This is a genomic window from Pseudomonas sp. yb_5, assembly GCF_043103865.1.
Lineage (GTDB): Bacteria > Pseudomonadota > Gammaproteobacteria > Pseudomonadales > Pseudomonadaceae > Aquipseudomonas > Aquipseudomonas putida_Y.
Genome location: NZ_JBICKE010000082.1, coordinates 1 through 56211, shown reverse-complemented (window position 1 = coordinate 56211; position 56211 = coordinate 1). Strand labels below are relative to the sequence as shown.

The following is a 56211-nucleotide window of genomic DNA, read 5'->3' as shown; positions in this document are numbered from 1 at the left end:
GAAATAGCCGCTGCCGATTTCCCAGATCAGGTCGCCGCCGTGCTCACGGTGGTACGGGCTGATGCTGCCTTCGCCAGTGTCATGGGCAAACCGGCCCATGCGCGCGCCGCGGTTGAGCGCGGCGATGGCGTTGGCGCTGAGGGCGCCGAAACTCATCGCCGAGATGTTGAAGATCGAGGCCGAGTAGGGCATTCGGCATTGCGGCCCGCCGATGGCAATGCGGAACGAGGCAGGGTCTGGCGTGGCCACCGGCAGCATGGAATGGCTGATGAACTCGAAACCAGGTTGGTAGGCGTCGTTGAGCGTGCCGAATGCTTTCTCGGCGCTTTCGTTCTTGGCGCGGGCGTAGACCAGCGAGCGTTGCGAGCGGGAGAACGGCAGCTTGTCGTCGTCACCTTCGATCAGGTACTGGCGGATTTCCGGGCGGATGGTTTCGATCAGGTAACGGATATTGCCCAGGATCGGGTAATTGCGTCGCACCGCATGGTGGCTTTGGCGCAGGTCATTCAGACCGACCAGGCTGAGCAGCGCGGTGATCAGCGTTACCGGCCACAGCCAGGCATGTTGGGCCAGCAGGGGCAGGCTGGCGAAAGTGAAGACAAGGCAGAGTACGAGGCAGGCGTAGCGGCTGGGAAGAGAGTGTTTCATGGGTCCATCGCAGGCAGGATGACCGGGCATAGGATAGGCAAACGCAGGGGACGGAAAACCTGGGTAACCGGTAAAAGACTGTTACCTGATTGCGAATTCCCAGGCCTGCGCAGCCCTATGTTGTGGGCGGCCTTGTGTCGCGATGGGCTGCTCCCACAGAAGATCGCGTTAGCCAGGCAGCAGTATGCTGACCCGCAATCCACCGCTCTCACGGTTCGACAGCATCAGCTCACCCCCATGGCTGGTGGCGATCCGCTGGGCAATGCTCAGCCCCAGCCCATATCCCCCGGATGCCTGGTTACGCGACCCCTCACCGCGCACGAACGGGTCGGTGATGGTCGGCAGCAGCGCAGGCGAAATCCCTGGCCCGCGGTCGTCGATGTGGATGAACACCCCTGTGGTGGTTCGCTCCAGCGTGACAGAAACATCCTTGGCATAACGCAACGCATTGACCAGCAAGTTCTGCAGGCAGCGCTGCAGCAGCAGGGCATCCCCCCGCAGGCTGTTCACCCGGCCGTGCACGGGCAGTGGTTCCTGGTCAGTCGCCAGGTCCGCACACTGGCGCGTCACCAGCCGGTCCAGGTCCACCTGCTGCAAATTCTGCTGCTCTCCGGCACGCAGGTAATCCAGAACCTGACCGATCATATCGTCCATCTGCGTGATGTTCTGCCGCAGGCGCTGGCGGTGTTCGTCATCGGGTAAGCGCTCCAGGCGCAGGCGCATGCGAGTCAGTGGGGTGCGCAGGTCGTGAGACACGGCGGCCAGGAAGTAGGCCTTGTCGTTGACCATGGCAATCAGCCGCTGCTGCATCGCATTGAACGCCTGCGCCGCCTGGCGCACCTCCTCCGGGCCATCCAGTGCCAGGGGAGGCTGTTCGAGGTTACTGCCCAGGCCGCGTGCGGCATCGGCCAGGCGCCGCAGCGGGCGCAGGCACAGGCGCACGGCAATCAGGCACACCAGCAACACGGCGACAATACGCAGCGCATACACCCGCAGCAGGTAATCGCTGATCAGCACCCACGCCGACTCGCCGCTCCAGCCCTGCAGTTCCTGGCCCGCAATGGTCAGCCAGTAGCCATTGGCCAACGGCACCGCGAACTGGATATGCGCCTGGGCCGTGCGCAGGCCGAACAGGCTGCGCCAGACGATCGGTTGGCCCAGTTCGTCGGTGAGTTGCACGTTCATCAGGCGCACGTCCTGGGCATGCCCCAGTTCGTACTTCAGGGCCTGCTGCAGCAACAGCTCGACCCGCCTGCGCCCAGGGCGCTCGTCATGCTCTTGCGCAGGCAGGCTTTCGACGCAGCGAAGCTGGTAGTGGGCTGGCGCCTGCAATGTACCGCCGTGGCAGTCGATCTGGGCAATCAGGGGGGCGCTGCGTGCAGCAACCAGTCGCACGGGCACCTCTAGCGCCTGGGCGAAACGCACATCGAACCAGATGCTGCTCGACATCAACTGGATCACCAGCGTGCCACTGACCATGATCAGCAGCAGTTGACCAAACAAGGTGCGTGGCCACAGCCGGTGAAACCAGCGCATGTCAGGCCCCGGCCGCGAGGGTGGCGATACTCAGCAGGTAGCCCTCGTTGCGGATGGTCAGGATTTGCGCGGCCCCCGCCGGCGCCCGGCGCAGTTGCTGGCGCAGGCGGCTGACGCACATGTCCACCGAGCGGTCGTCGGGCAGGTGGTCGCGGCCGAACGCGCTGCGGGTCAGTTGATCACGCGAGACCACACGGTTGTTGGCTTCCAGCAGTTCGCGCAGCACGCGGTAGTCGGAGCGCGGCAGGGTCAGGGTCTCGCCATCCGGGCGGGTGAGCAGACGCTTGACGTGTTCCAGGCGAAAGCCAGCGAACAGCTGGGCGTCCACCACGGGCTCTTCGGCACAGGTGCCCAGGCGTTGCGGACGACGTAGTACGGCTTTGATCCGGGCAATCAGTTCGCGTGGTTCGAAGGGCTTGGCCAGATAGTCGTCGGCGCCCACCTCCAGGCCGATGATGCGGTCCAGCGTGCTGCCCTTGGCTGACAGCATGATCACCGCCAACCCGGGGGTGGCCTGCAGCTGCCTGCACAGGCTAAGACCGTCCTCACCCGGCAGCATCAGGTCGAGCACCACCAGTTCCACTTTGTGCCGGGCCAGCTGGTCGCGCATCTGTTCACCGCCGGCTGCGGCCAGCACGTTGTAGCCGGCATCGGTCAGGTAATCACAAAGGAGTTCGCGGATCTCGTCGTCATCATCGACAACCAGCAGGGTCGTGCTCATGCAGAAAAACACCTGTTAGGTGAGGGCCGGTGGCGCTCGTTACGTTCAATTACATCCCCGTACATGTCGGGTCTGGAGCCCGGAGGGCTGATCCCTAGAATCCTAACAAAAAATCATCTGCAAATACGAAGCCTTCCCAAATGAATCCCAAGAGCATCCCGATAGCGTTCACTCCCTTCAGTCAAAGTGGCAGTCGCCTCAAGCCGCTGGCCTTCTGCATTGCCGTCGCCATCAGCGGTGGGGCAATGGCTGCCGACGGCAAACCCCTTGTACTGGACGCCACGCAGATCGAAGACAGCGCATTACTGCCTGCCGACGACGCTGGCCAGTTGGGCTACACGGTCGAGAGCACCCGTAGCTCCACAGGCCTGGCACTGACACCACGGCAGACGCCGCAATCGGTTACCACCATCACCCGCCAGCAGATGGATGACCGCGACATCCACACCATCGAGCAGGCACTGGGAACCACCCCAGGCGTAACAGCCAACAAGTCCGAGGTGGGTGGGCGTACCGACTACCGCGCGCGTGGTTACTCGATCAGCAACTGGAAGGTCGATGGCCTGCAGACCCAGGGCGGTTCCGATTTCAGTGGCAGCGGCAATGCGCTGAACATGGACCTGTACGAACGCATCGACATCGTGCGCGGCGCCAACGGCCTGCTGGGCGGCACCGGCGACCCCTCGGCAACCGTCAACCTGATCCGCAAGGCACCCACCAAAACCTTCGGCGGCAGTGCCTATGCCACTTACGGCAGCTGGGACAAGCGTCGTCTGGGGGCTGACTTGAACCTGCCTCTGTCCGAAGATGGCCGCCTGCGTTCGCGCTTCGTGATGACCCAACAGGATGCCAACTCCTTCCGTGACAACCAGTCCGAGCGCTCCCGCGCCGCGTTGGCCAACTTCGAATTCGACCTGGACGACACCACCACCCTGGGCGCCGGTTACCAGTATGAGTACAACAAGGTTGTGGGCGGCGGCTGGGGGGCGAACATTCCGATCTGGTACCGCGATGGCAGCAAGACCGACTTGCCGCGCAGCACCAACGTGGTGCCCAGCTGGAGCTTTGGCGAATACACCACCCGCACTGCGTTCGGTTCGCTAGAGCACCGCTTCGACAACGACTGGACCCTGGGCCTGAAAGCCGCCCAGGCCACCACCGAAGCCCTGAACCACCGGGGCCTTGCCAAGGTGAACTCGGCAGGGCGCGGCAGCTACGGTGGCTATTGGGACCAGGACGGCAGCGGCGCCGTACTGAACGGTTTGCACAGCTCCAGCGACACCACCCAGCAGTCGGCGCAGATCGACCTGTCTGGCCCATTCCAGCTGTTCGGCCGCACCCACCAGGCCATGGTCGGCTACAACGACAGCCGCACCGTCGGCTGGTCACCCCAGTACACCTGCACCATGGTCGGCGACGGCATGGCCAGCGCGCCTGCACTGGGCTGCCAGTTCCGCGCCAACAACGGCTTCCCGGTGACCGACTGGCATAATGGCGTGGATGACGACTACGACCTCATCGCCTCGCGCACCGGCCTTCACAGCAAGACCACCACCCGCCTGCAGGGCATGTACGCCGCCACCCGCCTGAGCATTACCGACCCGTTGTCGGTGATCGTTGGCGTGCGCACCAGCAACTATTCTTCGGTCACCCGCAGCGTGGCCGGCGAGCGCAGCAGCCAGGAAGAAAACGGCATCGTCACCCCCTACCTGGGCGCGGTGTATGACCTCAACGACAACTACTCGGTATACGCCAGCTACACCGATATCTTCACGCCGCAAACCTCTGAAACCAGCAGCGGCAGCAAGGTCGAGCCGATTCGTGGGCAAAGCTACGAAACAGGTATCAAGGGTGAGTGGTTCGATGGCCGCCTGAACGCCTCGGCGGCCTACTTCCGCACCAAGCAGGAAAACAAGGCCGTGCTGGACGGCGACCTGACCACCCCGACCGGCGGCAGCGCCTACAAGGCCGGCTCCGGGCAGGAAACCGACGGTATCGACCTGGAAGTCGCAGGCGCCCTGACCCCCAACTGGAACGTCTACGCCGGTTACACCTACCTGCACTTCCGCCGCGTCGACAGCGACGGCCGCAGCGACCCGTCGCACCTGTTCAAGGCCTCCACCACCTACCGCCTGAGCGGCCCGCTCGACCGCCTGACCCTGGGCGCCGGCGTGACTGCGCAGAGCAACATCCGCGCCATCTCCAGCCCGGCTGGCCAGCCCACCAACGGCGTGAGCAATGGTGCCACTGACGTGAACTGGTCCGGTTATGCCATCTGGAATGCCATGGCCAAGTACCAGCTCACCGACAACACCAGTGTCAGCCTCAACGCCAACAACCTGTTCGACAAGCACTACTACAGCCAGTACGGGTTCTATGCCGGGGCGATTTATGGTGACCCGCGTAACCTGTCGTTGACGGTAAGCACCGCGTTCTGATCAAGCCCTTCCAAAGGGTCTGGCGCTGTACCTGTAGGAGCGGGTTCACCCGCGAACACCGGCGCAGCCGGTGCCTGCAACCGCATCGCCAGCTTCGCGGGCACGCCCGCACACGGAACCAGCGCTGGGTTCAAGGCCTGCGCTGGGCCGCCAAGCGGCCCTTTCTCACCTGGGCTCTGCCGCTTGCCCTGGCTCAACCGGCTTCTCCAACTGGCCCTCGAAGCTATTCCAATCCTCACCAAACAGCTCCACCGGATGCATGGTCCGGTCTGCGCCATTGCCACAGGCTAGCGCCTTGGCAGGGCAGTACAGGTCGCAACCCCAGCAGATACGCTCGGGGTGGCGAGGGTTTGTGGGGAATCTCTTGGCCATGCTCAACCTCCCTCAGGGCTACCTGATCTGAACGTAAACCCCTCGCCCTGCGCGTCGTTTGACGGGCATCAATCCATTGACGATCGCCAGGTCACCGTACATCGCGCATCCAGATATCTGGTTGATAGATATCTGGATCAGAGATATTTTCCACCCTATGTCGGTGCGCCGGGACAACACAATGCGGGTCATAACGAAAGCGGCGGTTACCAAGGCGATTGAAGCCCCCGACCAGTGGAAAGCGCCCCTAAGCCTGTGGCTGACGACCTTCGACAGGGCGACGCTGCGGTTTGAATCTTTTGAACAGTTGAGGCAGACGTGGGGCACGGTGTCTGGCTGGAATGTTGATCGCATCCCCCACTCAAAACTCAGGCCCGCCAGCCGCAAAGGGCCGCTTGATATCTACGTGTTCGATATCAAGAAAAACGAATGCCGCCTGATCGCGTGGCTCAATGCGCGAACGGGCACTCTCTACATCAAGGCCATTCTGTCGCAAGCCGAGTGCGACAAGTGGTGCAGAAGCGATATCAGGTAGCAACCTGGGCAGCGCGATATTTCAATTCGACAGGTGACAACATGAAGCGGGATAAAATCGAAGCCAATGGACGAGATGCCTTCATCGCTAATATTTCACCCATGCTCGATGGCCTGAACACTCAGATGGCAACCATGGCCCAGCTTCTGGCCGCCTGCCATGACCCCATCAAGGATGATGCCGAGCTTGAGGCACGCATGGCCTTGATCGACGAGCTCTACTCCCATGCGGACAGCGAAGGCCACGCTGCGGCACGCTTTGCCGAGATGGTAGCGGACCGCGTCTACGAGTATGAGAGTGAGTCTGTATTGGTGCCGTTCGCGAGCCAGGCCGAAGCGTTGGCCTTTCTGCTGTCGGACAGGGGCGTGAAGCAGAAGGACCTGTCGGCGATAGCGACCCAGAGCGCGGTATCCGAGATTCTGAACAACAAGCGGAAGATGACGGTTGCCCAGATAAAGGGCTTTGCTGAGTTTTTCAGCGTACCGGTTGAGTTCTTCATGCATGGGGTGGTTTGACAGGCTCGATAGCTGTCTCCGACCACAGCCCAGACTCGACCAGCGCACTGCACACCATGGCTCGGAACCCGTGGCCGCAGATATCCACCTTGGTGTCGTAGCCCATCGTCCTGAGTGCGGCAACCCCTGCGAACACCAAGTCAAATTGGCTAGTGATCGCGTGGATCTGCCCAAGCAAGGCCACTGCATGCGGCGGGTGTTGCATTCGTTCGTAAAAACGACCAACAGGTCCGACCGGCACGCGATGCAGGTCGCCGAACAGCGGATGAAGGAGTTGAAGCAAGAACTGAGAAAAATGGGATACAGGGTTTAGTTGCCAGGCGTTTGGGTGATCACGATCTGGGGCGGTGAACCGGCATCGTTCGAGGGCAGGGTCAGGGTTGTGCGAAAGCCGAGCTTGTCCAGCATGTCCATCATGGCGTCCAAGGTGAATTTCTCGATCTTGCCATTTGCAAGCTCGGATATGCGGGATTGGGTTACGTTCAGCTTGGCTGCGGCATCATGCTGTTTGAGGCCCATTTTTTTGATGCAGTCAGTGATGAAAATGGACAAGTCCATTTTCAAGGCCATTTTGCTGGCGGTATCTGCGTCGTGGGTGGCGTGGAAAGGGCTTTCGTGGAATTGAAGCGCCATCGGCTTGCCTCGGCAGAAATATCTAAAATTTACGATAAATCGTAGTGGGGATTGGTTGGCGAGTCAAAGCGTTTGTGTTGGAGGGTGTGTCTGTTTTTGAGCTGGGCTGTGATCAGAGAATTGCATCTGCTTGGGGGGGTGGGGCTGCTGCGCAGCCCATCGCAGGCAAGCCAGCTCCTACACCGATCGCGGTGGCTTCAGGGCATCTGTAAGGCAGGGGATTGGGGGCTGGGGGGGTTAAAACAAAAAAGGCCCACCTTTCGGTGAGCCTTTTTTGATACTGCGTATGGTGCCGGCACCAGGAATCGAACCCGGGACCTACTGATTACAAGTCAGTTGCTCTACCATCTGAGCTATACCGGCAATGGGGCGTCATTATAGCGATCGTTTGGCGCCTGTAAACCACTTCCTTGCGAATGTTCGCAAAAGACCTAAGTCACCGGCCCAAAAGAAGAATTTTCCTACCAGCCGCGGTGCATGGTGGTGACGCTAGGCTCGCTTTTACCCGGGTTGAAAAACAGCTTGTCGTTGTCGCAGCCGCGCTTGCGGCATGGGGCTTCTGTGCGCAGGGGCAGGCCTTTGTCGCCGCCCAGCTGCATGCCGGGGTGGTTCCAGCCCAGGTTGCTGTTGGGGTGGGGCGAGGTGCCGCCGGCGCAGCCGGTCAGGGCCAGGGCGAAGGTCAGCAGGGCGAGAGGGTTGGCTCGGGTCACGATGCTCAGGTCCGGTGGTCCATTGTCGGTTCTGGCGCAACGCCAGAAGGTCGCGGGGCTGGCGGGCAGCGCGCGACGTCACTTGTTAATGATTTGGGGGGCGGATGATACACCGTTGCGGCGGTGGAGCATTAGCCTTGTGTTGTCTGGTATGGCCTCTTCGCGGGTGAACCCGCTCCTACACGGGGGCGGGTAAGCCGGGTTATCTGTGTAAGGGAATTCTGAACCATGGGGTCAAAAGCTTCAGGGTTTGGATGCTTCGGAAGTATCCTACGCGCGCCGCCGAAGTAACGCTGTTGTCGGGGAAGTGGCTCACGGATACCGTTCTCGGGTCGCTCTGGCGACTGGGTGTGAGAACCCGACTTGAATAAGCGCTACCCGCCATGGTGGTCGTACGTGGGCAGACCTCGGTCTGGCCGGGCTTCCTTATTCACTCGGTTTCTCACCCTGCGTACGGCTGCCGCCCCAAATCCGTGAGAAAGATTTTTGGCAGTCTCCTTCCGTGAATAAGGATTTGCCATGAAAAAAGATGTTTCTGAGCCAATCACAACCGCAGGCGTGGAAACCTTCCTCGCAGCCGGTAACCCATCCCTCAATCTGCTACGCGTAGAGCCCGGCGTCCCTGTCGATGCTGCCTACGAGCATGTCTCGATCCTGATGGGCTACATCAAGCACCTGGTGCGCGAGGGGGATATGGAGGACGACCATAAATTCCTGGGAGCAGCCGATTACCTGTGCGACATGGCCAAGGCGCTGATGAACGATATCGAAATTGCCAAGGGCAAGGCGCATTAGGCATTGACGCGGTCATTTGTGGGAGCGGCCTTGCGTCGCGAAAGGGCTGCAAAGCAGCCCCGGCGATTTCAGAGATTGCGCCGAAAACGGGGGCCGCTTTGCGGCCCTTTCGCGACGCAAGGCCTCTCCCACAAAAGCCGCTTGCGCTAACCACAAGAAATGTTTATGCACAAGTGGCATCGGCGACCTGAGCGAAAGGCATGCCGGATCGCTACGCCGCTGGTCTTTGCGCAAACGCCTGTTTTTACTGGGCTGTAGCCGCAAGCAGGAATAAGCCAAGCGCTTGAAATAGCGCTTGGATCCAACAGGTAATCACAAGCTTGTTCACAGACTTATCCACAGGTTGTGCTGCGGCTAACCGTCGCGTTCCGCAAGAATGAGCAGGTTGCGCGGGGTCAGTGGGTAATCGCAGAACAGGCCCAGGCGCACGTCATAGCCTTGTTCTTCGAGGAACAGGGCGCGATCGAGTACCAGCCACAGCTCCAGTGGCCGACGGAACAGGTTGCGTACGCGCTCCAGGTTCCGAACCTCGGCCAGGCGTTGCCAGCCCGCAGCTTCCAACATTGCCCAGTCCGGGTTGCCACTCACTGGCAATTGCTTCAGTTCAGCCAAGTCACGGCAGTATTGCTCGAAGGGCTTCTCCAGCCAGGCCACCGGCAGGGAAGGCGTCGGCAGGTATTCATCGCTCTGGCGCTGCTGGCGTTGCAGCAGGTCGAAGCCCAGACGCCGGGCCATCGAGGTGTCGCGCTGGCGCCGCACGCGGGCGCCGGCAGTGACGGTTTCGCTCAAGGGCAGGCCCAGGTCGTCCAGCGATAGCTGCAGGCTCGACGCCTGCGCGGCTGTGGATAACGCCTGGTACTGCTGCGCCGCGATGCGGTTGTAGCAGCAGGGGGCTATGGCCAGTTGCCGGCAACTTTGCTGGCTGGCCAGTTGCATCAGGCGTACATGCAGATCGCCACAGGCATGCAGGGCAACCACGCTTTTATCGTCAGCCAGGTGGCGAGCGCTGTCGCTGGCCATCACGTCCTGATGTACGTGCTGTGCTTGCAAGTGGTGGTGTGCACTCAGGGCCTGACCGGCAGCGACCAGTTCGGCGTCGTACTCCAGGCAGGTCAGGTGTTGCCCAGGTTGCAGCAGGCGACGGCCGAGGTGGCCTTTGCCAGAACACCAGTCCAGCCAGTGCCGGGGCTGCTCGCGGAAGGCCAGGTGGCTGGCGAAGGCTTCGATCTGCTGCCATTTGCGGCCGGGGACGGCGACGTCCAGGCGGTGGGCGGCAGGCGGTAGATTGGTTTGCGCAAGGCTGCCGAGCGTGGCGAGCTGTCGGGCTTGTTCGGCCAGTTGCGGGAATGGGGCAGGCAAGCGGTCAATGGCGCTGTCGGCTTCGGCGTCTGCAAGGGAACATTGGCGCAGGTGGGCGGCAAGCGCTGGGTGGGTGGTTTCCCAAGGCAGTTGCAGGGTGGTGAAGGGGCGGGGTTTCCACAGCTGTTGGTGCTCGATCAGGAACTGGTCGAGGGCCTGGAAGCGGGTGCTTAGGTGGTGGCTGTGGAGGGGGCTGGGCATGGGGATGTGTGTTGGGGTTGAGGGCCTGTTCGCGGGTAAACCCGCTCCTACGAAGGTTCAGCATAGGCCTGTTGTAGGAGCGGGCGTGCCCGCGAAGATGGCCAGGAGATGTCAGCGGCCTTGGCAGGCATCCACGCGCAACCAGCGCTCCAGCAGCTTGAAGCCTTGCACCAGCATGAACGAGATCACCAGGTAGAACACGCCTGCAGCGAAGAAGATTTCCACCGGCAGGTAGGTGCGGGCGATGATGGTACGGGCCATGCCGGTCAGCTCCAGCAGGGTCACGGTACTGGCCAGGGCACTGGCCTTGAGCATCAGGATCACTTCGTTGCTGTACGCCGGCAGGCCGATGCGTGCGGCGCGTGGCAGCATGATGTAGAACAGCGCCTTGCCCCGCGACATGCCCAGCGCCCGCGCCGCCTCGATCTCACCTTTGGGGATCGACTGCAGTGCGCCTCGCAGGATCTCGGCAATGTAGGCGGCGGTGTGCAGGGTCATGGTCAGCACCGTGCACCAGAACGGGTCGCGCAGGTAGGGCCACAGCGAGCTGGAGCGCACCGCATCGAACTGCGCCAGGCCGTAGTAGACCAGGAACAACTGCACCAGCAGCGGCGTGCCGCGGAAGAAGAAGATGTAGCTGAACGGCACGGCGCGCACGTACCAATGGCGCGAGGAACGGGCGATGCCCAACGGGATGGCCAGGATCAACCCGGCAACCACGGCAATGGCCACCAGTTCCAGGGTCAGGACTGCACCCTCGGCCAGGCGTGGCAGCCATTTGAAGATGACTTCCCAATTCATTGTTCAGCCCTCGCAAAGCCGCGAGCGGCACGTTTCTCCATGAAATGCATACCGGTCATGGCAATGACGGTCAGGCCCAGGTAGATGCAGGCCGCAACCATGTAGAAGGTGAACGGCTCTTTGGTCACGGTCACGCCGATTTGTGCGTGGCGCATGATTTCTTCCAGGCCGATTACCGACACCAGGGCGGTGTCCTTCATCAGGATCATGAACAGGTTGCCAAGGCCGGGCAGGGCGATGCGCCACATCTGCGGCAGGATGATCCGCGAGAGGATTCGGGCCTTGGACAGGCCTAGCGCCAGGCCAGCTTCACGGTGGCCTTTGGGGATCGCCAGGATGGCGCCACGGAACACTTCGGTGGCGTAGGCACCAAAGCACAGGCCCAGGGCGATCACGCCCGCGGCAAAGGCGCTGAGCTCAAGGCCGGGCATGTTCAGGGCTTCGCCGAGGCTGCTCATGAGCCCGACGGTACCGAAATAGATAAGCAGCACCCACAGCAGTTCGGGCACGCCGCGAACCAGGGTCGAGTAGAAGCCGCCAAGCCATTGCAGCGGCTTGAGCGGAGAGGTCTTGGCCAGGGCGCCGAGCAGGCCCAGGACCAGCCCCAGCAGCAAGGCGCAAAGCGCCAGTTTTACGGTCATCAGGGTGCCGGCCATCATGGCCGGACCGAATCCGTGCAGGTCGATATTCATGGGCAGGTCATTTTAGGGACTGGCGCGCCGCAAGGGCGCGCCGGTCAGGGCGGATCATTCGATGCTGAACGGGAAGTACTTGTCGTTGATTTTCTTGTACGTACCGTCGGCTTTGATTTCTGCCAGGGCTTTGTTCAGGTCGTCGCGCAGCTTGGTGTCACCTTTGCGCACGGCAATGCCGATCTTGTCGCTGTCCATCACCGGCTCGCCCTTGAACTCGAAGTTCGAGCCGTCTTTGCTTTTCAGCCACTCGTACTGCACGTACTTGTCGGCGAGGATGCCGTCGATACGACCGGAAACCAGGTCAAGGTAGGCGTTTTCCTGGGTGTCGTAGAGTTTGACATCGACATCCGGGTAGTTGTCTTCAAGGTAGGTGCCGGCCAGGGTGGCGCGCTGGGTGCCGATGACCTTGCCCTTAAGCGACGCTTTGTCGGTCTTGAAGTCGACGTTTTTCGGCGCGATGAACTGCAGCTTGTTGGAGTAGTACGGATCGGTGAAGTCCACAGCCTGCTTGCGTTCGTCGGTGATCGACAGCGACGACACCAGGAAGTCGAACTTCTTGGCGTTCAGGGCCGGGATGATGCCGTCCCAGTCGGAGGTAACGACCGAGCACTCGACTTTCATCTTGGCGCACAGGGCGTCGCCAATGTCTTTGTCGAAGCCAACCACGTTACCGCTGGCATCCTTGTTGTTGAACGGTGGGTAGGCGGCTTCGATGCCCATGCGCAGTTTTTCTGCGGCCATGGCGTTTGCCGACATCACCAGCGTGGCAGCAGCTGCCAGGAGAAACTTCTTGTAGGTGTGCATGTATTGCTCCGTTAGCGGTGGCTGGACATGAATTGCTTGCAACGCGCCGAGGTCGGGTTTTCGAAGACCTGCTGCGGCGATCCCTGCTCTTCGACCAGGCCCTGGTGCAGGAAGACGACTTCACTGGACACATGGCGGGCAAAGCTCATCTCGTGCGTCACCAGCAGCATGGTACGGCCTTCTTCGGCCAATGCGCGGATAACGTTAAGCACTTCCTGGACCATTTCCGGATCGAGGGCCGATGTAGGCTCGTCGAACAGGATGACCTTGGGCTTCATGGCCAGGGTACGGGCAATGGCGGCGCGCTGTTGCTGGCCACCGGAAAGCTGGGCGGGGTAGCTGTGGCGTTTGTCGTAGATGCCGACCTTGTTCAGCAGCGCTTCGGCGGCTTCGATGGCCTCGGCCTTGCTTTGGCCGAGCACGCGGCGTGGCGCCTCGATGATGTTGTCGAGGATCGACATGTGTGGCCACAGGTTGAAATTCTGGAAGACAAAGCCGATTTCGCTGCGCAGGCGATTGATCTGGCGGTTGTCGGCTGCAATCAGGTCGCCATTCTTGGCGGCCTTGAGCTTGAGGGCTTCGCCGGCGACCAGGATTTCGCCCTGGTGCGGGTTCTCGAGCAGGTTGATGCAGCGCAGCAGGGTGGACTTGCCGGAGCCGGACGACCCCAGGATGGAGATCACGTCACCGTCGCGAGCGGTCAGCGAAATGCCCTTGAGAATTTCCTGCTCGCCGTAGCGTTTGTGCAAATTGCGGATTTCCAGCGCGGGCGTGGCCTGAGCCATGTGCGGTCCTCATGTGTTCGGGTGCGTTCCCAGCTGTTGGCGGCCTTCCTGGCGTGCGCCAAGCTAGCATAGCGGCATTATGACGGCCAACAGGGTCGCCGGGGACTGGGGGCACTGGTGGGGCAGTTTGTCGCATCGCTACAGCGTAACGTCGCGCAGATGTCCGCGAAGGTGTCGCCCAGCACCAGAGCCTTGATGAAAAAAGGCGCGATGGTGCCAGCTTTGGCCGGCTCATGGAAGCTGTTTTGGCCCATTGGAGGGGTAAACCCGACCTTTTGGCCGTAGGAACGGGTTATCCCGCGAATGCCTTTTTGAGATCATGAGGTTGTACCCATGGGTTGCACTTTTTGTATTGCGCTGGTGCAAAGGTGTTACCGAGGAGCACCTTTGGTGCGTTTGTAAGTGGGTATTTCAGTAATCCGCTGATTTGATGCCCTTTCGGTCAGGCATTGGCCGAAAGCCCTCCAAGCCCTCTCCTGAAAGGCCTGTAGAATTTTCTGACGAATGCATTTAGCACCTGGCGCGTTTATTGCTAGCAGGAAACCGCCGATTGCAGCGACGCCTAGGTCAACCCCTGGCGCGCTCTGTATCCGCAGTCGGCGTGGTCCACTCCTTACAAAGGTAGTTTCAATGAGCGGTAACAATTCCAATGACCTCGCTCAGGGGCTCAAGCAACGGCATGTGACCATGCTGTCCATCGCTGGCGTCATCGGTGCCGGCCTGTTCGTAGGCTCCGGCCACGCCATCGCAGCTGCCGGCCCTGCCGTGCTGCTGGCTTACGCTGCCGCCGGTACGCTGGTCGTGCTGGTGATGCGTATGCTGGGTGAAATGGCAGTCGCCTCGCCTGACACTGGTTCGTTCTCTACGTATGCCGACCGCGCCATCGGGCGCTGGGCCGGTTTCACCATTGGCTGGCTGTACTGGTGGTTCTGGGTGCTGGTGATTCCGCTGGAGGCCAACGCCGCCGCGGCCATTCTGCATGCCTGGTTCCCGGCGGTTGATCTGTGGGCGTTCTCCCTCATCATTACCCTGGCACTGACACTTACCAACCTGTGCAGTGTGAAGAACTACGGTGAGTTCGAATTCTGGTTTGCCCTGCTCAAAGTGCTGGCGATCATCGGCTTCATCGCCGTGGGCTGTGCTGCCTTGTTCGGCTTTGTTCCGAACAGCCAGGTGAGCGGTGCCAGCCACCTGTTCGATACCCAGGGCTTCATGCCCAACGGCCTGGGCGCAGTGCTGGCAGCCATGCTGACCACCATGTTCTCGTTCATGGGTACTGAAATCGTCACCATCGCCGCTGCCGAGTCGAAGGACCCGGGCAAGCAGATCAGCCGTGCCACCAACTCGGTAATCTGGCGTATCTGCCTGTTCTACCTGGTGTCGATCTTCCTGGTTGTGGCCCTGGTGCCGTGGAACGACCCGGCCCTGGCCGAGGCTGGCTCTTACCAGACCGTGCTGAGCCGTATCGGTGTGCCGAATGCCAAGTTGATCGTCGACATCGTCGTGCTGATTGCCGTGACCAGCTGCCTGAACTCGGCGCTGTACACGTCTTCGCGCATGTTGTTCTCGCTGAGCAAGCGTGGCGACGCCCCGGCCATCGCCCAGCGCACCACCAAGGCGGCGACCCCGCATGTGGCGGTACTGCTGTCCACCGCAGCGGCATTCCTTTGCGTGTTCGCCAACTTCGTGGCACCGGCCCAGGTATTCGAGTTCCTGCTGGCCAGCTCTGGCGCCATTGCGCTGCTGGTGTACCTGGTGATCGCCGTGTCGCAACTGCGCATGCGCGCCCAGCGTGAAGCCCGTGGCGAAAAGATTACCTTCAAGATGTGGCTGTTCCCGGGGCTTACCTGGGCGACCATTGCATTCATCGTTGCCATTCTTGTGGTAATGGCGCTGCGTGAGGATCATCGTGTAGAGATCATTGCGACTGCGCTGCTGAGTATTGCTGTGGTGGCGGCTGGCTTGCTGGTGCACCGCAAGCGCGAGGCTGCCGGGCGGGCGGCGCTGGACAGCTGATCTGCGCTGGCTGAAATGAAAAGGCCGCGCCCAGTGAAGGGTGCGGCCTTTTTTGCCTGTACCGGCCCTTTCGCGGGCAAGCCCGCAGGTTCACCACAGGCCCGTAGGAGCGGGTTTACCCGCGAAAGGGCCGGGGCGGCTGGCCAATTTCCTTGGCTAATCACCGTTGCAGCCGCCATCGTATTCGCGGGTAAACCCGCTCCTTCAGGGGGCGCAACAGGTTACATGGCCCTGTCAGCCAAACTGCTTCTGCTGTTGCTGCTGTTTGGCCACGAGTTCGGAAGCGGCGATATAGGCTTCCTGGAACTCATCACTCTCCAGCCAGGCCATGGTGGTCTCTTCGTCAGCGCCGTCCAGCCATTTGCGGTAGGCGTTGAACACCAGCACGATGTAGTCGGTAGCGTGTTCTTCCTTGTGTCCCTTGAGCACCAGGGCGAGCAGCGGATCTACCAGGAACACCGAGATCATTGGCACCAGGCCGCCTTCCTGGGCTTCCTTCATCTTGTTGAACATCGCGTCGTAGCTGCCCGACTCCATGGCCTTGTTGTACACCTGCTCGACGCTTGCGCTGTCGCCGGCGCTGGCCTTGACCGCTTGGCCGCTGCGTACCATGCGGTTCTGCTTGGCCTTGCTGGCGGCGCGCTTGGCGCGTTTCTGTTGCTTGGTAGGGGTGGCCATGGGCAAATCCTTGGGTGTGTCTGAAAGTGCGCGTATTGAAGCGCAATTGCCCGATAAACCCAAGCAGTGCTCCCGGGCGCTGCCGCTTGAGATGTCTGTGGGATACATATCCAGATTATGCGAACCGTGGGCCCTGCGTAGCTTCTCTCCCGCTGCCAGCCATGCTGGCTGGCAGCCTGTCACCGCGCCAATTCGGCGTCTGTGAGTGATGCGCACGTTTGCGCTGCAAAGGAGGAGTCATGAAGCACTTTTATCTGGTCACCCTGTACGGCTACACGGACGATGGCAGGGTTTACTATCCAACCGGTTTCGCCGGTTGCGACGAACAGAGGATTACAAAGGCTGACATCGCTGCCGTCATCGAAAAAGGCAAGCAACACGGCCACCTACGGTTGCACAGCATCTCCTACCTCGGGCACATGACCGAGGATGCATTCGAGCATCTTCGTTCCATGTCGGACGAGTAAGGTTCGACCCGCAGTCTGCTTATGGCTGCGGGTTTCTCGATTGCATGGCGAGCCTTCAGGTTGCGTTGTGAAATCGGGTGTTCTTCGAAGTCGCGTGAAGTTAAAAAATCACAGGCAACAAAAAACCCGCACTAGGCGGGTTTCTTGTTGTCGCTTCGGGTAACTTTGCAACCACCAGAAGCTTGAAGGTGGTGCCCAGAGACGGAGTCGAACCGCCGACACGAGGATTTTCAATCCTCTGCTCTACCGACTGAGCTATCTGGGCGACGAGGTGAATTAAATAGATTTCCGGACCGCTCGTCAACGACTTTTTGAAAAAATTTTAAATTAATTCCGTCGCTTACGATTTTTGGGGTCATTCGGCCGGTGGAACGTAGCCTTCGGCCTGGGCGTATTCTTCGCCGGCGAAAAACTTGTCCATTTCGGCCTGGAGGAATTTGCGGTCCTCGGCGTTCATCATGTTCAGGCGCTTTTCGTTGATCAGCATGGTCTGGTGCTTCTGCCAGTCGGCCCAGGCTTTCTGCGAGATGTGTTCGAAGATGTCCTGGCCCTTGGCGCCGGGGTAGGGCGGGCGTTCCAGGCCGGGTAGTTCTTCTTGGTACTTGCGGCACATCACGGTGCGAGTCATCGGGCGTCTCCTGCAATCAGTTCGTCGGTCGCGCGTTCAAGCAGCTTTTTCACCGGGGCGGCGAGGCCCAGACGCGGCGGGGTGGCGAGGTTATACCAGAGCCAGTCGGCCTCGGCCACGTGCTCGCCGACCGGGTCGACGCGTACTAGCCAGGGTTCGATTGCCAGCTGGAAGTGGCTGAAGGTATGGGTCAGGCCGTCCATGGCGTGGCGGCCAGCCAGGCGCAGGCCATGCTGGTAGGCCAGGTCGTCGAGCTGGGCGATGTCGTCCAGTTCCGGGAGGCTCCACAAACCACCCCACAGGCCGCTGGAAGGACGGCGGTAAAGCAGGATGGCGCCTTCGTGGTTGGCCAGCAGTGGCATCAGTGTGCGCCGTTGCGGTAACGCCTTGCGCGGTTTGGGCTCGGGGTAGCGGGTTTCTTCGCCGTGCAGGTGCGCTTCGCAGCCGCGCTGCAACGGGCAGATCAGGCAGCTGGGCTTGCTGCGCGTGCACAGCGTGGCGCCCATGTCCATCATCGCCTGGGTGTAGTGGTTGGCGCGTTGTTGCGGGGTGAAACGCTCGGCGGTGGCCCATAGCTGGTTGGCAACTTTGGGTTCGCCGGGGTAGCCGGCCTGGGCGGTGTAGCGTGCCAGCACGCGCTTGACGTTGCCGTCGAGGATCGGTGCGCGGATGCCCATGCTGATGCTGGCGATCGCGCCGGCAGTCGAGCGGCCGATGCCGGGCAGTTCGGTAAGCTGCTCGACACTGCGCGGGAATTCGCCGCCATGTTGCTCGACGACGACCTTGGCGGCTTTTTGCAGGTTGCGTGCGCGGGTGTAGTAGCCCAGGCCCGTCCACAGGTGCAGCACTTCGTCCTCCGGTGCCTCGGCCAGGGCTTGCACGGTTGGCAGGGCCTGCATGAAGCGGTCGAAGTAGTTGAGCACGGTGCTGACCTGAGTCTGCTGCAACATGATTTCCGACACCCACACGCGGTACGGCGTGATGCCCTGTTGCCAGGGCAGGTCGTGCCGGCCGTGCTCGTCATACCAGTCCAGCACAGCGCTGGAGAACTGCTCGGGGCTCATCGGTTGAACAGCCCCTTGAGCGCGTCTTTCAGTTCCGGGCTCACTTTGTCTCCAAGTTTTTCATCAAGTTTTTCATCGATCTTGTCTTTCAGGCGGTTGCCGGCCAGTTTGGCGGCAACCTTGCCCAGGCCGTTCTGGTCCAGGCGGCAGGCCTTCGCGCCGAGTTCCAGCGGGCCACGGCAGCGCAGGGGCACTTCAACACCCACATAGCGTTCGTTGACCTGGCAAGCCGGGTCCGGCATGGCACGCTGGTCGCCTTCGACGATTACGCCGATGTTGTAGTCCATGCCCAGCACGCGCAGGTCGAGGTCACCATGGCCGTTGACGGTCAGGCCAGGGATGCGCGCCTTGAGGTCCGGGTTGCTGGCGACGCCATTGCGCACCACCAGGCTGCCGCGCAGTTCCTGGAACGGGGTGTCCTTGCCACGTGGCTCGCTGTTCAGCGTCTTGCGATTGAGCGTGGCGATGGCCTGGCACAGCTGCTGTTCCAGGTTGGCATTGACCAGCACGCCGTCGTTGATGGTGAAGTTTGCGCTGCCGTTCAGGGTGTCGACCAGTGCCTTCTGGCTGTTACCGGTGGCTGTCATGTCACTGGTCAGGGTCAGCAGGCCCTTGACCGGTGGTGTCTGCTCCTTGCCTTCGGTCTTGATGAAGTGCTCCACCGGCACCCGCTGGATGTTGGTGCTCACACCCAGCTGTGGCACGGCAGGGCGTACGTCGACCGTGCCCTTGGCTTCGAAGGTGCCGTTGTACAGCTCTCCGCGCAGGGTTTGCAGAGTCAGCAGGCCGCCTTGGCCAACGGCCTTGAGCTGGGCGCCTTCGATCGGCAGCTTGTCCAGGGTCAACGAGCCGAAGGCCAGGTCAGCCTGCAGGTCGAGGGCGCGCAGCCGGTCGATCGGCAGCAGTTTGTCGTCGCTCCAGGCCACTTGCGTTGGGGCGTTGGGCAGTGGTGTGGTGCCGGCACTGGCTACGGCGCTGGCCTCTTGTTGCTTGACCTCGGCCTGGCGCGCAGCGGTGGCGCCCTTGGCCTCTTCGCTCTTGGCCGGCAGGTAGCGGTCGGCGTCGAAGGTGTCGCCCTTAAGCTGCAGGCGCAGGGCTTGTTTGGCGAAATCTTCGACGGCCACGCGGCCGCTGAAGGTGCTGTCGTCCAGCTTCACTGCCAGGTCTTCCAGGGCCAGGCTGCTGGGCGTGCCCTGCAGGCGAGTGACCAACTCCAGCTTGGCGAAGGCGGCCGGATCGTTGGTGGCCGGCAGCGGGCGACCAATGCTTTCAAGGAAGGCGCGCAGGTTGAACTGGGCGATGGACAGGCCGCCGCTCAGCTGGGGTGCCTTGTCCAGATCGCGCAGGTTCAGCTCCCCGAGGGCGCGCAGTTGGTTGGCCGAGACTTTCAGGCCGTTCCACGAGGCGACATTGGCGGCCAGGTCGACCAGCAATTGGCCTTGGGCGGCGAAGGTCACGGTCTTGCCGCCGGTAGGCTCCCCCGAGGTTTCGCCCGACAGGCGCATGTCTTCGAAGTTGTAGCGCTTGAGTTTGCGGTCGAAGCGCAATTCGCCGGCCAACTCGGTACGGGCCTTGATGCTCGGCTGGCTGGCGCTGATGAAGGCACTGGCCTTGAGCGGGATGTTTGCGCCTTCATGGATCGGGCCGGTGCTCAGCTGGATGCTTTCGGCGCTGTAGCTGTGGCCGGTCTTGGCATCGGTGTACTGCACGCGGGCGTTGTTCACGGTCAGGCTGTCGATGTCCAGCTTGATGGCGCGGTCGTTGCTTTCGGCGGTCGCAGGCTTCTGCTCGGCAGGAGCCTGTGCGGATGCATCGGTGCTTGCGCCGTTCTGTGCGGGCAGCGGCTTGCCGATGTCTTCCCAGTTGCCATGGCCCTGTTCGTCACGCGTCAGGGTCAGGTTCAGGCCTTCGACACGTACGTCGCTCATTTGCACTTCGCGGCGCAGCAGCGGCAGCACACGGACCGAAAGCCCGAGCATCTGCAGGTCGGCGAACGGCTCCTTGGGGTTGTTCAAGGTAGCGATGCTGGCTTCGTGCAGCTCCAGGCCCAGCCATGGGAACAGGCTCCAGCCGATGTCACCGTTGAGGGTCAGTTCGATGTGAGCCTTGTCGCGTGCCAGCTGGCGAATCTCGTCTTTGTAGTCGTTGGGATCAAAGAGGTGGGTCAGGGCGAAGCCCAGCGCCACGATGATCAGCAGTAACCCGAGAAGCCCCAGTCCCAGGATTTTGCCGAACGCTTTCATGGGCGAGTCCTTTTAGTCCGTTAGTGAGTTCAGGCGGCAGAGTATAACGCTGTAGCGGTTACCCCTGCTTGTACGACTAGAGATGTAGGAAATTCCTACGCCTGTATCAGATCGTACGGCTTTCGACAGCCTAGTATTGAGCGGGTGCCGGGAACATGACCGTTTCAGTCAGGCAAAATTGAACGATGGCAGATTGCTTTCACGCTGCTTGATGCTGCTACCCTTGCGCCGCTTCGCGAGCACCCTCCCAATAACAAGGATCAGATCCATGACCAGTACTGTCGCGACGGGAACCTCGGCCAGTGCGCCAGGCTTTCTGTCGAAGGAACGCATAATCGCCCGCCCAGGCTTCAACCGCTGGCTGGTTCCGCCAGCCGCCCTGGCCATTCATCTGTGCATCGGTATGGCCTACGGCTTCTCGGTATTCTGGCTGCCTTTGTCGCAAGCCCTTGGGATCACCGCCCCCGTCGCCTGTGCGGCAGACATGGGCTTCATGGCCCGAATGTTCAGCGCCGAATGCGACTGGCCAATCTCGATGCTGAGCTGGATCTACACCCTGTTCTTCGTATTCCTCGGCTGCTCGGCGGCGGTGCTGGGCGGTTGGCTGGAGCACGCCGGCCCGCGCAAGGCTGGCCTGGTCTCGGCCTTGTGCTGGTGCGGCGGCATGCTGCTTTCGGCGATAGGTGTGAAAACCCATCAGCTGTGGCTGATGTGGCTTGGCTCCGGCGTAATCGGCGGTATCGGCCTGGGCCTGGGCTACATCTCGCCGGTATCGACCTTGATCAAGTGGTTCCCGGACAAACGCGGCATGGCCACCGGTATGGCGATCATGGGCTTCGGCGGCGGGGCCATGGTAGGGGCGCCGCTGGCCACCGCGCTTATGGGGCATTTTGGCAATGAGCACGAAGTTGGCGTATGGCAGAGTTTTGTCGCCATGGCGGCGATCTACTTCGTGTTCATGACCGCTGGCGCACTGGCGTATCGCGTACCTCCGACCGGCTGGAAGCCTGAAGGTTGGGCTGCACCGTTGAAGAATGCCAGTAACGCCATGGTCACCGACCGCCACGTGCACGTCAGTGTGGCCTGGAAGACTCCGCAGTTCGCACTGATCTGGCTGGTGCTGTGCCTGAACGTGTCGGCGGGCATCGGCATTATCGGTATGGCTTCGCCGCTGCTGCAGGAAGTGTTCGCCGGTAAATTACTGGGCAACGAACTGACCTTCAGCCAGCTGAGCACTGCGCAGTTGGCGCAAATTGCCGCGATCGCCGCCGGATTTACCGGCCTGCTGAGCCTGTTCAACATTGGCGGCCGGTTCTTCTGGGCATCGTTCTCCGACTACATAGGCCGCAAGAACACCTACTTTGCCTTCTTCGCCTTGGGTGTGGGCTTGTACAGCCTGGTGCCGAACATGGGGCACCTGGGCAACGTGGCACTTTTCGTGGCCGCGTTCTGCATCATTCTGTCGATGTATGGCGGTGGCTTTGCAACGGTGCCGGCCTACCTGGCGGACCTGTTCGGCACGCAGATGGTGGGTGCCATCCATGGTCGCCTGCTGACCGCCTGGGCGGCAGCGGGGGTGCTGGGGCCGGTGCTGATCACCTACCTGCGCGAGTATCAACTGGCGGCAGGTGTGGAGCGGGCAGCGGCTTATGACATGACCTTGTACATTCTCGCGGGTTTGCTGGTGCTGGGCTTTATCTGCAACATGCTGGTGCGCCCGGTGGCCGACAAGCACTTCATGAGTGATGCCGAACTGGCGGCCGAGCGCGCGTTGAGCCATGACAAGGGCGCCGATGGGGCGCGGTCGCTGGAGTGGAAAGCGGCGCCAGGCAGCCTGCCACTGGTGCTGCTGGCCTGGGCGGTGGTGGTTGTGCCGTTGGCCTGGGGTGTCTGGGTGACCTTGCAGAAGACCGCTGTGCTGTTCCATTGATCAGCAGGGGCGCGCGTTGCGCCCCTTTCGCAGATGCAGGAGCGGGCCGTTGTGGTTGTATAGACCTGTAGCGGTATCCAGTCCGCATAAATCCTGGCTTTGCCATATGTCATCCGCGTTTCAAGCTGGCGCGTTCTGGGCCTATAATGAACCCCTTTTCGCCCAATGATTTTGCGGAGCTGGTGATGGTTGAACGTAAGGCTTCCGTCGAGCGCAATACCCTGGAAACCCAGGTCAAGTGCTCGATCAACCTCGATGGCAGTGGCAAGGCCCGATTCGATATCGGTGTGCCCTTCCTTGAACACATGCTGGACCAGATCGCCCGCCATGGGCTGATCGATCTGGATATCGAGTGCAAGGGTGACACGCATATCGACGATCACCATACCGTCGAAGACGTCGGCATCACCCTGGGCATGACATTCGCCCAAGCCATCGGTGACAAGAAAGGTATCTTCCGCTACGGCCACGCCTACGTGCCGCTGGACGAAGCGCTGTCACGCGTGGTCATCGACTTCTCTGGCCGCCCAGGCCTGCAGATGCATGTGCCGTATACCCGTGCCAGCGTTGGCGGCTTCGATGTCGACCTGTTCCAGGAGTTTTTCCAGGGCTTCGTCAACCACGCCCTGGTAACCCTGCACATCGACAACCTGCGTGGTCACAACACCCACCACCAGATCGAAACCGTATTCAAGGCTTTCGGCCGCGCCCTGCGCATGGCCATCACCCTCGACGAGCGTATGGCCGGGCAGATGCCTTCCACCAAAGGGTGCCTGTAAATGCAAACGGTAGCCGTAATCGACTATGGCATGGGTAACCTGCACTCGGTGGCCAAGGCACTTGAGCACGTAGGTGCCGGTAAAGTGCTGGTTACCAGCGATGCCTCAGTGATCCGCGAGGCCGACCGTGTGGTGTTCCCGGGCGTGGGCGCGATTCGCGATTGCATGGCCGAGATCCGCCGCCTGGGCTTCGACAGCCTGGTGCGCGAAGTCAGTCAGGACCGCCCGTTCCTCGGCATCTGCGTCGGTATGCAGGCGCTGCTCGAGCACAGTGAGGAAAACACCGGCGTCGACTGCATCGGCCTGTTCCCTGGCCAGGTGCGCTTTTTCGGCAAAGACCTGCAAGAAGACGGCGAGCACCTGAAGGTGCCGCACATGGGCTGGAACGAAGTCGCCCAGACCATCGATCACCCGCTGTGGCACGACATCCCTGACCGCGCACGTTTCTACTTCGTGCACAGCTACTACATCAATGCCGGCAAACCGGGCCAGGTGGTGGGGCGCGGTCACTATGGCGTCGACTTTGCCGCAGCGCTGGCCGACGGTTCGCGTTTTGCCGTGCAGTTCCACCCGGAGAAGAGCCATACCCATGGCCTGCAGCTGCTGCAGAACTTCATTGCCTGGGACGGGCGCTGGTAAATGAGCAGGTCGAAGACCAAGGCCCCGAGCATCACCCTTGCCCCCGAGCAGGAGCGCGAAGCGCTCGACACCTTGAAGCGCTTCCTCGAAGACCGCTTCGAACTGCAGTTGGGGTCATTCGAGGTGGCCGAGGTCCTCGAGCTGTTCAGCAAAGAAATTGCACCCCATTACTACAACAGGGCGATTGCCGATGTTCAGCTGCACCTCAAGGAGCGGTTCGAGAGCATCGAAAGCGACCTGTGGGCACTCGAGAAGCCCTGAAACCCAACAAATAGACAGGTTCCCAAGATGCTGATTATCCCCGCTATCGATCTGAAGGACGGTGCTTGCGTGCGCCTGCGCCAGGGCCGCATGGAAGACTCTACGGTATTTTCCGACGACCCGGTGAGCATGGCTGCCAAGTGGGTCGAGGGTGGTTGCCGCCGCCTGCACCTGGTCGACCTCAACGGCGCCTTCGAAGGCCAACCGGTCAATGGTGAAGTGGTTACCGCCATCGCCAAACGCTACCCGAACCTGCCGATCCAGATCGGCGGCGGTATCCGTTCGCTGGAAACCATCGAACACTACGTCAAGGCTGGCGTCAGCTACGTGATCATCGGCACCAAGGCCGTCAAGCAGCCCGAGTTCGTCGCTGAGGCGTGCAAAGCCTTCCCGGGCAAGGTCATCGTCGGCCTGGACGCCAAGGACGGCTTCGTCGCCACCGACGGTTGGGCCGAAGTCAGCTCGGTGCAGGTCATCGACCTGGCCAAGCGTTTCGAGGCCGATGGCGTCTCGGCGATCGTCTACACCGACATCGCCAAGGACGGCATGATGCAGGGCTGCAACGTGCCCTTCACCAAGGCACTGGCTGAAGCCACCCGTATCCCGGTGATCGCTTCGGGTGGCATTCACAACCTGGGCGACATCAAGGCCCTGCTGGACGCCAAGGCCCCGGGCATCATCGGCGCCATCACTGGCCGTGCCATCTACGAAGGCACCCTGGATGTCGCTGAGGCCCAGGCCTTCTGTGACAACTACCAAGGCTGAGGACTGAACCATGGCACTGGCCAAGCGCATTATCCCTTGCCTGGACGTGGACAACGGCCGGGTGGTCAAGGGCGTCAAGTTCGAGAACATCCGTGACGCCGGCGACCCGGTGGAAATCGCCCGTCGCTACGACGAGCAAGGTGCCGACGAAATCACCTTTCTCGACATCACCGCCAGCGTCGATGGCCGCGACACTACTCTGCATACCGTCGAGCGCATGGCCAGCCAGGTGTTCATCCCGCTGACGGTAGGGGGTGGCGTGCGTACCGTGCAGGACATCCGCAACCTGCTCAACGCCGGTGCCGACAAGGTCTCGATCAACACCGCCGCGGTGTTCAACCCAGAGTTTGTCGGCGAGGCGGCGGACCGATTCGGTTCGCAGTGCATCGTTGTCGCCATCGATGCCAAGAAAGTGTCCGGGCCAGGTGAAGTGCCGCGCTGGGAGATTTTCACTCACGGCGGGCGCAAGCCGACCGGGCTGGATGCAGTCGAGTGGGCGAAGAAGATGGAAGGCCTGGGCGCTGGCGAGATCCTGCTGACCAGCATGGACCAGGACGGCATGAAGAACGGCTTCGACCTGGGGGTCACCCGCGCTATCAGTGATGCGCTGGGCATTCCGGTGATTGCCTCGGGGGGTGTGGGTAACCTGCAGCACCTGGCAGACGGCATTCTGGAAGGGCACGCCAGCGCGGTGCTGGCAGCCAGCATCTTCCACTTTGGCGAATACACCGTGCCTGAGGCCAAGGCCTATATGGCTTCGCGCGGAATCGTCGTTCGCTGATCCATTGATCGGGGCTGCTTTGCAGCCCTTCGCGGGCACGCCCGCTCCCACAGAGATCTCAGCAAACCTGTTGGAGCGGGCGTGCCCGCGAAGGGCCGCGAAGCGGCCCCAATTGCCTCAGCCGAGGGTCTTGCCGAGCAGCGCGTGGTAAAGCTCGGTATCCCCGAGAATCCCCACTACCTTGTCGTTATCCTGCAGCACCAGCTTGTTGCCGGTTTGATAACGAATCTGCAGCGCATCACGCATGCCGATGTCGGCGTGCACCACGGTCGGCCTGCGTTCCAGCAGCTCCACATCTTGCCCCGGTGCCCATTTCTGCATGTCCAGACCGTTCTGGCCCTGGCGTGCACGCTTGAGCGCGCCGCCTTCGCCAAGGTCCAGCCACGAATCGATACCTGGATCCAGGCACACCGAGCCATTGACCCGTTTGCAGTTGTCCAGGCTGCGCATCAGGCTGCGGCCGCACAGCACGTTCAGCGGGTTGGTATGGGCGACGAAGGTGCGCACGTATTCGTCGGCCGGGTTCAGCACGATCTCCTCCGGCTTGCTGTACTGGATGATCCGCCCGTCTTTCATGATCGCAATGCGGGTACCCAGTTTCAGCGCCTCGTCCAGGTCGTGGCTGACGAACACGATGGTTTTGCTCAACTTGGCCTGCAGGCCAAGCAGCTCATCTTGCAGGCCTTGGCGGATCAGTGGATCCAGGGCCGAGAACGGTTCGTCCATCAGCAAGATGTCGGCATCCATCGCCAGCGCCCGGGCCAGGCCCACGCGCTGTTGCATGCCGCCAGAAAGCTCATCCGGCCTCTTGTTGCGCCACTGGGTCAGGCCCACCAGCTCGAGCTTCTCGTCGACCAGCTTGCGCCGTTCCTTTTCCGGACGACCCTGCATTTCCAGGCCAAAGCTGATGTTCTCGCGCACCGTCAGCCAGGGCATCAGGGCAAACTTCTGGAACACCATGGCAATGCGCTTGGTACGCATCATCTTCAGCTCGGCCGCGGAGCAGTTGGCAATGTCGATGTGCTTGCCTTCGTGCTCGACGAACAACTTGCCGCGGCTGACGGTGTTGAGGCCGTTGATGCAGCGCAGCAGGCTCGACTTGCCCGAGCCGGACAAGCCCATCAGCACGCAGATCTCGCCTTTGTTGATATCGAGGTTGGCCTTTTCGACACCCACCACCAGGCCGGTCTGCTTGAGGATCTGCTCGCGGGTCTGGCCTTGGTCCAGCAGCGCCAGTGCCTCGCGCGGCTTGTTGGAGAAGATGACGTCGACGTCTTCGAAACGAATGATGCTCATGCCTCACCCCTTACCGGCAGTTCCGGTTGCTTGCAGATACGGTCGAGCATGATTGCCAGCAGCACGATCGCCAGGCCCGCTTCGAAGCCCAGGGAGATATCGGCGGTGTTCAGTGCGTTGACCACAGGTTTGCCCAGGCCGTCAGCGCCGACCAGAGCGGCAATTACTACCATCGACAGCGACAGCATGATGCATTGAGTGACACCGGCGGCGATGCTTGGCATCGCGTGCGGCAGTTCGATACGGGTAAGCAGCTGGCGACGCGAGCAGCCAAAGGCCTTGCCGGCGTCCATCAACTCTTGCGGCACGTCGCAGATACCCAGGTAGGTCAGGCGGATGGGCGCGGCAATGGCGAACACCACGGTGGAGATCAGCCCCGGTACCACGCCCAGGCCGAACAGGGTCAGGGTAGGGATCAGGTAAACGAAGGTGGGTACCGTCTGCATCAGGTCGAGCACTGGGCGCATGGCGGTATAGAACATCGGTTTGTGAGCGGCGAGGATGCCCAGTGGCACGCCGATCAACACACACACCACCGTGGCGAAGGTGACCTGCGCCAGGGTTTCCATGGTTTCCTGCCAGTAACCCAGGTTGAGGATCAGCAGGAACGACAGGGCAACGAACGCGGTCAGCGCCCACTTGCGCTGGATCAGGTGCGCCAGGGCGGCGAACAGGGCGATGAGAACGAGCGGGTTGAACCAGGTAAGGGTATTGGTGACCCCGTAGATCATGAACTCCAGGCCTTGCGCGATGGCGTCGAAGTAATTCGCGCCATGCTGGGTCAGCCATTCGACGAACGACGCGATGTACTGGCCCAAGGGTATTTTCTGATCGATAAGCATGATAGCGAGCTTCCACCTGCATAGATTGAAATCAACCCGAGGCAGGCACGGTCCTGCCCCGAGGTAGCGCTACTGCGTAGTTCGTTATTGCGTAAGCTTGGCCTTGGCCGCCTCCAGGCCGGGTTTGCCATCAAAGGTGGTAACGCCGGCCAGCCAGGCATCCAGCTTGCCTGGGTTGTCCTTGATCCATTTCCTGGCGGCGGCTTCGGGTTTCATCTTGTCGTCCAGGACATAGCCCATCATGGTGCTTTCATCCTTGAGCTCGAACGACAGGTTTTTAAGCAGTTGGCCAACGTTGCTGCATTCCTGCGTATACCCCTTGCGGGTGTTCGTCAGCACGGTGGCCTTGCCGAAGTCAGGGCCGAAGAATTCGTCCCCGCCGGTCAGGTACTGCATCTTGAAGCGGGTGTTCATCGGGTGTGGTTCCCAGCCCAGGAACACCATTGCCTCGCCGCGTTTCTGCGCGCGGTCAACCTGCGACAGCATGCCCGCCTCGCTGGACTGCACGATCTTGAAACCGGCGTCCTTCAAGCCAAAGGCGTTCTTGTCGATCATGCTCTGGATGGTGCGGTTGCCGTCGTTACCCGGTTCTATGCCGTAGATCTTGCCGTTCAGTTCCTTCTTGAACTTGGGGATGTCGCTGAAATCCTTCAGGCCCTTGTCATACAGCGCCTGGGGGACTGCCAGGGTGTACTTGGCGTTTTCCAGGTTGGCGCGCACGGTTTCTACCGTGCCGGCATCGCGGTACTGCTTGATGTCGTTTTCCATGGTCGGCATCCAGTTGCCGAGAAACACGTCCAGGTCCTTGCCGGTGGCCAGCGACTTGTAGGTCACCGGTACCGAGATCATGGTGGTGTGGGTCTTGTAACCCAGGGCTTCGAGCACAACGCTGGTGGTCGCGGTCGTGACTGTGATGTCGGTCCAGCCGACATCGGAGAAGCGTACAGTCTGACACTGCTCGGGTTCGGCTGCCTGGGCCAGCAATGGCGCGGACAGCAGCGCAACCAGCAACAGCGAGGGTGAACCTTTCATGGATGGACTCCTGAGATATTGTCTTCGGGTTCGCGTGGGTCGCCGGGCTTTCTGAGGGTCCGGTCGACCAGGCCTGCAGAGGGCAGGATGCGTGGCCGTGCTTTACGAGTCGCTTTCGATAATCCTCCAGCGCCGGGCAATCGCCTACTGGTGGGGTCGTATCCAGTACGGAACGGGTCGTATCCAGTATGGGCGATGTCGCTTATGGATTTTTCCACCCCCTCACACGCATTTTTGCGTCACCAGGCCGCTGGAAAACGGCGTGGTGGGTACAGTGCCTTGGCTGAAAACAGCGCGGCGCTGCTGGACAAAAGTACGTCGGTTGCAGACGGCGAGGTGGGCGGTAAAAGCCCGATGATGCTGGCATTCAAGGCGGCCCGCTGTTTGAGCCTAGCAGCTACCCCGCCCTGCGCATGGCGCGCAGAGACAAGCCCAGCAAGAGGTGATTCGACAATGGCCATCAGCGTGTTCGACCTGTTCAAGATCGGTGTCGGGCCCTCCAGCTCCCACACCGTCGGCCCCATGCGTGCTGGCGCCCTGTTCGTACAGGGCCTGCGAGAACGCGGCGAGCTGGAACGTGTAAAACGGATCGAAGTGCGCCTGTATGGCTCGCTGTCGGCCACCGGTATCGGTCATGGCACCGACAACGCCACCATCATGGGCCTGATGGGCGAGTGGCCTGACGCCATTGACCCGACCCAGATCGTGCCGCGTATCGCCGACCTGCGCGAAACCAACACCCTGCAACTGGATAGCCGCTTGCCCATCGAGTTCGTCTGGGCCCGCGACATGCTGCTGCTGGACGAGAACCTGCCGTATCACCCCAACGCCATGACCCTGATTGCCGAAGGCGAGCAGGGCGAGTTGCACCGCGACACCTATTACTCCGTGGGCGGCGGCTTTGTGGTCGATGCAGCCCAAGCCGCCAGCGGTGTGCTGGATGCTGACCAGACGGTGCTGCCGTACGACTTCAACAGCGCCGCCGAACTGCTGCGCCTGTGCAAGCAAAACGACCTCAGCGTGTCGCAATTGATGATGGCCAACGAGAAGGTCTGGCGCAGCGAGGAAGAAATTCGCGCTGGCCTGCACAAGCTCTGGGAGGCCATGCAGGAATGCGTCAACAACGGCCTCAAGTACGAGGGCACGCTACCCGGCGGGCTTAACGTGCGCCGCCGCGCCGCCAAGCTGCACCGCAGCCTGCAGGAAATCGGCAAGCCCAACGTGATCGGCTCGACCATGAGTGCCATGGAATGGGTCAACCTGTTCGCCTTGGCGGTCAATGAAGAAAACGCCGCCGGTGGGCGCATGGTGACCGCGCCTACCAACGGCGCGGCGGGTATCATCCCGGCGGTGCTGCATTACTACATGCGATTCAGCGATGCGGTTGATGAATCCAGCGTTGTCGATTACTTCCTGGCCGCCGCCGCCGTGGGCATCCTGTGCAAGAAGAACGCCTCGATCTCTGGTGCCGAAGTGGGCTGCCAGGGGGAAGTCGGCTCGGCCTGCGCGATGGCAGCAGCGGGCCTTGCCGAAGTGCTTGGTGCCACCCCGCCACAGGTTGAGAACGCCGCTGAAATTGCCCTGGAACACAACCTTGGCCTGACCTGCGACCCGGTTGGCGGGTTGGTGCAAGTGCCCTGCATCGAGCGCAACGCAATTGCTGCGGTGAAGGCCATCAACGCGGTGCAGATGGCGTTGCGTGGTGATGGTGAGCACTTCATTTCCCTCGACCAGGTAATTCGCACCATGCGTGATACCGGGGCCGATATGCACGACAAGTACAAAGAGACCTCGCGCGGCGGCCTGGCGGTCAGCGCTATCGAGTGCTGATTTGCAGATCTGATCTCCAGGGCATCTTCGCGGGCAAGCCCGCTCCTACAGGAACTGTGCAATCCCTGTAGGAGCGGGCTTGCCCGCGAAGATGTCCTTGAGGCTGTTGCAGGTGCAGCACAGCCGGCAATGCCTCTTTATGGTGCGATGATGGGCGCCCCGCCTACCGATCGTCGGATGTCGCGATCAGTGTTGGCGTTGTCGGTGACACTTAAGGGTGTCGCTTCTGGGAAACCCACGCGGCGCGTGTCACTAAACTGCTCAACCGTTACAGGCAACGCGCTAGCTCGCCTGTTCTGGACGATTGGCCAACACGTTGCAAGTACTTGAAATGCCCAATAAAGGCGTCGTTTTCAGGTTTTTTTGGATGGCCGTTCAAGTTTAGGCACGGCGTTTGCGTTGAGATTGGCAAGCCTACCCCCGGAAAATGACCGAGGGGTCATAACAAGAAGTAAGTGCCCGCCTGAGGCACACCCTGCATTTGTGTGAGGAGAAATCGCGATGACGTCGTACAACTCCGGGAATCCAACCCAGAACCGCACAACACCCCAGTCCATCGGGTTTCTTCTATTGGACAATTTCACCCTGATTTCCCTGGCCTCGGCAGTCGAGCCGCTGCGTATGGCCAACCAGCTGTCTGGCCGCGAGCTGTATCGCTGGCACACGCTGACGGTCGATGGCGGTCAGGTGTGGGCCAGCGATGGCCTGCAAATCACACCGGATGCCGCAATCAGCAATGCTCCGCCCATCGACACCGTGATTGTCTGTGGTGGTGTTGGCATCCAGCGTTCCGTCACCCGTGAGCACGTCACCTGGTTGCAAGCCCAGGCCCGTCAGTCGCGCAGGTTGGGCGCCGTGTGCACCGGCAGTTGGGCACTGGCCTGCGCTGGCCTGCTCGATGGCTTCGATTGCAGCGTGCACTGGGAATGCCTGGCCGCAATGCAGGAAGCCTTCCCGCGGGTGAACATGAGCACCCGTCTGTTCACCCTTGACCGCAACCGCTTCACCAGCTCCGGTGGCACCGCGCCGCTGGACATGATGCTGCACCTGATCAGCCGTGATCACGGCCGCGAGCTGTCGGCGGCGATCTCCGAGATGTTCGTCTACGAGCGTATTCGCAACGAGCAGGACCACCAGCGTGTGCCGCTCAAGCACATGCTTGGCACCAACCAGCCGAAGTTGCAGGAAATCGTCGCGCTGATGGAGGCCAATCTGGAGGAACCGATCGACCTGGACGAACTGGCGGTGTATGTGTCGGTTTCGCGACGCCAGCTGGAGCGCCTGTTCCAGAAGTACCTGCACTGCTCGCCGTCGCGCTACTACCTGAAGTTGCGCCTGATCCGTGCGCGGCAGTTGCTGAAGCAGACGCCGATGTCGATCATCGAAGTGGCATCGGTGTGCGGCTTCGTGTCGACCCCGCACTTCTCCAAGTGCTATCGCGAGTACTTTGGCATTCCGCCGCGTGACGAGCGCGTGGGCTCCAACACCGCGCAGCAGGTGGCCATGATGCCGATTCCGCAGGCCATGACCCTGTCGCCGCACAGCGGGCCGATGGCGGCCCTGAGCCAGGCGCGCAACGAGTCGACATTTGCCAGTGTAAGGCTCTGATACCGCGCCGGCCTCTTCGCGGGCACGCCCGCTCCCACAGGTCACCCGCTGAGCTTGAGCCAGCGGTGATCTGTGGGAGCGGGCTTGTCCCGCGAAGGGGCTGGTCCTGGGTAAAAGAATTACGCGCGTTTGTTGAACTGCGCCAACGCTGGCAACAGTTGCTTGTCGATGGCCTGGCGCACTGCCGGCAGGATCGTCGCACTACCGGTGTACATCTGCTCCACCATCCCCTTCAGCGCCCGCGCATTGGGCTCGGTCAGCCCACGAACCACCGCTTCACACGCCTGTTCGGCACTGGCCCCGGCAGGAATATCGAAACCGCGCGCGCGCAGGTGGCCGGCGAGGTCGTCCTGATCAATCAAATCCGCATGCATCATGGCTGTTGTCCCTTTTATCGCTAAGAGAGTGCTGCTGTGATTTACGACCGATTCTGTGACGTGCGCGACAGCCTCGCAAGGACAGAATGTCGCCATGGCTGCTTTGGCTAAGAACAGGTCGTTTACGACTAAATCCCCTGCCAGGCAAGCACGCACACTGAAGCCATTCACGGTACAGAGGGTTTGGTCACCCTCGCTCACACGCAGTGGATGTTGCTCGCTCTTGGCCCCGGTAGCTCACGGCTTTCCGGGGTTATTTTTTTGCAACTGTTATTTATGTCAGTTGTTGGGAATCGATGCCCGTGGTCCAGTAAAGCTCCGATATCTGGAGCATGAACATGAACCGGAAACAATTGAAATTCTGCTTGCTAGGTGCTGTGTTTCTTTTTGGAGGATGCACCGCTTCGGACCCTACAAGCTATCTCGACAGTTCGGCGGATACGCTGTTTCAGATCAAGCCAGTCCAGAACCTCGCCGCCCTTGAGCGGCAATCGGGTACTGACCAGTATTTGAAGATTTTGTTGAGTGTGGCAGAAGACGCTGAAGTTAAGGAAGTGCAGGTCAATCCTGGGCTTGTATCGAAAGATACGGCGATGCTATCAATGCCTCTTACTGACGGCCGAACGGTGAGTTTCAAGTTGTCAAGAAGCGATAGTGTTGCTTCGGGAATGGTAGGGTGGGTTGGCGATTTGCCTTCCAATCGCAGACAACTCTACCCCTCATCTGCGGAAATCGATATGGATCCGCTCAACTGGGTTTCGTTAGTGAGTGACGGCAACCTGGTCGTTGGGGATGTCCGGGTGGATGGGCAGCTCTACCGGTTAACGGCGGTTGGCAAAGGCCAGCAAGTTTTGGTCAAGGTGGATGAATCAAAATTACCACCAGAAGCAGCGCCGATAGCTGTTCCTGTGCAAGCGCAGGCAAAAACCAAGTCACTCAGTACGTCTCAGTCGCCAAAAAGCACTATTAGGGTGCTATTCGTTACAACCCAGCAGTCGAGGGCCACGTTTCCGAATTACAAGCTCGAATTGGCTCAGGCGTTACAGAACGCCAACCAATACTTGATCAATAGTAAAGTCGATGCCGTGTACGAGCTGTCGAATATTTACGACTCTGACTACGATGAAACAGGCAAAGAACCCAGTACTCAGCTTAATGATATGATAGCCGATAGACCATTAGGGGCGAAAATTCATATCGAACGTGAAAAAGTGCGCGCCGATCTGGTATCTATGCTTTCTACGTATAGTATTTACTGCGGTATAGCGAAGATGCCAGCGTACAGGGAGACGGCTTTCTCGTCCATTAGTTGCTTTGGTGCGTTAGGCCACGAATTAGGGCATAACATGGGGGCTATGCATAGTGACGAGTTTCCCGATAAGGACATACCCGCTTACGCTTATGGGTACAAGCATACATCGCCAAATTTTCATACGCAGATGCGAACGTCGCATGGCGCCATCCCCTATCATTCAAACCCGCGGTTGCAGTATCAAGGGGTTCCTATGGGTACGGTAGATAAAAATGATGTGGCGCGGACTTTCAATGAAAATCGGGACACTGTTGCCAATTTTTATCCGGACCCTGCTCATCGCGTTCGTTTGTGGTTGTACGGGTCGAACCGGGGTTGCTTCATTGATTTGAAGCCGGGTGAACAAGCCTTGCTCTCATGGTATACAGAATGCAAGGATAATGATGTCGACCCCGTACGGGTTGAGGTAAAAGACTTCTACAGTGGTTCGACCCCGAGAAAATTATGCTTCGCCAACATTTTGTACACGGTAAAGAGCTGCTATACGGGAAGTAACTTTTCTGGGGATTTCGTCATCACGAGTGTACATTCTGGCGGTGGTAAACCAGAAGGGTTCACATTTACAAGAAGGCTGATAGGGCCAGTCTATAGAGTTTCATACGAGTGATCGTCATGGTTGTCCGCTTCTGTTCTGTCTGATAGTTGCGAGTGAAGGCGCCAGGGTGCTTCGTATCTATGGAGACCGTGGCGCCGGCTCCCTGATCATTCAAGAAGGAAGTTTTAGGGTGCGCCCGATGTATTGCGGCGCCGGCGCCCCCTCCTGTTGCTCTACCAAGTGGTTCAATTGGCAAACAGTCGTGTGCCCAAAAGGCGCTGACTGCGGCCCCGCCAGGTCCACGTGCAGTAACATCTGCTCGCTTGCCGCCAGCACCTCGTCGAACCCTGCCCGGTGCAGGCTGTGATACACGTGAAGACGCTTGCGATCAAAGCCGATGATCTGCGTCTGCACCCATACCTCGGTACCCAGCTTCACCTCGTGCAAATAATTGATATGCGCCTCCAGCGTGAACAGTGAATTACCGCTTTGCCCGCGGCTGTCGGCGTCCAGGCCAATGCGCTCCATCAGGGCATCGGTCGCGTAGCTGAAGATCAGCAGGTAGAAGGCATCGCGCAGGTGCCCGTTGTAATCGACCCAGTCCTCCTGGACCGTGGTGCGGTAGGTGATCAGAGCGGGCATCGTGGCCTCCTTAATCGCTGAATGACAGGCCGTGGCTGGCCTTGCTGGTTTTCACCGCTTCCAGTACCGCCAGCAGGGTGTCGTCACGGTAGCGCTCCAGTGCAGCGATACTGCGCTCGCCCTGTTGCTCAGCGGTACCGTTCACCACATCGTCGATCAGCTTGTCGGTCAGTTCCGGTGCTGGCAGGTACGTCCAGGGCAGCTTCAGGGCTGGGCCGAACTGCGACATGAAGTGGCGCATGCCGGCATCGCCGCCGGCCAGGGTGTAGGTCAGAAACGTGCCCATGAACGACCAGCGCAAGCCTGCGCCAAAGCGAATCGCGTCGTCGATTTCGCCCGTGGTGGCAACGCCGTCGTTGACCAGGTGCAAGGCCTCGCGCCAGAGCGCTTCGAGCAGGCGGTCGGCGATGAAGCCTGGCACTTCCTTGCGCACATGCAGCGGGCGCATGCCGAGTGCGGTGTAGATGGTTTTGGCAGCTTCAATGGCCTCGGGTGAGGTGCGGCTACCGCCGACGATCTCCACCAGCGGCAGCAGGTACACTGGGTTGAACGGGTGGCCGACGACGCAGCGTTCAGGGTGAGTCGACGACTCGTAGAACTCGCTGGGCAACAGGCCCGAAGTGCTTGAGCCGATGACTGCGTCAGGCTTGGCTGCGGCGCTGATTTTTGCGTGCAGGTCGAGCTTGAGGTCCAGGCGCTCTGGTGCGCTTTCCTGGATGAAATCGGCGTTGCGTACGCATTCCTCGATGGTCGCCACGAACTTCAGGCGGTCTTGCGATGCGCCAGGGGCCAGGCCTTGTTTTTCCAGTGCCGGCCAGGCGTTGGCGACACGTTTGCGCAGTGCCTGTTCGGTGCCGGGCGCCGGGTCCCAGGCCACCACGTCCAGGCCATGGGCAAGGGCGCGGGCGACCCAGCCGCTGCCGATCACGCCGCTACCCAGGGCGGCGAAGGTTTTGATTTCAGTGATAAAGGGCATAGCTAGTCCTCAGGGTAAAACACAGTCATCAGGGTTCATGGCTAACCCTGTGGGAGCGGGCATGCCCGCGAGCACCGGCGCGGGCGGTGCCATCCATCGCGTTGCCTGCTTCGCGGGCACGCCCGCCCCCACAGGGTCTTCGGCGCATTTGCCATCGTTTAAAGGATCAGCGGCGCTTGAGGTTCATTTTTTCCCGGCCTTCTGCCGGGCTGAGCACGCGGCCACCCATGCGGGTGATGATCTCGCTGGCGCGTTCCACCAGTTGGCCATTGCTGGCCAGCACGCCACGGTCCAGATACAAGTTGTCTTCCAGGCCCACCCGCACATTGCCGCCGAGCAACACGGCCTGCGCGGCCATGGGCATCTGCATGCGGCCGATGCCGAAGCCGGCCCAGGTGACGTTGGCAGGCAGGTTGTCGACCATGGCCTTCATGGTGGTGGTGTCGGCCGGTGCGCCCCACGGGATGCCCAGGCACAGCTGGAACAACGGGTCTTCGAGCAGGCCTTCCTTCATCATTTGCTTGGCGAACCACAGGTGGCCGGTGTCGAAGATTTCCAGCTCGGCCTTCACCCCCAGTTCGGTAATGCGCTTGGCGCCGGCGCGCAGTTGGGCCGGGGTGGACACGTAGATCGAGTTGCCGTCACCGAAATTGAGGGTGCCGCAATCGAGGGTGCAGATTTCCGGCAACAGTGCTTCGACATGGGCCAGGCGCTCCAGCGGGCCGATCAGGTCGGTGCCCGGGCCGAACGCCAGCGGCGTTTCACCCGGGCCGATTTCCAGGTCGCCGCCCATACCGGCGGTGAGGTTGACGATGATGTCCACGTCGGCTTCGCGGATACGCTCCATGACTTCGCGGTACAGCGCCACATCGCGGCTGAAACGGCCGGTCTGCGGGTCGCGGACGTGGCAGTGGACCACGGTGGCACCTGCTTTGGCGGCTTCCACGGCGGCTTCGGCGATCTGCTTGGGGGTAACCGGGACCAGGTGGCTTTTCGAGGCGGTGTCGCCTGCGCCGGTAAGGGCGCAGGTGATGATGACGTCGTGGTTCATGGTGCAGTTCCTTGTGATGTCGGTGTTGGCTTTTTCGCGGGCATGCCCGCTCCCACAGGATCAATGTGATCCCGAGTGTGGCGCTTTACCTGTGGGAGCGGGCTTGCCCGCGAAAGGGCACTGTCAGTTGGCGGTAAGCTTGAGGTTGTCCGCAGCCGGCTTGCCATCGAAGGTGGTCACACCCTCAAGCCAGCGGGCCTTGTCCTCTGGGTGGTCCTTGAGCCACTGGCGGGCTGATTCCAGCGCGTCCTTGTGGTCGAGCAGTGGCTGCATCATGCGGCTCTCGTCCTCGGCGCTGAACTTCAGGTTGGCCAGCAGGCGGTGGGCATTGGGGCAGCGTTCGGCGTAGTCCGGCGCCGTCACCGTCCACACCGTCGCACGGCCCTCGTCAGGGCCGAGCGCATCCTGGCTGTCACCCAGGTAGGCCATGTCGATGTTCACGTTCATCGGGTGCGGCGCCCAGCCGAAGAACACCACGGCCTCCTTGCGCCGCACCGCGCGGTCGACGGCGGCGAGCATGCCGGCCTCGCTGGACTCGACCAGCTGGAACTTGCCCAGGTCGAACTGGTTCTTGGTGATCATTGCCTTGATCTGCGTGTTGGCGCCGGAACCCGGTTCGATGCCATAGATCTTGCCGCCCAGCTCTTTCTCGAACTTGTGGATGTCGGCGAAGGTCTTCAAGCCCTTGTCGTAGAGGTATTTCGGCACGGCCAAGGTGGCGCGCGCGTCCTCCAGGCTTGGCTTGTCCAACACTTTGACCTGGTTGGCATCGACGAACGGGGTGATGGTCTGGGTCATGATCGGGTTCCAGTAACCCAGGAACATGTCCAGGCGTTTGTCGCGTATGCCGGCGAAGATGATCTGTTGCGAGGCACTGGTCTGTTTGGTCTGGTACCCCAGGCCGTCGAGCAGTACCTGGGCCATGGCGCTGGTGGCAATGACGTCGGTCCAGTTGACCACGCCAAGGCGCACGTTTTTGCAGGCGGCGGGCTCGGCGGCGAAAAGCGGGGTGGCGACGATGCTGCTCAGGGCAAGGGGCAACAGGCTGCGGCGGATCAAGCTGTGCATGGTGGCTCTCCATCGGCAGTGCATATTGTTATTGAGGGCGGCCTCTGCGGACCGTGTGAATACGCTACGCTGGCGCCACCTTGCCCAAGCGCACGCTAGCGACAGGAATTAGCACCGGGGCGACCAGTTTTCTGTGGAGGAGGGGATGATGGAGACGATAGCCTTTCTGTTGGTGCCCGGCTTTTCCGCCATGGGGTTCATTTCGGCGGTGGAGCCACTGCGGGTTGCCAATCGTTTTGGTGGGCAGTTGTATCGGTGGCAGGTGCTTAGCCTGGACGGTGAGGCGGTGCTGGCGAGCAATGGCATGTCGATCAATGCCGATGCCGCCCTGGGGGAGGGGGAGCCAGCCAACATTCTGCTGGTGGTTGCGGGCTTCGAACCGCTGGCCAATGTCGCACCCAAACTGCTGCATGCGCTGCGCCGGCTCAACCACGAAGCGGTCATGCTCGGTGGCATCGACACGGGCGCGATGGTGCTGGCCGAGGCAGGGCTGCTCGAGGGCTACCGGGCGACACTGCATTGGGAGGCCCTTGAGGCATTCAAGGAGCGCTATCCAGGCCTTCAAGCCACCCAGGAGCTGTTCGAGATCGACCGCAGCCGCATCACCTGTGCCGGCGGAACGGCCTCGATCGATCTGATGCTGTACTTGATTGCCCAGTCCCACGGCAGCGAACTGGCGGTCAAGGTGTCCGAGCAGTTCGTGCTGGGTCGTATCCGTCAGCGCCAGGACCACCAGCGCATGCAGATCGGTGCGCGTTATGGCATCAGCAACAAGAAGCTGATCCATGCCATTGGCGAAATGGAAAAACACATCGAACCACCGCTGAGCACGCTGGATCTGGCTGCCGCGATCAAGGTGACCAGGCGTCAACTGGAGCGTTTGTTTCGCATGCACCTTGATGCAACACCGAGCAGTTTCTATCTCGCGTTACGGCTGGACAAGGCGCGCCAGTTGCTGGCCCAGACCGACATGTCGGTGACTGAGATCAGCCTTGCGTGTGGGTTTGAACTGCCTTCGTATTTCACGCGGCGCTACAAGCTGAGGTTTGGGCGGTGCCCGCGGGAGGAACGTAGGCCTGGCGCTGCAAAGTGAGCTTCAATCCAGCTCGCGCTCGAGAATCGCCCTCAGTTTTTCGCGGTTCCTCGCTTGCAGGTCCTTGCGAAGCGGGGCGAAGCCCGCTGCATTGAAGCGTGCACCCAGATGGTCGAATATCAGGTTCAACTTTCTGGTGGGCTCGATCGGGTCGGTAATGCAGTAGGCATAAAACAGGATTGCAACCGGGACTTGGTCCCCTTCATGGTCCATTTCGATACTGAGATGTGAAGAGGCGTTCATGACGGTGAAGGTACGCGTACCTGCCGACTGCAGAGCGGCTTGAACATTTTCGTCGAGGCTCTTGAACCAAGGCCCTTTCTCGCGGGGCGGGGGTAGATAGCCACTGTAAACATCGCTTAATGCAAGCAAGTGCGGCTCATACACGATGGTTTTATGAGTATGTTCGAACAGGGTGAATTTCAGTGATTGCAAGGTGGCGAGAGCGACAGTGAACCATTGCTGAGGCTGGGTTTCCATCGAGTATTTTTCATTGGCCACTGCTTGTGAATAACGCAGGCATAGCTGCAAATCTTCCCATGTATCGAGTGTCAGCCAGGGCGCAGGCTTGATGCTTAGCCGCTCCTCGAATATTCGGGTGTCCAGGCTCGTATCGTCCATGTGGCATTGCTCCTTGATGGATGCAGATGACCAGAACCGGGTACCAGCGCGCGCGGGTACCCGGCCTCGCTAATCAGATAGCGAGAAACGCGCCGAGGTCGCCTTTGATCTTCTCATTCACAAGGTCACGTGCAGCGTCGAAGTGACGAACGCTGAACGTGCCTTGTTGCGAAGCGCGATAAACGCGGGTAGAGGTTTTGTCGACCTTGCGGGTCAGGGCGCCTTCACGCTCGACTTTCGAGTCGTAGCTGGCCTGGAAGCTGGTCATGTGCATCGCGGGCAGGCCTTGTGGCGTCATTTCGCACTGGGCGACCACGAAGTTGCTCGATTTGCCGGTTTCGCTATGGCTGTGCTTTTCCAGGTGCGCCTTGACTTCCGGTTTCTGCACGACAATTTGCAGAACACGCCGGGCGCAGGCGGCGCGACGAGGGTCCGCGGAGACGCTGATGGTGACGGACTTGGTGATCAGCTCTGCCAGGGTCAGGTTGTCCTCATCAATGGCATCTTCGGCATGTGCAGCACCTGTCATGGTCCAGCCGAACTTGATCAGGCCATCGTTGTAGAAGTTGTACCACTCGCGCTGCTGGGTTTCCTTGTCGAACTTCTTGTTGGCCAGTTCGGTCATCAAGCGCATGCCGGCCAGGATGTCTTCCGCAATGTTGGCAGGCACATTGTCAGCGAAGATGCAGATGGTCTGGCCGGTAGCGGCTACGCGCTCTTGACCCTCTTTGCGGATTTTTTCCATTTCAACTTTGATGTCAGCCACTTTGTAATTCCTTGATAGTTGTGAGTTCCAAGACGCACATGGGGAGCACGTGGTCTGAGGGCACTATCGAGCAATCAAGCAGGGGGCATCAGCGGCATGTTGTTCCTCTGGAGCTGATCCTTCACTCGCGCGAGCTGATCAATCTTCGGGTGCCAGCTCTTCACTGTTTTGCAGGCCCAGGCTGCGCAAGTACTCCGCTCGCTCATCGCTGCGCTGTGCAATGCAGCTGTTCCAGGCGATCTGGTAGGCCTTGCTGCCTGGTTGTTCAGCATGGGTTTCGACCTTGCAGTCTGCATCGCGCAGTTGGCTCCAGACTTGCTCGGCTGCGTCAATTCGCGACATCAGGCCAGCCTCGTCGCCAAACTGATCACGCATGCGCTCGATCAGGTCGTCGTAGGCCGACTGCAGTTCACGCTCGGCGATCTGCTTGTTGAATGCTGCGCAGGCGAAGGTCTGCTGGTCGGTCTCCACATTGTCGCAAGGTGTGCTTTCTTCCTCGCTGGCCTGGGCACCGCTCACGATGGCCAGCAGCACCAGCCATGCCATTGATTTCATCCGTTTTCTCCTCAACAGGCTGTCGAATCGCAGGGATTCTCGCTCAGCCTGAGGTCCGGTGGTAGCTCCCTGGTCAAATGTTCATGTACCGGCCGCAAATGGCGTTATCGAGACTGTCTCTCATCCCCGGAACACGCGCCAGACGCGCTCTTGTCGCGCATTGACGCTTTCGGCAAACCCCCTGTCGTTTTTGCACCGGGGCGCCTCGGGGCACAGGCATATGCTGGCCTCAAAGCGCCGGCAGAAGGTTTGGCGCGACCCAACTCTATAAAAGGGGACAGCCTGATGAGCCCAGCCGAATTACACGCCGACAGCATCGTCATCGATGGCCTGATCATCGCCAAATGGAACCGCGAGCTGTTCGAAGACATGCGCAAAGGCGGCCTCACTGCGGCCAACTGCACGGTGTCGGTCTGGGAAGGGTTCAAGGCTACTGTCGACAACATTGCGTCCAGCCAGAAGCTGATCCGCGACAACAGCGACCTGGTGATGCCGGTGCGCACCACCGCCGACATCCGCAAGGCCAAGGAGCTGGGCAAGACCGGCATCCTCTTCGGCTTCCAGAACGCCCATGCGTTCGAAGACCAGATCGCTTATGTGGACGTGTTCAAGCAGCTGGGCGTGGGCATCGTGCAGATGTGCTACAACACCCAGAACCTGGTTGGCACCGGCTGCTACGAGCGTGACGGCGGGCTGTCCGGCTTCGGTCGCGAGATCGTTGCCGAGATGAACCGTGTCGGCATCATGTGCGACCTGTCCCACGTCGGCTCCAAGACTTCCGAAGAAGTCATCCTCGAATCGAAAAAGCCGGTGTGCTACTCGCACTGCCTGCCCTCGGGCCTGAAAGAGCACCCGCGCAACAAGTCGGACGAAGAGCTGAAGTTCATCGCCGATCACGGCGGTTTCGTCGGCGTCACCATGTTCGCGCCGTTCCTGGCCAAAGGCATTGATTCGACCATCGATGACTACGCCGAAGCCATCGAGTACACCATGAACATCGTCGGTGAAGACGCCATCGGTATCGGTACTGACTTCACCCAGGGTCACGGCCAGGACTTCTTCGAATACCTGACCCATGACAAGGGCTACGCCCGCCGCCTGACCAACTTCGGCAAGATCATCAACCCGCTGGGCATTCGCACCGTCGGCGAATTCCCCAACCTCACCGAGACCTTGCTCAAGCGCGGCCACTCCGAGCGTGTGGTGCGCAAGATCATGGGCGAGAACTGGGTAAACGTCCTCAAGGATGTCTGGGGCGAGTAAGCCGCTCTCCAAGCCTGATAGCCCCTGCCAGCAACGCCGGGGCACCCACAAAAAATTTTTATGGAGTTGAGTTTCCATGGCCAAAATCGCCCCGCAATTGCCAATCGAAGTCGACAGCGAGACCGGTGTCTGGACCAGCGACGCCTTGCCGATGCTGTATGTGCCTCGTCATTTCTTCGTCAATAACCATATGGGCATCGAGGAAGTGCTGGGCGCCGACGCCTATGCCGAAATCCTCTACAAGGCTGGCTACAAGTCCGCCTGGCACTGGTGTGAGAAAGAGGCCGAGTGCCATGGCCTGGAAGGCGTAGCGGTGTTCGAGCACTACATGAAGCGCCTGAGCCAGCGTGGCTGGGGCCTGTTCGAGATCCAGGATATCGACCTGGATAAAGGTACCTGCAGCGTCAAGCTCAAGCACTCTGCGTTCGTGTACGTCTATGGCAAGTGCGGCCGCAAGGTCGACTACATGTTCACCGGCTGGTTCGCCGGCGCGATGGACCAGATTCTCGCTGCCCGCGGCAGCAAGATCCGCACCGTGGCCGAACAGGTCTATGGCGGGTCGGAAGAAGGCCACGAAGATGGCCTGTTCGTTACAAAGCCGTTGTAAGCCGGAGATAGCGTCATGGCATTCGAAGCAATGTTCCAGCCGATTCAGATCGGCAAACTGACCATCCGCAACCGTGTGCTCAGCACCGCGCACGCCGAGGTCTACGCCACTGACGGCGGCATGACGACCGACCGCTATGTGAAGTACTACGAAGAGAAGGCCAAGGGCGGCATCGGCCTGGCCATCTGTGGCGGCTCGTCGGTGGTGGCCATCGACAGCCCGCAGGAATGGTGGGCATCGGTCAACCTGTCGACCGACCGCATCATCCCGCACTTCCAGAATCTTGCCGACGCCATGCACAAGCATGGCGCCAAGATCATGATCCAGATTACCCACATGGGCCGTCGCTCGCGTTGGGACGGCTTCAACTGGCCGACGCTGATGTCGCCATCGGGCATTCGCGAACCTGTGCACCGCGCCACCTGCAAAACCATCGAGGTGGAAGAGATCTGGCGGGTAATCGGCAACTACGCGCAGGCTGCGCGTCGCGCCAAAGAGGGCGGCCTGGACGGCGTGGAATTGTCGGCGGTGCACCAGCACATGATCGACCAGTTCTGGAGCCCACGGGTCAACAAGCGTACCGACGAATGGGGCGGTACCTTTGAAGGCCGCATGAAATTCGGCCTGGAAGTACTGAAAGCCGTGCGCGCCGAAGTGGGTGACGACTTCTGTGTGGGCATGCGTATCTGTGGTGACGAGTTCCACCCCGATGGCCTCAGCCACGAGGACATGAAGCAGATCGCCGCCTACTACGACGCCACCGGCATGCTCGACTTCATCGGTGTGGTCGGCTCGGGTTGCGATACTCACAACACCCTGGCCAACGTCATCCCCAACATGAGCTACCCGCCGGAGCCGTTCCTGCACCTGGCGGCCGGTATCAAGGAAGTGGTCAAGGTCCCGGTGCTGCACGCGCAGAACATCAAAGACCCGAACCAGGCCACGCGCATCCTTGAAGGCGGCTACGTGGACATGGTCGGCATGACCCGTGCGCACATGGCAGACCCGCACCTGATCGCCAAGATCAAGATGGGCCAGATCGACCAGATCAAGCAGTGCGTCGGTGCCAACTACTGCATCGACCGCCAGTACCAGGGCCTCGATGTGCTGTGCATCCAGAACGCCGCGACCTCCCGTGAATACATGGGTGTGCCGCACATCATCGAGAAGACCACCGGCGTCAAGCGCAAGGTGGTGGTGGTTGGCGCAGGCCCTGCGGGCATGGAAGCGGCCCGTGTGGCTGCTGAACGCGGCCACGATGTGACCCTGTTCGAGAAGAGGGACCAGATCGGCGGGCAGATCACCATTGCCGCCAAGGCCCCGCAGCGTGACCAGATTGCCGGTATCACCCGCTGGTACCAGCTTGAGCTGGCTCGCCTGAAAGTCGACTTGCGCCTGGGCACTGCCGCTGATGTGGCCGCCATCCAGGACCTGCGCCCGGACGTCATCGTGCTGGCCGTAGGTGGGCACTCGTTCCTGGAGCAGAACGAGCACTGGGGCGCCGCTGAAGGGCTGGTGGTCAGCAGCTGGGATGTGCTCGATGGCAAGGTAGCGCCGGGCAAGAACGTGCTGGTGTACGACACCATCTGCGAATTCACCGGTATGTCGGTGGCCGACTTCATCGCCGACAAAGGTAGCCAGGTCGAGATCGTCACCGACGACATCAAGCCAGGCGTGGCCATGGGTGGTACCACTTTCCCCACCTACTACCGCAGCATGTACCCCAAAGAAGTGATCATGACCGGCGACATGATGCTGGAAAAGGTCTACCGCGAAGGCGACAAGCTGGTGGCGGTACTGGAGAACGAATACACCGGCGCCAAGGAAGAGCGCGTGGTCGATCAGGTAGTGGTCGAGAACGGCGTGCGCCCTGACGAAGAGCTGTACTACGCGCTCAAGGAAGGTTCGCGCAACAAGGGCCAGATCGACGTGGAGGCGCTGTTCGCCATCAAGCCACAGCCGATCCTGAGCCAGCCGGGCGAAGGCTACCTGTTGTATCGCATCGGCGACTGCGTGGCCCAGCGCAACGTGCATGCGGCGATCTACGACGCCTTGCGCCTCTGCAAGGACTTCTGATCGTTAACAGTCGCCGCCATCGGGCGCGATCCCTGTAGGAGCGGGTTTACCCGCGAATGCGTCAGCACTGACAACACTGTTGCCTGACCGGACGCATTCGCGGGTGAACCCGCTCTTACATGGGGCCAGTCTCGCCCTCTGGTCGGCGCAAGAATCCAGCTGTTTGTGGGAGTCTCCCATGTTGAACACCCTTCTACCCATCCTGCTGTTCGCTGCCCTTGGCCTGGCAGTGCTCGGTGCCTTGCGCCGGGTGCGCATGTGGCGCCGTGGCCGGCCGTCCAAGGTCAACCTGATCGGCGGCCTGCTGGCCATGCCGCGCCGCTACCTGGTGGACCTGCACCACGTGGTTGAGCGCGACAAATACATGTCCAAGACCCACGTGGCCACTGCGGGCGGCTTTGTGCTGTCTGCTGCCCTGGCCATTCTGGTGCATGGTTTTGGCCTGCAGAGCAAGATCCTCGGCTACGCACTGCTGGTAGCCACGGTGATCATGTTCACTGGTGCCATCTTTGTCTTCAAACGCCGCCTCAACCCGCCTTCTCGCCTGTCCAAGGGCCCGTGGATGCGCCTGCCGAAGAGTTTGCTGGCGTTCGCTGTGAGCTTCTTCATTGCCACCCTGCCGGTCGCCGGTATCCTGCCGGCCAACACCGGAGGCTGGGTGATGGTCGCCATTCTGGGCCTGGGTGTGCTGTGGGGTGTGTCGGAGCTGTTCTTTGGCATGACCTGGGGCGGCCCGATGAAGCACGCCTTCGCCGGTGCCTTGCACCTGGCCTGGCACCGCCGTGCCGATCGCTTCGGCGGCGGCCGCTCCACCGGCCTAAAGCCGCTGGATCTGGAAGACCCGAACGCCCCTCTGGGTGTGGAAAAACCGGTGGACTTCACCTGGAACCAGCTGCTGGGCTTCGATGCCTGCGTGCAGTGCGGTAAATGTGAAGCCATGTGCCCGGCCTTTGCCGCTGGCCAGCCGCTGAACCCGAAAAAACTCATCCAGGACATGGTCATCGGCCTTGCCGGTGGCACTGACGCGCAATTCGCCGGTAGCCCGTACCCTGGCAAACCGATCGGCGAACACGGCGGCAATCCGCACCAGCCGATCGTCAATGGCCTGGTCGACGCCGAAACACTGTGGTCCTGCACCACCTGCCGTGCCTGCGTCGAAGAGTGCCCGATGATGATCGAGCACGTCGATGCCATCGTCGACATGCGCCGCCACCTCACCCTGGAAAAGGGCGCTACCCCGAACAAGGGCGCCGAGGTGCTGGACAACCTGATCGCCACCGACAACCCCGGCGGCTTCGCCCCCGGCGGGCGGATGAACTGGGCTGCCGACCTTAACCTGCAACTGCTGTCTGAAGTCAAAGCGACCGAAGTGTTGTTCTGGGTTGGCGATGGTGCCTTCGACATGCGTAACCAGCGCACTTTGCGTTCGTTTGTCAAAGTGTTGAAAGCCTCGGGTGTGGATTTTGCCGTACTCGGCCTGGAAGAGCGCGACAGCGGCGACGTGGCGCGCCGCTTGGGCGATGAGGCAACCTTCCAGCAACTGGCCAAGCGCAACATCCAGACCTTGGCGAAATACAAGTTCCAGCGCATCGTCACCTGCGATCCGCACAGCTTCCATGTGCTGAAGAACGAATACGGCGCCCTGGGCGGTGACTACCAGGTGCAGCACCACAGCACCTACATCGCCGAACTGATCGCGGCCAAGAAGCTCAACCTTGGCCAGCACAAGGGCGGCAGCGTCACCTACCATGATCCGTGCTACCTGGGCCGTTACAACGGCGAGTACGAAGCCCCGCGCGAAGTGCTCAAGGCGCTGGGAATCGAGGTGCGCGAGATGCAGCGCTCGGGCTTCCGTTCCCGTTGCTGCGGTGGCGGTGGCGGGGCGCCGATCACTGACATCCCTGGCAAGCAGCGTATTCCCGATATGCGCATGGACGACATCCGTGAGACCGAGGCCGAGCTGGTAGCTGTGGGGTGCCCACAGTGCACCGCCATGCTTGAAGGTGTGGTCGAACCGCGCCCACAGATCAAGGACTTGGCTGAACTGGTAGCCGACGTGCTGATCGAGGAGGACGGCTCCACTGTCCCAAAGCCGCAAACGGCTAAACGTGAACCTGCGGAGGTGCACTGATGAGCGACATTATCCGCCGCGACCCACGCGCCGAGTGGATCGCCCGTAACCGTCTGCACCCGCTGCATGCTGCGATGCAGACGCAACAGACCAGCTGGATGGGGCCCAACGGCATCATCCGCAAGAACCCGCATGCGATTGCCGCGGGCTTTGTCGGCCCGGCCGGCATCAAGCGTATCGATCGCAGCGGCGCCCAGCAGGGCACCGGTGCGGGTGGACGGCGCACGGCAGCGGTCGAGGTCAAGTTGCCATTGCACCAGGTGCCGGAGCCGGCGTTCTACATTGCCGTTGTGCCGGACATGGTTGGTGGCCGCCTGAGCAGCCACGACCGCGACCTGCTCGGCCTGGCTCACAGCCTGGCCGGCAGCGACGGGGCAGTGCTGGCCGTGGTGTTCAACGAGCACAAGGAAAGCAACTTTTCCACAGCCGGTGTCGACCGCCTGCTGGTTATCGAAGGCGAGGCCTTTGAAGGTTATGCACCGGAGCAACTGGTGCAAGGCCTGCGGACTGTGGATAACCAGTTCACGCCGCGCCACTGGCTGCTGCCCGACAGCCGCACCGGTGGCGGTGAACTGGGTCGGCGCCTGGGCGCAGCGCTGGGCGAGCGCCCGGCAACGCGGGTATGGCAGGTCAAGGACGGCCAGTGCATCGGCCGCGCCGGTGCCGGCCAGCAAGACCTGCAACGCGCCGTGCCGCGTCTGATCCTGGCGGCGGCCGAGTGCGCCGAACCGGTCAGCGAAACCCGTCACGAAGCCTTGCCGGTGGAGTTGTCCACAGGTGTGGTGCGCAGCCTGCCGCGCATCGAAGACCTTGGTTCGGTGGCCGTCGATCCGGCCACCATTGCCATGGCCGAAGCCGAGTTCATCGTCTCGGGCGGCAACGGTGTCAAGGACTGGGACCTGTACCACAAGGCCACTGCAGCCCTCGGCGCTACCGAAGGTGCCTCGCGGGTGGCAGTGGACGACGGCTTCATGCCGCGTAACCGCCAGGTGGGGGCTACCGGCACCTGGGTTACCGCGCGTGTCTACGTGGCTGTGGGTATCTCGGGCGCGATCCAGCACCTGCAGGGTATCGGTGCCTGCGACAAGGTGGTGGCGATCAACATGGATCCGGGCTGCGACATGATCAAACGGGCTGACCTGTCGGTGATTGGCGACAGCTCGGCGATTCTCAAGGCGCTGATCGAGGCTGTGGACAACTTCCGCAGCGGCGGCCATCGCGACGCGGCATAAGGGCACGAGCATGAGTACGAAAGTGATCAGCCTGGTTTCCATTGGTGCCCACCCCAGCTCTGGCCGCGCCCGCCGCGCCGAGCAGGATGCCCGCGCCGTGGAGCTGGGTTTGCAGCTGGCTGGGGATAACTTGCAGGTGGTGCATGCGGGCGACCCGCGTGAAGAGGCGCTGCGCGCCTACCTGGGCATGGGCCTGGACCACCTCGACGTGCTGGAGCAACCGGCCGGTGCCGATGTGCTGGGCGTGCTGGGCGATTATCTGCGCGACGCCGGGGCCCAGTTGGTGCTGACCGGCAGCCAGGCCGAGACTGGCGAGGGTTCGGGCATGTTGCCGTTCCTGTTGGCCGAAAAGCTTGGCTGGCCACTGATTGTCGGGTTGGCCGAGGTGGAGTCGATCGATAACGGTACCGCCCAGGTGTTGCAGGCTTTGCCACGTGGTCAGCGGCGTCGGCTGAAGGTGCGCCTGCCATTGCTGGCGACTGTGGATAACGCTGCGCCCAAGCCGCGCCAGAGCGCTTTTGGGCCTGCGCGCCGGGGGGTGTTGGCGGCGCGTAATGTGGCCATCGTCGAAGACGAATTGTTGGCCGAAGCCGAGCTGCAACCGGCCCGGCCTCGACCCAAGCGCTTGAAGGTGATCAAGGCCAAGAGCGGCGCCGATCGGATGAAGGCGGCAACCGCCAAGGCCAGTGGCGGTGGTGGCAAGGTGATGAAGGACGTTTCGCCGCAAGAAGGCGCTGAGGCGATCCTCAAGCTGCTGGTGGAAGAGGGTGTCCTGCGCTGAAGCAGCAGGGCTAGAGGTCTCTTTGTGGGAGCGTCCCGGCAAGGCCGCTCCCCTCATTCAATACTCAGCATCGAGCGAGCGCTTTTGCCCACCGAATCTGTTCGCCAAGGTGTGGATAAAGTGTTTGTGCATGTCTACAGGCCTGTTGTGACGGGCTCTCCAAGGTTTTGGTCAAAAAACGATCAGGCACTCTTCCAATCTTCGCATGCGCGTATGTCAGCATTTTTCTGATTTTGCCCACAATCGCTGTTAGCCGGTCTGTGGATAATCTGTTCGGTTACGGCTGCAGGCTGCGTAGTTGAAGGCCTGGAGAGATTTGTTCAAAAAATGATCAATATCAACTTGATCCTACTCAATCCTTGCTAATCATGGCCTTGAGCCGTTTATCCACAACCGATTGCATTAAATTATTGGGTTGCTCACAAAGTCTGTTGGTGTCTCTGTGGACAAGGTGTATGAACTCCGCTGTAGCCCAGTGATAATGCGGGCTAGGCCAATATGATCAAATAATGATCAGTATCGTGCCTGACATTTTTGCCAGTACTCAAGCACACGATCGCTCATTACCCTGTCCACATTATGCAAGTAGTGTGGATAACCATGACGACATGCCTGCTTGACATCGACCAGCAGCAATCGGGATTGGGGGCGGGATATTACGAGCCGCGCGCCTACTCGCCTTACGGTGGCATGAGTGCAGTCTCGGTACGAGGTCTGGCTTTCAGCGGCCAGTACCTGGATCTGGTGACAGGTAGCTATCCATTGGGCAATGGCCATCGATTCTACCGGCCGAGCCTCAGGCGGTTCATAAGCCCTGACGTGTTAAGCCCGTTCGGAAAGGGCGGGCTCAATGCCTACGCCTACTGCCAAGGTGACCCTGTAAACTTTGCTGACCCTAGTGGTCGTTTCCCCGCCATCATTGCGCCAGTCAGAAACCTCGTCACGGGAGTGATCAACCTAGGCATCAGTGTCGTGAAAATGTACCGAAACTACCGTACAGGGCGAGACTTCGCCCTCAATAGTGGTTACCCGGCGAGCCGCTCAGGGGTTTTCACGTACGGTACGTCGGAGCATGCGGTCGCGCGATGGTCTGTAGCGGACAAGGTGGTGTCGGCCGCGGGAAGCATCAGCGCCTCATTGAGTATTGGTACGGCTACCGCGCGGTTGATTACACCGGGATCCGAGGTGTTGGCGTGGGTTGATTTTGGGGTGGCCTCATTCGCCACAGTTTTGTCAGCTTATGAGCTTTACGGATTGGCAACGTCGTCTGCCGAGCGGCGCTATCCCATACAGCCGGTGGCTTATGAGATGCGTAGGGGAGTGCAGCCTTAAGATGCAGTGGCGTGAAAGCGCCATGCTTCGGTCGCCGAAGCATGGCGGGTGTATCAGTTACTACTGCGCCTGCACTTCTTTCAGGTATGGCGCCGGCTCTGCCCCCAGGTTGTTCAGCACGCGCTGGCTGTACCAGTCAATGAAATTCACCACACCAAACTCGTAAGTCTTCGAGTAAGGGCCAGGCTGGTACGCCGTGGAGTTGATACCGCGCTGGTTCTCTTCGGCCAGACGACGGTCCTGGTCGTTGGTGGCGTCCCACACCTTGCGCATGTTCTCGGGGTTGTAGTCCACACCCTCGACGGCATCCTTGTGCACCAGCCACTTGGTGGTGACCATGGTTTCCTGCGCACTGATCGGCCACACGGTGAACACGATCATGTGGTCGCCCATGCAGTGGTTCCAGGAGTGCGGCAGGTGCAGGATGCGCATCGAGCCAAGGTCCGGGTTCTTGATGCGACCCATCAGCTTCTGGCAGGCCTGCTTGCCGTCCATGGTCATCGACACGGTGCCCTTGAGCAGTGGCATGCGCACGATACGGTTACGCAGGCCGTGGCTCTTGTGCAGATACGGGATCTTCTCGGCTTCCCAGGCAGCGGCGGAGGCGGCCACGTGGTCCTTGAATTCCTGGCTGGCGCGCGGGTCGTTGGTGTCGTCCCACTCCAACAGGGTTTGCAGCAGTTCCGGGTGCGAACCGTTGCAGTGGTAGCACTCGCGGTTGTTTTCCAGCACCAGCTTCCAGTTGGCCTTTTCCATCAAGGTGGTTTGCACCGCCACCTTGGTGTTCTCCATGTCGTACGGTTCCATGTAATGGTCCAGGGTGGCCAGGAACTCGTCGATGGCAGGCGGGTTTTCCGCCAGGCTGATGAAGATGTAGCCGCCGGCAACCTTCACGTTCACGGGCTTGAGGCCATACTGGTTCATATCGAAGTCAGCACCCATCTCGGTGCCGGCGAACAGCAGGCGGCCGTCCAGCTCGTAAGTCCACTGGTGATATGGGCACACCAGTTTGGCCACCTTGCCTTTCTCGCTGACGCACAGGCGCGAACCGCGGTGGCGGCAGACGTTGTGGAACGCATGTACCTTGCCTTCGGCACCGCGCACTACAATGATCGGGTTCTTGCCGATCTGCAGGGTGATGTAGTTGCCCTTGGCCGGGATCTCGCAGGTCATGCCGGCGATCAACCATTCTTTATGGAAGATTTCCTGCATGTCGATCTGGAACAGACGCTCGTCGGTGTAGAAAGGCTGGGGTAGCGAGTAGGTGCGCTCGCGGGTCTGCAACATCTCGGCGGTGGCCTTGCGTGCAGGTTCAAGTGGATCGCCCAGGCTCAGGGTTGCGGTGACGTCCATCGTGTATTCCTCGGGGCCGTATGCGGCCGGCAAAAGGTGGCTAATCGTTGTTGTGGTGCCGCAAGGCTGTTTCAGACAAAACAGCGAGTTCTTTTGCCGTGGAGTGTGCGTCCGAAGACGCCGCGAACCGTATCCACGGGCGACATGGCCGATTTGAATAACGACGCGCCAGCCCTTGTGCCACGGGGCTGGTCGCGATAAGCACGTCGATGTCGCAGGCAGGAATGTACGTCGTCTTCAGCTTGCGCATTATCGCAGCCATGAAAAGGGCCATAGTCGGCCGCTGGAGATGAACATGTCCGATACCTTCCTCAATCCGGTCACTACCCAGACCTGGGCCAACGGCCGCCACATCGTGCGCTGCGTCAAGGTCATCCAGGAGACCTGGGACGTGCGCACCTTCTGCTTCATGGCCGACCAGCCGATCATGTTCTTCTTCAAGCCGGGGCAGTTCGTCACCCTGGAGCTGGAGATCGAAGGCAAGCCCGTGATGCGGTCCTACACCATCTCCAGTTCGCCGTCAGTGCCCTACAGCTTCTCGATCACCGTCAAGCGTGTGCCGGGCGGCCTGGTCTCCAACTTCCTGCACGACACCATGCACGAAGGCCTCGAGCTGCCGGTGCACGGCCCTGTGGGCCTGTTCAACGCCATCGACTTCCCGTCGAGCAAGGTGCTGTACCTGTCGGGCGGTGTGGGTATTACCCCGGTGATGTCGATGGCGCGCTGGTTCTACGACACCAACGCCAATGTCGACATGGTGTTCGTGCACAGCGCCCGTTCGCCGAAGGACATCATCTACCACCGCGAGCTGGAGCAGATGGCTTCGCGCATCCCCAACTTCAGCCTGCACATCATTTGCGAAAAGCATGGCCTGGGCGAGCCGTGGGCGGGGTACCGCGGTTACCTGAACCAGCGGCTGATGGAGCTGATCGCGCCGGACTACATGGAGCGCGTGGTGTTCTGCTGCGGCCCGACGCCGTACATGACAGCGGTCAAGCGCCTGCTCGAAGCGGTCGGCTTCGACATGGCGAATTACCATGAGGAATCGTTCGGCGCGACGCCGGCAGAAGCCAAGGCCGATGCCGTGGAGCACGCCGAGCAGGCGGCCGATGCACCGGAGCTGGACGTGTCCGACCTCAATCTGGTGGAGTTCATCGGCAGCGAGAAGAGCATCCGCATCGCCCCGGGCGAGACCGTGCATGCGGCGGCAGCCAAGGTTGGCCTGATGATCCCGAAAGCCTGCGGCATGGGTATCTGCGGCACCTGCAAGGTGCTCAAGCTGGGCGGCGAGGTGGAGATGGAGCACAACGGCGGCATCACCGAAGAGGATGAAGCCGAGGGTTACATCCTGTCGTGCTGCAGCGTGCCGAAAGGGGATGTGCGGATCGATTACTGATCTAGTGGCCAGTCTGGATTCTTCGCGGGCACGCCCGCTCCCACAGGGTCATCGCTATCTTCAGGACTGCGGTGAACCTTGCGGGAGCGGGCGTGCCCGCGAATGCTTCTAGGTGCGGAACCGGGCTACCAGGCCATTGAGGTCTACCGCCAGGCGCGACAGCTCGGCACTCGCCGCGCTGGTCTGATGCGCCCCGGTAGCGCTCTGCACCGACAGGTCGTTGATGTTCACCAGGTTGCGGTCCACTTCCCGCGCTACCTGGGCCTGCTCTTCCGCCGCACTGGCAATCACCAGGTTGCGCTCGTTGATCTGCGCCACCGCGCCGGCGATGGTGTCCAGTGCCATGCCCGCGCCACGGGCGATGTTCAGTGTCGACTCCGCACGCTCGGTGCTGGTGCGCATCGATTCTACCGCCTCTTCCGTACCGCCCTGGATGCTGCCGATCATGCGCTCGATTTCGCTGGTCGACTGTTGGGTACGGTGAGCCAGTGCCCGCACCTCATCCGCCACCACGGCAAAACCACGGCCCGCTTCACCGGCGCGCGCCGCTTCGATGGCTGCGTTGAGCGCCAGCAGGTTGGTCTGGTCGGCCAGGCCACGGATCACGTCGAGCACCTTGCCAATGTCGCGCGACTGCTCGGCCAGGTGGGTGATCAGCTTGGCGGTAGCTTGCACATCACCGCTCATGCGCTCGATTGCACCCACGGTTTCCATCACCAGGTCACGACCATCACCGGTGGAGCGGCTGGCTTCACTGGACGCTTCTGAGGTGCTCACGGCATTGCGCGCCACTTCTTCCACTGCGCTGGTCATTTCGGTGACTGCAGTGGCGGCCTGTTCAATCTCATTGTTCTGCTGCTGCAGGCCACGGGCACTTTCGTCGGTGACGGAATTCAACTCTTCTGCTGCCGAGGCCAGCTGGGTGGCGGAGCCGGCGATCTGCTGCAAGGTGTCGCGCAGCTTGTCCTGCATGCGCGCCATGGCGCGCAACAACCGGGCGGCTTCGTCGGTGCCCTCTGCGCGGATGACGTGGGTCAGGTCGCCGTCGGCGACTTGTTCGGCGCTTTTGAGCGCTTCTTCGATCGGTTTGACGATGCTGCGGGTCAGCAGGAAGGCGCAGGCGAAGGTCAGTACGGTGGCGGCAACCAGCAGGCCGATCACCAGGGCGAAAGCGCTGGCATACTGGCTGGCGGCTTTCTCGTTGGTGGCGCGAGTCTGATCAGTGTTGATGCGTACCAAGGTGTCCATGACCTTGTTGATCTGCTCGGAGTTGGCCAGCAGGTCGCGGTTGACCAGGTCCTGCAGTTCATCCAGGCGGTCGGCCTGGCTCAGTGTGCGCATGCGTGATTCCAGTTGGCGGTACTGGTTGAGCAACTGACCGTACTGGTCGAATGCTGCCTGTTCGTCGGCGGCGATGATCATTGGCAGGTAGGCCTGGCGTGCCCGGTCGATCTGGCTGTTGCGCTGGTCAAGAAGATTGAGGGTATCGCGTTGGGTTGCCGGCTCGCGGTTGAGCAGCAGGCGATAGGAAAGCGTGCGCATGCGCAGGTTCAGCGCGGTGAGTTCGTCGAGGATCTTGATGCTGGGCACGCTGACTTGCTCGATGGCAACGCCCGCCTGGCGGATGTTGCCCATCTGCACCAGGGAGAAGATACCAAGGCCGAGCATCAGCAGGCCGATGAGCGCGAAGCCGAGAAGCGCGCGCGGGGCGATATTCATGTTGCGTAGGGACATGGAGAGGAGGATCCAGGCAAGTGGGAAAAGAGCGACAAAACATGACTTGCCGGGCTATCGGTCGTGACTGGCCAGTCTTGAATGCGTTCGGGGAAAATTGTGCAACCGCTGGCCTTTTCCTGACCGGCGGTTGATCCAGGTCGGAACAAGGGGTCGATTACCCTGTCAATCTGCGGGTCAGACACCTTATGAATCCGATATTTAATGGCGATAGGGCGCACTTTTCTTTATCGTGTGTGCCCCTCGCAACAACCTGAGATAGACCCATGCTGGAAGCTTCCCTGAATCAAATCGAGCAACTGGTCAGCGACCTGATGCAGAAAAACGCTCAACTCATCGAGCAGAACACCGCCCTTGGCCAGGAGCTGGCCCAGGCCAAGGAAGAGAACGAAACCCTGCAGCTGTCGCTGATGGAGCAGGAAGAGAAGAACGGCGCTACCGCAGCACGCATCCAGGCCCTGGTCGAGCGCGCCAGCGCGGGCGTTGTTGGCGCATGAGACTGCAGGAGCAGCCGATCAATGTCGTGTCGATTCTCGGCATCGACTATTCGATCAAGGCGCCCGAAGGCCAGGAAGAAACCCTGGCCCAGGCGGTACGGATGCTCAATAAAGCCCTTAACGAGACCAAGCGTCAGTACCCGACCTTGATCGGTGACAAACTGCTGGTGCTGGCTGCCCTTAACCTGTGCTCCAAACAGGTCGAACTGCAGAAAGAGCATCAGCAGACCCTTGCGCGTACTCAAGCGCAGATCGATGCCACGGTGGATGCCATCGTGCGTACCATCGCTGAGCAATAAGGCCGTACACCGTCCCCGTAGGAGCGGGTTCACCCGCGAATGCGTCAGTGGCTTCAACATCGCATTCGCGGGTAAACCCGCTCCTACAGGCATCAGCAGACCCTTGC

The 56211-nt window shown here is 61.0% G+C and carries 54 protein-coding genes, 2 tRNA genes and 1 pseudogene (1 of these 57 only partly in view); 26 read left to right on the top strand and 31 right to left on the bottom strand.

All coding sequences use genetic code 11. The features are described 5' to 3' along the window. The 3 genes from ACF8GF_RS13390 to ACF8GF_RS13380 form a co-directional block, all read right to left on the bottom strand. On the bottom strand, positions 1-648 hold the 5' portion of the coding sequence (locus tag ACF8GF_RS13390) for an FMN-binding glutamate synthase family protein (RefSeq protein ID WP_392460608.1). The gene continues 1023 nt to the left of window position 1, outside the view; 648 of the gene's 1671 nt are visible here — the first part of the coding sequence; its start codon is at positions 646-648; its stop codon lies off the left edge, out of view. 168 nt (positions 649-816) lie between these two features. Then, positions 817-2184 (bottom strand): ATP-binding protein, encoded by a 1368-nt coding sequence (locus tag ACF8GF_RS13385; protein WP_392487985.1) that lies wholly within the window; start codon positions 2182-2184, stop codon positions 817-819. Position 2185: 1 nt separating this feature from the next. Continuing rightward, positions 2186-2905 (bottom strand): response regulator, encoded by a 720-nt coding sequence (locus tag ACF8GF_RS13380; protein WP_392487984.1) that lies wholly within the window; start codon positions 2903-2905, stop codon positions 2186-2188. Between the two features lie 140 nt (positions 2906-3045). Here ACF8GF_RS13380 and ACF8GF_RS13375 point away from each other — a divergent pair, with 140 nt between their 5' ends. Next, a complete protein-coding gene (locus ACF8GF_RS13375; protein WP_392460606.1) occupies positions 3046-5343 on the top strand; it encodes a TonB-dependent siderophore receptor in 2298 nt (765 codons plus the stop codon). Positions 5344-5508: 165 nt separating this feature from the next. Here ACF8GF_RS13375 and ACF8GF_RS13370 read toward each other — a convergent pair whose 3' ends face one another. Further along, positions 5509-5715, bottom strand: coding sequence for a DUF3079 domain-containing protein (locus ACF8GF_RS13370; protein ID WP_252461650.1), 207 nt, complete (start codon positions 5713-5715; stop codon positions 5509-5511). A gap of 58 nt (positions 5716-5773) precedes the next feature. Here ACF8GF_RS13370 and ACF8GF_RS13365 point away from each other — a divergent pair, with 58 nt between their 5' ends. Together ACF8GF_RS13365 and ACF8GF_RS13360 are read left to right on the top strand one after the other, a co-directional pair. Next, positions 5774-6250, top strand: coding sequence for a type II toxin-antitoxin system HigB family toxin (locus tag ACF8GF_RS13365; protein WP_392487983.1), 477 nt, complete (start codon positions 5774-5776; stop codon positions 6248-6250). A 41-nt stretch (positions 6251-6291) separates the two neighbouring features. Continuing rightward, complete coding sequence (locus tag ACF8GF_RS13360; protein WP_176683629.1) at positions 6292-6765, top strand: type II toxin-antitoxin system HigA family antitoxin; 474 nt, start codon at positions 6292-6294, stop codon at positions 6763-6765. 4 nt (positions 6766-6769) lie between these two features. Here ACF8GF_RS13360 and ACF8GF_RS13355 read toward each other — a convergent pair. From ACF8GF_RS13355 to ACF8GF_RS13340, 4 genes and pseudogenes are all read right to left on the bottom strand, one after another. After that, a pseudogene (locus tag ACF8GF_RS13355) lies at positions 6770-7021 on the bottom strand (hypothetical protein); the annotation flags it as partial. Between the two features lie 53 nt (positions 7022-7074). Beyond that, positions 7075-7398, bottom strand: a complete 324-nt coding sequence (locus tag ACF8GF_RS13350) for a helix-turn-helix domain-containing protein (RefSeq protein ID WP_176683628.1) — start codon at positions 7396-7398, stop codon at positions 7075-7077. Positions 7399-7685: 287 nt separating this feature from the next. Continuing rightward, positions 7686-7761: transfer RNA gene (locus ACF8GF_RS13345), tRNA-Thr, on the bottom strand. 98 nt (positions 7762-7859) lie between these two features. After that, on the bottom strand, positions 7860-8108 hold the full coding sequence (locus tag ACF8GF_RS13340) for a hypothetical protein (protein ID WP_010951646.1): 249 nt from the start codon (positions 8106-8108) through the stop codon (positions 7860-7862). 519 nt (positions 8109-8627) lie between these two features. Here ACF8GF_RS13340 and ACF8GF_RS13335 point away from each other — a divergent pair. Beyond that, on the top strand, positions 8628-8903 hold the full coding sequence (locus tag ACF8GF_RS13335) for a DUF3077 domain-containing protein (protein WP_019439071.1): 276 nt from the start codon (positions 8628-8630) through the stop codon (positions 8901-8903). A gap of 354 nt (positions 8904-9257) precedes the next feature. On the opposite strand, the gene ACF8GF_RS13330 is transcribed toward ACF8GF_RS13335, so the two are convergent. The 5 genes from ACF8GF_RS13330 to ACF8GF_RS13310 form a co-directional block, all read right to left on the bottom strand. Further along, positions 9258-10463, bottom strand: coding sequence for a methyltransferase (locus ACF8GF_RS13330; protein WP_392487982.1), 1206 nt, complete (start codon positions 10461-10463; stop codon positions 9258-9260). Between the two features lie 111 nt (positions 10464-10574). Next, a complete protein-coding gene (locus ACF8GF_RS13325) occupies positions 10575-11264 on the bottom strand; it encodes an ABC transporter permease (RefSeq protein ID WP_014589362.1) in 690 nt (229 codons plus the stop codon). Further along, complete coding sequence (locus ACF8GF_RS13320; protein ID WP_103443351.1) at positions 11261-11956, bottom strand: ABC transporter permease; 696 nt, start codon at positions 11954-11956, stop codon at positions 11261-11263. The genes ACF8GF_RS13325 and ACF8GF_RS13320 overlap by 4 nt, the downstream gene beginning before the upstream one ends. A gap of 54 nt (positions 11957-12010) precedes the next feature. Beyond that, positions 12011-12763: an ABC transporter substrate-binding protein gene (locus ACF8GF_RS13315; protein ID WP_176683587.1), complete on the bottom strand. Its 753-nt coding sequence runs from the start codon at positions 12761-12763 to the stop codon at positions 12011-12013. 11 nt (positions 12764-12774) lie between these two features. Then, complete coding sequence (locus ACF8GF_RS13310; protein WP_003255746.1) at positions 12775-13548, bottom strand: ABC transporter ATP-binding protein; 774 nt, start codon at positions 13546-13548, stop codon at positions 12775-12777. A 630-nt stretch (positions 13549-14178) separates the two neighbouring features. Between ACF8GF_RS13310 and gabP the strand changes: the two genes are divergently transcribed. After that, entirely contained in the window at positions 14179-15564 is a 1386-nt protein-coding gene (gene gabP, locus ACF8GF_RS13305; RefSeq protein WP_209968700.1) for a GABA permease, read from the top strand. Positions 15565-15798: 234 nt separating this feature from the next. Here the strand turns inward: gabP and ACF8GF_RS13300 are convergent, their stop codons facing one another. Next, positions 15799-16242 (bottom strand): hypothetical protein, encoded by a 444-nt coding sequence (locus ACF8GF_RS13300; RefSeq protein ID WP_021782628.1) that lies wholly within the window; start codon positions 16240-16242, stop codon positions 15799-15801. A gap of 239 nt (positions 16243-16481) precedes the next feature. Between ACF8GF_RS13300 and ACF8GF_RS13295 the strand changes: the two genes are divergently transcribed. Further along, a complete protein-coding gene (locus tag ACF8GF_RS13295; RefSeq protein WP_176683584.1) occupies positions 16482-16709 on the top strand; it encodes a hypothetical protein in 228 nt (75 codons plus the stop codon). Positions 16710-16898: 189 nt separating this feature from the next. Here ACF8GF_RS13295 and ACF8GF_RS13290 read toward each other — a convergent pair. The 4 genes from ACF8GF_RS13290 to ACF8GF_RS13275 all read right to left on the bottom strand — a co-directional run bounded on the left by ACF8GF_RS13290 (position 16899) and on the right by ACF8GF_RS13275 (position 20644). Continuing rightward, positions 16899-16974: transfer RNA gene (locus ACF8GF_RS13290), tRNA-Phe, on the bottom strand. Between the two features lie 90 nt (positions 16975-17064). Then, positions 17065-17337 carry an oxidative damage protection protein gene (locus ACF8GF_RS13285; protein ID WP_003255742.1) on the bottom strand — a complete coding sequence of 91 codons (273 nt, stop codon included), beginning with the start codon at positions 17335-17337 and terminating at the stop codon, positions 17065-17067. Next, positions 17334-18401, bottom strand: coding sequence for an A/G-specific adenine glycosylase (gene mutY / locus ACF8GF_RS13280; protein WP_064615102.1), 1068 nt, complete (start codon positions 18399-18401; stop codon positions 17334-17336). Before mutY ends, ACF8GF_RS13285 begins: the two co-directional genes overlap by 4 nt. Next, positions 18398-20644 (bottom strand): AsmA family protein, encoded by a 2247-nt coding sequence (locus ACF8GF_RS13275; protein ID WP_339534212.1) that lies wholly within the window; start codon positions 20642-20644, stop codon positions 18398-18400. The genes mutY and ACF8GF_RS13275 overlap by 4 nt, the downstream gene beginning before the upstream one ends. 268 nt (positions 20645-20912) lie before the next feature. Here ACF8GF_RS13275 and ACF8GF_RS13270 point away from each other — a divergent pair, with 268 nt between their 5' ends. The 6 genes from ACF8GF_RS13270 (at position 20913) to hisF (ending at position 25799) form a co-directional block, all read left to right on the top strand. After that, positions 20913-22574, top strand: coding sequence for an OFA family MFS transporter (locus ACF8GF_RS13270; protein WP_021782632.1), 1662 nt, complete (start codon positions 20913-20915; stop codon positions 22572-22574). Positions 22575-22759: 185 nt separating this feature from the next. Then, on the top strand, positions 22760-23353 hold the full coding sequence (gene hisB, locus ACF8GF_RS13265; RefSeq protein ID WP_392487981.1) for an imidazoleglycerol-phosphate dehydratase HisB: 594 nt from the start codon (positions 22760-22762) through the stop codon (positions 23351-23353). Continuing rightward, a complete protein-coding gene (gene hisH, locus ACF8GF_RS13260; protein ID WP_176683582.1) occupies positions 23354-23992 on the top strand; it encodes an imidazole glycerol phosphate synthase subunit HisH in 639 nt (212 codons plus the stop codon). Continuing rightward, positions 23993-24253, top strand: a complete 261-nt coding sequence (locus tag ACF8GF_RS13255) for a DUF2164 domain-containing protein (RefSeq protein WP_021782634.1) — start codon at positions 23993-23995, stop codon at positions 24251-24253. Positions 24254-24280: 27 nt separating this feature from the next. Then, the gene (gene hisA / locus ACF8GF_RS13250; RefSeq protein WP_003255731.1) at positions 24281-25018 is read left to right on the top strand and encodes a 1-(5-phosphoribosyl)-5-[(5-phosphoribosylamino)methylideneamino]imidazole-4-carboxamide isomerase; all 738 of its coding nucleotides are present in this window, start codon (positions 24281-24283) and stop codon (positions 25016-25018) included. 10 nt (positions 25019-25028) lie between these two features. Continuing rightward, positions 25029-25799, top strand: coding sequence for an imidazole glycerol phosphate synthase subunit HisF (hisF, locus tag ACF8GF_RS13245; RefSeq protein WP_176683581.1), 771 nt, complete (start codon positions 25029-25031; stop codon positions 25797-25799). Positions 25800-25916: 117 nt separating this feature from the next. Here the strand turns inward: hisF and choV are convergent, their stop codons facing one another. The 3 genes from choV to ACF8GF_RS13230 all read right to left on the bottom strand — a co-directional run bounded on the left by choV (position 25917) and on the right by ACF8GF_RS13230 (position 28969). Continuing rightward, entirely contained in the window at positions 25917-27095 is a 1179-nt protein-coding gene (gene choV, locus ACF8GF_RS13240; RefSeq protein ID WP_176683580.1) for a choline ABC transporter ATP-binding protein, read from the bottom strand. Beyond that, a complete protein-coding gene (gene choW, locus ACF8GF_RS13235) occupies positions 27092-27940 on the bottom strand; it encodes a choline ABC transporter permease subunit (protein ID WP_176683648.1) in 849 nt (282 codons plus the stop codon). Before choW ends, choV begins: the two co-directional genes overlap by 4 nt. 81 nt (positions 27941-28021) lie before the next feature. Continuing rightward, positions 28022-28969, bottom strand: coding sequence for a choline ABC transporter substrate-binding protein (locus tag ACF8GF_RS13230; protein WP_176683579.1), 948 nt, complete (start codon positions 28967-28969; stop codon positions 28022-28024). A gap of 453 nt (positions 28970-29422) precedes the next feature. Between ACF8GF_RS13230 and ACF8GF_RS13225 the strand changes: the two genes are divergently transcribed. Together ACF8GF_RS13225 and ACF8GF_RS13220 are read left to right on the top strand one after the other, a co-directional pair. After that, entirely contained in the window at positions 29423-30799 is a 1377-nt protein-coding gene (locus tag ACF8GF_RS13225; RefSeq protein WP_176683578.1) for an L-serine ammonia-lyase, read from the top strand. A gap of 501 nt (positions 30800-31300) precedes the next feature. Then, on the top strand, positions 31301-32407 hold the full coding sequence (locus ACF8GF_RS13220; protein WP_176683577.1) for a GlxA family transcriptional regulator: 1107 nt from the start codon (positions 31301-31303) through the stop codon (positions 32405-32407). A 119-nt stretch (positions 32408-32526) separates the two neighbouring features. On the opposite strand, the gene ACF8GF_RS13215 is transcribed toward ACF8GF_RS13220, so the two are convergent. Then, on the bottom strand, positions 32527-32784 hold the full coding sequence (locus tag ACF8GF_RS13215) for a hypothetical protein (protein ID WP_003255717.1): 258 nt from the start codon (positions 32782-32784) through the stop codon (positions 32527-32529). 338 nt (positions 32785-33122) lie between these two features. On the opposite strand from ACF8GF_RS13215, the gene ACF8GF_RS13210 reads away from it, so the two are divergent. Beyond that, entirely contained in the window at positions 33123-34703 is a 1581-nt protein-coding gene (locus ACF8GF_RS13210; RefSeq protein WP_392487980.1) for a zinc-dependent metalloprotease family protein, read from the top strand. A gap of 99 nt (positions 34704-34802) precedes the next feature. On the opposite strand, the gene ACF8GF_RS13205 is transcribed toward ACF8GF_RS13210, so the two are convergent. The 4 genes from ACF8GF_RS13205 to choX form a co-directional block, all read right to left on the bottom strand. Beyond that, positions 34803-35273: a thioesterase family protein gene (locus tag ACF8GF_RS13205; RefSeq protein ID WP_176683575.1), complete on the bottom strand. Its 471-nt coding sequence runs from the start codon at positions 35271-35273 to the stop codon at positions 34803-34805. A 10-nt stretch (positions 35274-35283) separates the two neighbouring features. Continuing rightward, positions 35284-36249: an L-carnitine dehydrogenase gene (locus ACF8GF_RS13200; protein ID WP_392487979.1), complete on the bottom strand. Its 966-nt coding sequence runs from the start codon at positions 36247-36249 to the stop codon at positions 35284-35286. Positions 36250-36415: 166 nt separating this feature from the next. Beyond that, complete coding sequence (locus ACF8GF_RS13195) at positions 36416-37300, bottom strand: 3-keto-5-aminohexanoate cleavage protein (protein ID WP_339444654.1); 885 nt, start codon at positions 37298-37300, stop codon at positions 36416-36418. 123 nt (positions 37301-37423) lie between these two features. Beyond that, entirely contained in the window at positions 37424-38368 is a 945-nt protein-coding gene (choX, locus tag ACF8GF_RS13190; RefSeq protein ID WP_014589378.1) for a choline ABC transporter substrate-binding protein, read from the bottom strand. A 145-nt stretch (positions 38369-38513) separates the two neighbouring features. On the opposite strand from choX, the gene ACF8GF_RS13185 reads away from it, so the two are divergent. Next, on the top strand, positions 38514-39461 hold the full coding sequence (locus tag ACF8GF_RS13185) for a GlxA family transcriptional regulator (RefSeq protein ID WP_176683573.1): 948 nt from the start codon (positions 38514-38516) through the stop codon (positions 39459-39461). 3 nt (positions 39462-39464) lie between these two features. Here the strand turns inward: ACF8GF_RS13185 and ACF8GF_RS13180 are convergent, their stop codons facing one another. The 3 genes from ACF8GF_RS13180 to ACF8GF_RS13170 all read right to left on the bottom strand — a co-directional run bounded on the left by ACF8GF_RS13180 (position 39465) and on the right by ACF8GF_RS13170 (position 41403). Further along, entirely contained in the window at positions 39465-40082 is a 618-nt protein-coding gene (locus tag ACF8GF_RS13180; protein ID WP_176683572.1) for a hypothetical protein, read from the bottom strand. Between the two features lie 73 nt (positions 40083-40155). Further along, positions 40156-40848, bottom strand: a complete 693-nt coding sequence (locus tag ACF8GF_RS13175; protein WP_020193117.1) for a hypothetical protein — start codon at positions 40846-40848, stop codon at positions 40156-40158. Positions 40849-40986: 138 nt separating this feature from the next. Beyond that, positions 40987-41403, bottom strand: coding sequence for a lysozyme inhibitor LprI family protein (locus ACF8GF_RS13170; RefSeq protein ID WP_392460600.1), 417 nt, complete (start codon positions 41401-41403; stop codon positions 40987-40989). A 285-nt stretch (positions 41404-41688) separates the two neighbouring features. Between ACF8GF_RS13170 and ACF8GF_RS13165 the strand changes: the two genes are divergently transcribed. From ACF8GF_RS13165 to ACF8GF_RS13135, 7 genes are all read left to right on the top strand, one after another. Beyond that, entirely contained in the window at positions 41689-42666 is a 978-nt protein-coding gene (locus ACF8GF_RS13165; RefSeq protein WP_003255700.1) for a dipeptidase, read from the top strand. A 76-nt stretch (positions 42667-42742) separates the two neighbouring features. Continuing rightward, positions 42743-43273, top strand: coding sequence for a DUF5943 domain-containing protein (locus tag ACF8GF_RS13160; RefSeq protein ID WP_003255698.1), 531 nt, complete (start codon positions 42743-42745; stop codon positions 43271-43273). 15 nt (positions 43274-43288) lie between these two features. Further along, entirely contained in the window at positions 43289-45349 is a 2061-nt protein-coding gene (gene dgcA / locus ACF8GF_RS13155) for a dimethylglycine demethylation protein DgcA (RefSeq protein WP_003255697.1), read from the top strand. A 178-nt stretch (positions 45350-45527) separates the two neighbouring features. Next, entirely contained in the window at positions 45528-47480 is a 1953-nt protein-coding gene (gene dgcB, locus ACF8GF_RS13150; RefSeq protein WP_021782649.1) for a dimethylglycine demethylation protein DgcB, read from the top strand. After that, positions 47480-48712, top strand: a complete 1233-nt coding sequence (locus ACF8GF_RS13145; RefSeq protein WP_176683570.1) for an electron transfer flavoprotein subunit alpha/FixB family protein — start codon at positions 47480-47482, stop codon at positions 48710-48712. Before dgcB ends, ACF8GF_RS13145 begins: the two co-directional genes overlap by 1 nt. A 10-nt stretch (positions 48713-48722) precedes the next feature. After that, positions 48723-49493, top strand: coding sequence for an electron transfer flavoprotein subunit beta (locus ACF8GF_RS13140; RefSeq protein WP_176683569.1), 771 nt, complete (start codon positions 48723-48725; stop codon positions 49491-49493). A 600-nt stretch (positions 49494-50093) separates the two neighbouring features. Further along, on the top strand, positions 50094-50825 hold the full coding sequence (locus ACF8GF_RS13135) for an RHS repeat-associated core domain-containing protein (protein WP_392460599.1): 732 nt from the start codon (positions 50094-50096) through the stop codon (positions 50823-50825). 60 nt (positions 50826-50885) lie between these two features. On the opposite strand, the gene gbcA is transcribed toward ACF8GF_RS13135, so the two are convergent. Beyond that, a complete protein-coding gene (gbcA, locus tag ACF8GF_RS13130) occupies positions 50886-52178 on the bottom strand; it encodes a glycine-betaine demethylase subunit GbcA (RefSeq protein ID WP_143494265.1) in 1293 nt (430 codons plus the stop codon). Positions 52179-52473: 295 nt separating this feature from the next. Between gbcA and gbcB the strand changes: the two genes are divergently transcribed. Next, positions 52474-53574 (top strand): glycine-betaine demethylase subunit GbcB, encoded by a 1101-nt coding sequence (gene gbcB, locus ACF8GF_RS13125; RefSeq protein ID WP_176683566.1) that lies wholly within the window; start codon positions 52474-52476, stop codon positions 53572-53574. A gap of 108 nt (positions 53575-53682) precedes the next feature. Here gbcB and ACF8GF_RS13120 read toward each other — a convergent pair whose 3' ends face one another. Continuing rightward, complete coding sequence (locus ACF8GF_RS13120) at positions 53683-55308, bottom strand: methyl-accepting chemotaxis protein (protein WP_392519746.1); 1626 nt, start codon at positions 55306-55308, stop codon at positions 53683-53685. Between the two features lie 266 nt (positions 55309-55574). On the opposite strand from ACF8GF_RS13120, the gene ACF8GF_RS13115 reads away from it, so the two are divergent. Both ACF8GF_RS13115 and ACF8GF_RS13110 read left to right on the top strand, forming a co-directional pair. Beyond that, positions 55575-55805 carry a hypothetical protein gene (locus tag ACF8GF_RS13115; protein ID WP_003255686.1) on the top strand — a complete coding sequence of 77 codons (231 nt, stop codon included), beginning with the start codon at positions 55575-55577 and terminating at the stop codon, positions 55803-55805. Then, complete coding sequence (locus tag ACF8GF_RS13110; RefSeq protein WP_003255684.1) at positions 55802-56104, top strand: cell division protein ZapA; 303 nt, start codon at positions 55802-55804, stop codon at positions 56102-56104. The genes ACF8GF_RS13115 and ACF8GF_RS13110 overlap by 4 nt, the downstream gene beginning before the upstream one ends. Positions 56105-56211: the final 107 nt, after the last annotated feature.

Coding starts and splice junctions, on each gene's coding strand:
- ACF8GF_RS13275 (WP_339534212.1), bottom strand. CDS start 20,644: ATGAAAGCGTTCGGCAAAATCCTGGGACTGGGGCTTCTCGGGTTACTG.
- gabP (WP_209968700.1), top strand. CDS start 14,179: ATGAGCGGTAACAATTCCAATGACCTCGCTCAGGGGCTCAAGCAACGG.
- ACF8GF_RS13210 (WP_392487980.1), top strand. CDS start 33,123: ATGAACCGGAAACAATTGAAATTCTGCTTGCTAGGTGCTGTGTTTCTT.
- ACF8GF_RS13315 (WP_176683587.1), bottom strand. CDS start 12,763: ATGCACACCTACAAGAAGTTTCTCCTGGCAGCTGCTGCCACGCTGGTG.
- gbcB (WP_176683566.1), top strand. CDS start 52,474: ATGTCCGATACCTTCCTCAATCCGGTCACTACCCAGACCTGGGCCAAC.
- ACF8GF_RS13255 (WP_021782634.1), top strand. CDS start 23,993: ATGAGCAGGTCGAAGACCAAGGCCCCGAGCATCACCCTTGCCCCCGAG.
- ACF8GF_RS13110 (WP_003255684.1), top strand. CDS start 55,802: ATGAGACTGCAGGAGCAGCCGATCAATGTCGTGTCGATTCTCGGCATC.
- ACF8GF_RS13310 (WP_003255746.1), bottom strand. CDS start 13,548: ATGGCTCAGGCCACGCCCGCGCTGGAAATCCGCAATTTGCACAAACGC.
- hisA (WP_003255731.1), top strand. CDS start 24,281: ATGCTGATTATCCCCGCTATCGATCTGAAGGACGGTGCTTGCGTGCGC.
- ACF8GF_RS13320 (WP_103443351.1), bottom strand. CDS start 11,956: ATGAATATCGACCTGCACGGATTCGGTCCGGCCATGATGGCCGGCACC.
- ACF8GF_RS13370 (WP_252461650.1), bottom strand. CDS start 5,715: ATGGCCAAGAGATTCCCCACAAACCCTCGCCACCCCGAGCGTATCTGC.
- ACF8GF_RS13180 (WP_176683572.1), bottom strand. CDS start 40,082: ATGGACGATACGAGCCTGGACACCCGAATATTCGAGGAGCGGCTAAGC.
- ACF8GF_RS13205 (WP_176683575.1), bottom strand. CDS start 35,273: ATGCCCGCTCTGATCACCTACCGCACCACGGTCCAGGAGGACTGGGTC.
- ACF8GF_RS13195 (WP_339444654.1), bottom strand. CDS start 37,300: ATGAACCACGACGTCATCATCACCTGCGCCCTTACCGGCGCAGGCGAC.
- ACF8GF_RS13230 (WP_176683579.1), bottom strand. CDS start 28,969: ATGAAAGGTTCACCCTCGCTGTTGCTGGTTGCGCTGCTGTCCGCGCCA.
- ACF8GF_RS13325 (WP_014589362.1), bottom strand. CDS start 11,264: ATGAATTGGGAAGTCATCTTCAAATGGCTGCCACGCCTGGCCGAGGGT.
- ACF8GF_RS13140 (WP_176683569.1), top strand. CDS start 48,723: ATGAGTACGAAAGTGATCAGCCTGGTTTCCATTGGTGCCCACCCCAGC.
- gbcA (WP_143494265.1), bottom strand. CDS start 52,178: ATGGACGTCACCGCAACCCTGAGCCTGGGCGATCCACTTGAACCTGCA.
- choX (WP_014589378.1), bottom strand. CDS start 38,368: ATGCACAGCTTGATCCGCCGCAGCCTGTTGCCCCTTGCCCTGAGCAGC.
- ACF8GF_RS13145 (WP_176683570.1), top strand. CDS start 47,480: ATGAGCGACATTATCCGCCGCGACCCACGCGCCGAGTGGATCGCCCGT.
- ACF8GF_RS13380 (WP_392487984.1), bottom strand. CDS start 2,905: ATGAGCACGACCCTGCTGGTTGTCGATGATGACGACGAGATCCGCGAA.
- ACF8GF_RS13170 (WP_392460600.1), bottom strand. CDS start 41,403: ATGAAATCAATGGCATGGCTGGTGCTGCTGGCCATCGTGAGCGGTGCC.
- ACF8GF_RS13165 (WP_003255700.1), top strand. CDS start 41,689: ATGAGCCCAGCCGAATTACACGCCGACAGCATCGTCATCGATGGCCTG.
- dgcA (WP_003255697.1), top strand. CDS start 43,289: ATGGCATTCGAAGCAATGTTCCAGCCGATTCAGATCGGCAAACTGACC.
- hisB (WP_392487981.1), top strand. CDS start 22,760: ATGGTTGAACGTAAGGCTTCCGTCGAGCGCAATACCCTGGAAACCCAG.
- ACF8GF_RS13200 (WP_392487979.1), bottom strand. CDS start 36,249: ATGCCCTTTATCACTGAAATCAAAACCTTCGCCGCCCTGGGTAGCGGC.
- ACF8GF_RS13330 (WP_392487982.1), bottom strand. CDS start 10,463: ATGCCCAGCCCCCTCCACAGCCACCACCTAAGCACCCGCTTCCAGGCC.
- ACF8GF_RS13185 (WP_176683573.1), top strand. CDS start 38,514: ATGATGGAGACGATAGCCTTTCTGTTGGTGCCCGGCTTTTCCGCCATG.
- ACF8GF_RS13220 (WP_176683577.1), top strand. CDS start 31,301: ATGACGTCGTACAACTCCGGGAATCCAACCCAGAACCGCACAACACCC.
- ACF8GF_RS13285 (WP_003255742.1), bottom strand. CDS start 17,337: ATGACTCGCACCGTGATGTGCCGCAAGTACCAAGAAGAACTACCCGGC.
- ACF8GF_RS13215 (WP_003255717.1), bottom strand. CDS start 32,784: ATGATGCATGCGGATTTGATTGATCAGGACGACCTCGCCGGCCACCTG.
- choV (WP_176683580.1), bottom strand. CDS start 27,095: ATGAGCATCATTCGTTTCGAAGACGTCGACGTCATCTTCTCCAACAAG.
- ACF8GF_RS13160 (WP_003255698.1), top strand. CDS start 42,743: ATGGCCAAAATCGCCCCGCAATTGCCAATCGAAGTCGACAGCGAGACC.
- ACF8GF_RS13360 (WP_176683629.1), top strand. CDS start 6,292: ATGAAGCGGGATAAAATCGAAGCCAATGGACGAGATGCCTTCATCGCT.
- ACF8GF_RS13270 (WP_021782632.1), top strand. CDS start 20,913: ATGACCAGTACTGTCGCGACGGGAACCTCGGCCAGTGCGCCAGGCTTT.
- ACF8GF_RS13120 (WP_392519746.1), bottom strand. CDS start 55,308: ATGTCCCTACGCAACATGAATATCGCCCCGCGCGCGCTTCTCGGCTTC.
- ACF8GF_RS13225 (WP_176683578.1), top strand. CDS start 29,423: ATGGCCATCAGCGTGTTCGACCTGTTCAAGATCGGTGTCGGGCCCTCC.
- ACF8GF_RS13335 (WP_019439071.1), top strand. CDS start 8,628: ATGAAAAAAGATGTTTCTGAGCCAATCACAACCGCAGGCGTGGAAACC.
- ACF8GF_RS13295 (WP_176683584.1), top strand. CDS start 16,482: ATGAAGCACTTTTATCTGGTCACCCTGTACGGCTACACGGACGATGGC.
- hisH (WP_176683582.1), top strand. CDS start 23,354: ATGCAAACGGTAGCCGTAATCGACTATGGCATGGGTAACCTGCACTCG.
- ACF8GF_RS13350 (WP_176683628.1), bottom strand. CDS start 7,398: ATGGCGCTTCAATTCCACGAAAGCCCTTTCCACGCCACCCACGACGCA.
- ACF8GF_RS13375 (WP_392460606.1), top strand. CDS start 3,046: ATGAATCCCAAGAGCATCCCGATAGCGTTCACTCCCTTCAGTCAAAGT.
- dgcB (WP_021782649.1), top strand. CDS start 45,528: ATGTTGAACACCCTTCTACCCATCCTGCTGTTCGCTGCCCTTGGCCTG.
- mutY (WP_064615102.1), bottom strand. CDS start 18,401: ATGAGCCCCGAGCAGTTCTCCAGCGCTGTGCTGGACTGGTATGACGAG.
- ACF8GF_RS13135 (WP_392460599.1), top strand. CDS start 50,094: ATGACGACATGCCTGCTTGACATCGACCAGCAGCAATCGGGATTGGGG.
- ACF8GF_RS13300 (WP_021782628.1), bottom strand. CDS start 16,242: ATGGCCACCCCTACCAAGCAACAGAAACGCGCCAAGCGCGCCGCCAGC.
- ACF8GF_RS13385 (WP_392487985.1), bottom strand. CDS start 2,184: ATGCGCTGGTTTCACCGGCTGTGGCCACGCACCTTGTTTGGTCAACTG.
- hisF (WP_176683581.1), top strand. CDS start 25,029: ATGGCACTGGCCAAGCGCATTATCCCTTGCCTGGACGTGGACAACGGC.
- ACF8GF_RS13115 (WP_003255686.1), top strand. CDS start 55,575: ATGCTGGAAGCTTCCCTGAATCAAATCGAGCAACTGGTCAGCGACCTG.